The organism is Streptomyces sp. NPDC057474, from assembly GCF_042802555.1.
GTDB lineage: Bacteria > Actinomycetota > Actinomycetes > Streptomycetales > Streptomycetaceae > Streptomyces.
The window spans coordinates 1-56,796 of the sequence record NZ_JBHVDX010000036.1; the positions used below are offsets into that span (position 1 = coordinate 1).

49 protein-coding genes and 5 pseudogenes (1 of these 54 only partly in view) are annotated in these 56,796 nt (G+C 69.3%); 24 read left to right on the top strand and 30 right to left on the bottom strand.

Going from position 1 to position 56,796, the window contains the following annotated elements:
* Window positions 1-346 precede the first annotated feature (346 nt).
* A complete protein-coding gene (locus tag ACFU53_RS13340; RefSeq protein WP_060895109.1) occupies window positions 347-700 on the top strand; it encodes a helix-turn-helix transcriptional regulator in 354 nt (117 codons plus the stop codon).
* A gap of 174 nt (window positions 701-874) precedes the next feature.
* A pseudogene (locus ACFU53_RS13345) lies at window positions 875-988 on the top strand (transcriptional regulator); the annotation flags it as partial.
* Window positions 989-1,071: 83 nt separating this feature from the next.
* Here the strand turns inward: ACFU53_RS13345 and ACFU53_RS13350 are convergent.
* Both ACFU53_RS13350 and ACFU53_RS13355 read right to left on the bottom strand, forming a co-directional pair.
* Complete coding sequence (locus ACFU53_RS13350; protein ID WP_383990276.1) at window positions 1,072-1,395, bottom strand: hypothetical protein; 324 nt, start codon at window positions 1,393-1,395, stop codon at window positions 1,072-1,074.
* Window positions 1,396-1,440: 45 nt separating this feature from the next.
* On the bottom strand, window positions 1,441-2,169 hold the full coding sequence (locus ACFU53_RS13355) for a site-specific integrase (RefSeq protein ID WP_383990279.1): 729 nt from the start codon (window positions 2,167-2,169) through the stop codon (window positions 1,441-1,443).
* Window positions 2,170-2,292: 123 nt separating this feature from the next.
* Here ACFU53_RS13355 and ACFU53_RS13360 point away from each other — a divergent pair, with 123 nt between their 5' ends.
* Both ACFU53_RS13360 and ACFU53_RS13365 read left to right on the top strand, forming a co-directional pair.
* Window positions 2,293-2,427, top strand: coding sequence for a hypothetical protein (locus ACFU53_RS13360; RefSeq protein WP_383990282.1), 135 nt, complete (start codon window positions 2,293-2,295; stop codon window positions 2,425-2,427).
* 993 nt (window positions 2,428-3,420) lie between these two features.
* A complete protein-coding gene (locus ACFU53_RS13365; protein ID WP_383990285.1) occupies window positions 3,421-4,047 on the top strand; it encodes a class I SAM-dependent methyltransferase in 627 nt (208 codons plus the stop codon).
* Window positions 4,048-4,345: 298 nt separating this feature from the next.
* On the opposite strand, the gene ACFU53_RS13370 is transcribed toward ACFU53_RS13365, so the two are convergent.
* On the bottom strand, window positions 4,346-4,510 hold the full coding sequence (locus ACFU53_RS13370) for a hypothetical protein (protein ID WP_383990288.1): 165 nt from the start codon (window positions 4,508-4,510) through the stop codon (window positions 4,346-4,348).
* A 478-nt stretch (window positions 4,511-4,988) separates the two neighbouring features.
* Window positions 4,989-6,050, bottom strand: coding sequence for a glycoside hydrolase family 5 protein (locus ACFU53_RS13375; RefSeq protein WP_383990291.1), 1,062 nt, complete (start codon window positions 6,048-6,050; stop codon window positions 4,989-4,991).
* A gap of 671 nt (window positions 6,051-6,721) precedes the next feature.
* Between ACFU53_RS13375 and ACFU53_RS13380 the strand changes: the two genes are divergently transcribed.
* Genes ACFU53_RS13380 through ACFU53_RS13390 form a run of 3 tightly spaced genes read left to right on the top strand, consistent with a single transcriptional unit; the run spans window position 6,722 to window position 11,218 of the window.
* Entirely contained in the window at window positions 6,722-9,499 is a 2,778-nt protein-coding gene (locus ACFU53_RS13380) for a cation-translocating P-type ATPase (RefSeq protein WP_383990294.1), read from the top strand.
* A 38-nt stretch (window positions 9,500-9,537) separates the two neighbouring features.
* The gene (locus tag ACFU53_RS13385; protein WP_383990297.1) at window positions 9,538-10,890 is read left to right on the top strand and encodes an NAD(P)/FAD-dependent oxidoreductase; all 1,353 of its coding nucleotides are present in this window, start codon (window positions 9,538-9,540) and stop codon (window positions 10,888-10,890) included.
* Window positions 10,877-11,218, top strand: a complete 342-nt coding sequence (locus ACFU53_RS13390; protein ID WP_383990300.1) for a hypothetical protein — start codon at window positions 10,877-10,879, stop codon at window positions 11,216-11,218. The genes ACFU53_RS13385 and ACFU53_RS13390 overlap by 14 nt, the downstream gene beginning before the upstream one ends.
* Before the next feature lie 36 nt (window positions 11,219-11,254).
* Here ACFU53_RS13390 and ACFU53_RS13395 read toward each other — a convergent pair whose 3' ends face one another.
* The 5 genes from ACFU53_RS13395 to ACFU53_RS13415 form a co-directional block, all read right to left on the bottom strand.
* On the bottom strand, window positions 11,255-11,716 hold the full coding sequence (locus tag ACFU53_RS13395) for a hypothetical protein (RefSeq protein ID WP_383990303.1): 462 nt from the start codon (window positions 11,714-11,716) through the stop codon (window positions 11,255-11,257).
* 89 nt (window positions 11,717-11,805) lie between these two features.
* Entirely contained in the window at window positions 11,806-12,738 is a 933-nt protein-coding gene (locus tag ACFU53_RS13400; protein ID WP_383990306.1) for a sigma-70 family RNA polymerase sigma factor, read from the bottom strand.
* Between the two features lie 208 nt (window positions 12,739-12,946).
* The gene (locus ACFU53_RS13405) at window positions 12,947-15,358 is read right to left on the bottom strand and encodes an ABC transporter permease (protein ID WP_383990309.1); all 2,412 of its coding nucleotides are present in this window, start codon (window positions 15,356-15,358) and stop codon (window positions 12,947-12,949) included.
* The gene (locus tag ACFU53_RS13410) at window positions 15,355-16,041 is read right to left on the bottom strand and encodes an ABC transporter ATP-binding protein (RefSeq protein WP_383990311.1); all 687 of its coding nucleotides are present in this window, start codon (window positions 16,039-16,041) and stop codon (window positions 15,355-15,357) included. The genes ACFU53_RS13405 and ACFU53_RS13410 overlap by 4 nt, the downstream gene beginning before the upstream one ends.
* Before the next feature lie 227 nt (window positions 16,042-16,268).
* Window positions 16,269-17,255, bottom strand: a complete 987-nt coding sequence (locus ACFU53_RS13415) for a sigma factor-like helix-turn-helix DNA-binding protein (protein ID WP_383990314.1) — start codon at window positions 17,253-17,255, stop codon at window positions 16,269-16,271.
* Window positions 17,256-17,595: 340 nt separating this feature from the next.
* Between ACFU53_RS13415 and ACFU53_RS13420 the strand changes: the two genes are divergently transcribed.
* Together ACFU53_RS13420 and ACFU53_RS13425 are read left to right on the top strand one after the other, a co-directional pair.
* Complete coding sequence (locus tag ACFU53_RS13420; protein WP_383990403.1) at window positions 17,596-17,859, top strand: WhiB family transcriptional regulator; 264 nt, start codon at window positions 17,596-17,598, stop codon at window positions 17,857-17,859.
* A 134-nt stretch (window positions 17,860-17,993) separates the two neighbouring features.
* Window positions 17,994-19,619, top strand: a complete 1,626-nt coding sequence (locus tag ACFU53_RS13425) for a cytochrome bc complex cytochrome b subunit (protein WP_383990317.1) — start codon at window positions 17,994-17,996, stop codon at window positions 19,617-19,619.
* On the opposite strand, the gene ACFU53_RS13430 is transcribed toward ACFU53_RS13425, so the two are convergent.
* The gene (locus ACFU53_RS13430; protein WP_383990320.1) at window positions 19,620-20,345 is read right to left on the bottom strand and encodes a sigma-70 family RNA polymerase sigma factor; all 726 of its coding nucleotides are present in this window, start codon (window positions 20,343-20,345) and stop codon (window positions 19,620-19,622) included.
* A 245-nt stretch (window positions 20,346-20,590) separates the two neighbouring features.
* Between ACFU53_RS13430 and ACFU53_RS13435 the strand changes: the two genes are divergently transcribed.
* The 6 genes from ACFU53_RS13435 (at window position 20,591) to ACFU53_RS13460 (ending at window position 28,167) form a co-directional block, all read left to right on the top strand.
* A complete protein-coding gene (locus tag ACFU53_RS13435; RefSeq protein WP_383990323.1) occupies window positions 20,591-21,541 on the top strand; it encodes an alpha/beta hydrolase in 951 nt (316 codons plus the stop codon).
* Window positions 21,542-21,759: 218 nt separating this feature from the next.
* A complete protein-coding gene (locus ACFU53_RS13440) occupies window positions 21,760-22,671 on the top strand; it encodes a patatin-like phospholipase family protein (protein WP_383990326.1) in 912 nt (303 codons plus the stop codon).
* Window positions 22,668-23,891 carry a macrolide family glycosyltransferase gene (locus ACFU53_RS13445; RefSeq protein ID WP_383990328.1) on the top strand — a complete coding sequence of 408 codons (1,224 nt, stop codon included), beginning with the start codon at window positions 22,668-22,670 and terminating at the stop codon, window positions 23,889-23,891. Before ACFU53_RS13440 ends, ACFU53_RS13445 begins: the two co-directional genes overlap by 4 nt.
* Before the next feature lie 4 nt (window positions 23,892-23,895).
* Window positions 23,896-24,384, top strand: a complete 489-nt coding sequence (locus ACFU53_RS13450) for a hypothetical protein (protein ID WP_383990330.1) — start codon at window positions 23,896-23,898, stop codon at window positions 24,382-24,384.
* Complete coding sequence (locus ACFU53_RS13455; RefSeq protein WP_383990333.1) at window positions 24,381-25,319, top strand: hypothetical protein; 939 nt, start codon at window positions 24,381-24,383, stop codon at window positions 25,317-25,319. Before ACFU53_RS13450 ends, ACFU53_RS13455 begins: the two co-directional genes overlap by 4 nt.
* 79 nt (window positions 25,320-25,398) lie before the next feature.
* Entirely contained in the window at window positions 25,399-28,167 is a 2,769-nt protein-coding gene (locus ACFU53_RS13460; RefSeq protein WP_383990336.1) for an ATP-binding protein, read from the top strand.
* Window positions 28,168-28,180: 13 nt separating this feature from the next.
* Here ACFU53_RS13460 and ACFU53_RS13465 read toward each other — a convergent pair whose 3' ends face one another.
* From ACFU53_RS13465 to ACFU53_RS13500, 8 genes and pseudogenes are all read right to left on the bottom strand, one after another.
* On the bottom strand, window positions 28,181-29,083 hold the full coding sequence (locus tag ACFU53_RS13465) for a UTP--glucose-1-phosphate uridylyltransferase (protein WP_383990406.1): 903 nt from the start codon (window positions 29,081-29,083) through the stop codon (window positions 28,181-28,183).
* 84 nt (window positions 29,084-29,167) lie between these two features.
* Window positions 29,168-29,368 carry a hypothetical protein gene (locus tag ACFU53_RS13470; RefSeq protein WP_383990338.1) on the bottom strand — a complete coding sequence of 67 codons (201 nt, stop codon included), beginning with the start codon at window positions 29,366-29,368 and terminating at the stop codon, window positions 29,168-29,170.
* Window positions 29,365-29,952 carry a YceI family protein gene (locus ACFU53_RS13475; protein WP_383990341.1) on the bottom strand — a complete coding sequence of 196 codons (588 nt, stop codon included), beginning with the start codon at window positions 29,950-29,952 and terminating at the stop codon, window positions 29,365-29,367. Before ACFU53_RS13475 ends, ACFU53_RS13470 begins: the two co-directional genes overlap by 4 nt.
* A gap of 85 nt (window positions 29,953-30,037) precedes the next feature.
* The gene (locus ACFU53_RS13480) at window positions 30,038-30,784 is read right to left on the bottom strand and encodes an SDR family oxidoreductase (protein WP_383990344.1); all 747 of its coding nucleotides are present in this window, start codon (window positions 30,782-30,784) and stop codon (window positions 30,038-30,040) included.
* Between the two features lie 96 nt (window positions 30,785-30,880).
* Window positions 30,881-32,581, bottom strand: coding sequence for an L-aspartate oxidase (locus ACFU53_RS13485; protein WP_383990409.1), 1,701 nt, complete (start codon window positions 32,579-32,581; stop codon window positions 30,881-30,883).
* 124 nt (window positions 32,582-32,705) lie between these two features.
* Window positions 32,706-33,359, bottom strand: a pseudogene (locus tag ACFU53_RS13490) (FAD-dependent oxidoreductase); the annotation flags it as partial.
* A gap of 332 nt (window positions 33,360-33,691) precedes the next feature.
* The gene (locus ACFU53_RS13495; protein ID WP_383990347.1) at window positions 33,692-34,189 is read right to left on the bottom strand and encodes an Ohr family peroxiredoxin; all 498 of its coding nucleotides are present in this window, start codon (window positions 34,187-34,189) and stop codon (window positions 33,692-33,694) included.
* Between the two features lie 168 nt (window positions 34,190-34,357).
* Window positions 34,358-35,104: a class I SAM-dependent methyltransferase gene (locus ACFU53_RS13500; protein WP_383990350.1), complete on the bottom strand. Its 747-nt coding sequence runs from the start codon at window positions 35,102-35,104 to the stop codon at window positions 34,358-34,360.
* Between the two features lie 241 nt (window positions 35,105-35,345).
* Between ACFU53_RS13500 and ACFU53_RS13505 the strand changes: the two genes are divergently transcribed.
* The 3 genes and pseudogenes from ACFU53_RS13505 to ACFU53_RS13515 all read left to right on the top strand — a co-directional run bounded on the left by ACFU53_RS13505 (window position 35,346) and on the right by ACFU53_RS13515 (window position 37,940).
* Window positions 35,346-35,999: an RNA polymerase sigma factor gene (locus ACFU53_RS13505; protein ID WP_383990353.1), complete on the top strand. Its 654-nt coding sequence runs from the start codon at window positions 35,346-35,348 to the stop codon at window positions 35,997-35,999.
* Window positions 35,996-36,610: a hypothetical protein gene (locus ACFU53_RS13510; RefSeq protein WP_383990356.1), complete on the top strand. Its 615-nt coding sequence runs from the start codon at window positions 35,996-35,998 to the stop codon at window positions 36,608-36,610. The genes ACFU53_RS13505 and ACFU53_RS13510 overlap by 4 nt, the downstream gene beginning before the upstream one ends.
* Window positions 36,611-36,733: 123 nt before the next feature.
* A pseudogene (locus ACFU53_RS13515) lies at window positions 36,734-37,940 on the top strand (acyltransferase family protein).
* A gap of 12 nt (window positions 37,941-37,952) precedes the next feature.
* On the opposite strand, the gene aceE reads toward ACFU53_RS13515, so the two are convergent.
* Complete coding sequence (gene aceE, locus ACFU53_RS13520) at window positions 37,953-40,637, bottom strand: pyruvate dehydrogenase (acetyl-transferring), homodimeric type (protein WP_383990359.1); 2,685 nt, start codon at window positions 40,635-40,637, stop codon at window positions 37,953-37,955.
* Between the two features lie 114 nt (window positions 40,638-40,751).
* Entirely contained in the window at window positions 40,752-41,510 is a 759-nt protein-coding gene (locus tag ACFU53_RS13525) for an SDR family oxidoreductase (protein WP_383990362.1), read from the bottom strand.
* A 277-nt stretch (window positions 41,511-41,787) separates the two neighbouring features.
* On the opposite strand from ACFU53_RS13525, the gene ACFU53_RS13530 reads away from it, so the two are divergent.
* Window positions 41,788-42,159 (top strand): cupin domain-containing protein, encoded by a 372-nt coding sequence (locus ACFU53_RS13530; protein WP_383990413.1) that lies wholly within the window; start codon window positions 41,788-41,790, stop codon window positions 42,157-42,159.
* 44 nt (window positions 42,160-42,203) lie between these two features.
* On the opposite strand, the pseudogene ACFU53_RS13535 reads toward ACFU53_RS13530, so the two are convergent.
* Window positions 42,204-42,629, bottom strand: a pseudogene (locus ACFU53_RS13535) (transposase); the annotation flags it as partial.
* A 186-nt stretch (window positions 42,630-42,815) separates the two neighbouring features.
* On the opposite strand from ACFU53_RS13535, the gene ACFU53_RS13540 reads away from it, so the two are divergent.
* Together ACFU53_RS13540 and ACFU53_RS13545 are read left to right on the top strand one after the other, a co-directional pair.
* Window positions 42,816-43,733, top strand: a complete 918-nt coding sequence (locus tag ACFU53_RS13540) for an aminoglycoside phosphotransferase family protein (RefSeq protein ID WP_383990365.1) — start codon at window positions 42,816-42,818, stop codon at window positions 43,731-43,733.
* A 269-nt stretch (window positions 43,734-44,002) separates the two neighbouring features.
* Window positions 44,003-46,408 (top strand): Orn/Lys/Arg decarboxylase N-terminal domain-containing protein, encoded by a 2,406-nt coding sequence (locus ACFU53_RS13545; protein WP_383990368.1) that lies wholly within the window; start codon window positions 44,003-44,005, stop codon window positions 46,406-46,408.
* Between the two features lie 610 nt (window positions 46,409-47,018).
* Here the strand turns inward: ACFU53_RS13545 and ACFU53_RS13550 are convergent.
* From ACFU53_RS13550 to ACFU53_RS13575, 6 genes are all read right to left on the bottom strand, one after another.
* Complete coding sequence (locus ACFU53_RS13550; RefSeq protein ID WP_383990371.1) at window positions 47,019-47,492, bottom strand: carboxymuconolactone decarboxylase family protein; 474 nt, start codon at window positions 47,490-47,492, stop codon at window positions 47,019-47,021.
* Window positions 47,493-47,659: 167 nt separating this feature from the next.
* On the bottom strand, window positions 47,660-48,166 hold the full coding sequence (locus tag ACFU53_RS13555; protein ID WP_383990374.1) for a group III truncated hemoglobin: 507 nt from the start codon (window positions 48,164-48,166) through the stop codon (window positions 47,660-47,662).
* Window positions 48,163-48,579, bottom strand: coding sequence for a hypothetical protein (locus ACFU53_RS13560; protein ID WP_383990377.1), 417 nt, complete (start codon window positions 48,577-48,579; stop codon window positions 48,163-48,165). Before ACFU53_RS13560 ends, ACFU53_RS13555 begins: the two co-directional genes overlap by 4 nt.
* Before the next feature lie 50 nt (window positions 48,580-48,629).
* On the bottom strand, window positions 48,630-49,835 hold the full coding sequence (locus ACFU53_RS13565) for a globin domain-containing protein (protein WP_383990380.1): 1,206 nt from the start codon (window positions 49,833-49,835) through the stop codon (window positions 48,630-48,632).
* A gap of 158 nt (window positions 49,836-49,993) precedes the next feature.
* Entirely contained in the window at window positions 49,994-50,434 is a 441-nt protein-coding gene (locus ACFU53_RS13570) for an RrF2 family transcriptional regulator (protein ID WP_383990383.1), read from the bottom strand.
* Window positions 50,431-51,051 (bottom strand): cupin domain-containing protein, encoded by a 621-nt coding sequence (locus ACFU53_RS13575; protein ID WP_383990386.1) that lies wholly within the window; start codon window positions 51,049-51,051, stop codon window positions 50,431-50,433. Before ACFU53_RS13575 ends, ACFU53_RS13570 begins: the two co-directional genes overlap by 4 nt.
* Window positions 51,052-51,368: 317 nt before the next feature.
* Between ACFU53_RS13575 and ACFU53_RS13580 the strand changes: the two genes are divergently transcribed.
* The 3 genes from ACFU53_RS13580 to ACFU53_RS13590 all read left to right on the top strand — a co-directional run bounded on the left by ACFU53_RS13580 (window position 51,369) and on the right by ACFU53_RS13590 (window position 55,085).
* Window positions 51,369-52,217, top strand: a complete 849-nt coding sequence (locus ACFU53_RS13580) for an SDR family oxidoreductase (protein ID WP_383990389.1) — start codon at window positions 51,369-51,371, stop codon at window positions 52,215-52,217.
* A gap of 373 nt (window positions 52,218-52,590) precedes the next feature.
* Complete coding sequence (locus tag ACFU53_RS13585) at window positions 52,591-53,556, top strand: hypothetical protein (RefSeq protein ID WP_383990391.1); 966 nt, start codon at window positions 52,591-52,593, stop codon at window positions 53,554-53,556.
* Between the two features lie 227 nt (window positions 53,557-53,783).
* Entirely contained in the window at window positions 53,784-55,085 is a 1,302-nt protein-coding gene (locus ACFU53_RS13590; protein WP_383990394.1) for a hypothetical protein, read from the top strand.
* A 147-nt stretch (window positions 55,086-55,232) separates the two neighbouring features.
* On the opposite strand, the gene ACFU53_RS13595 is transcribed toward ACFU53_RS13590, so the two are convergent.
* The 3 genes and pseudogenes from ACFU53_RS13595 to ACFU53_RS13605 form a co-directional block, all read right to left on the bottom strand.
* Window positions 55,233-55,748 (bottom strand): DinB family protein, encoded by a 516-nt coding sequence (locus ACFU53_RS13595; RefSeq protein WP_383990397.1) that lies wholly within the window; start codon window positions 55,746-55,748, stop codon window positions 55,233-55,235.
* 127 nt (window positions 55,749-55,875) lie between these two features.
* Window positions 55,876-56,070 (bottom strand): annotated as a pseudogene (locus ACFU53_RS13600) (transposase); the annotation flags it as partial.
* Between the two features lie 317 nt (window positions 56,071-56,387).
* Window positions 56,388-56,796, bottom strand: part of the annotated coding region (locus ACFU53_RS13605) for a PucR family transcriptional regulator (protein WP_383990400.1) (this coding region is incomplete at its 5' end). Its footprint extends 780 nt past the window's final position; 409 of its 1,189 annotated nt are in view.

Sequence of the window (56,796 nt, forward strand, 5' to 3'; positions counted from 1 at the left end):
TCGATCAGCTCCTGCTCGTTCTCGACCAGCAGCGCCCGCAGCCGCTGCAACTGGTTGACGCGCCAGTCCAGTCCGCGGGTGACGCCGGTGTTGAATGTCGCACGAAGGCGGCCGACGACCTCCGCGGCAGTTTCGGTCCGGTGCGTCCTCGGCTCGGTCGCCTGTGTTGTGGTCATGGGGTGTGCTCCGTTCTTGATGCAGGCCGCGCCGTCAAAGGCGTTCGTGGCATGCCGTAGTACCGGTGATGGGCAACCCGGTGGATGACGGATGAAGGGTCAGTCCGTGCCTTCACTGTAGCCCTATGTACGCGCCAGCGCGAACATAGGGCAGGGGTTATTCTTTCCTTATGGCCAGTCGCACCTCATCCCCCCTCGTCCACCCCGACACGGACGACCTCGACCTCTTCAAGATCATGAGCGCGCTGACCGACGAGACCCGGCTCACCATCGTCGTCACCCTCTCCGTCTCCCCCGGCCTGGCCTGCAGCGGCTTCACGCAGGACGTCACCGCCTCCGTACTCACCCGCCACTTCCGCGTCCTGCGCGAGGCCGGTCTCATCCGGCAGCACGACGTCGGCACCCGCCGTTTCAACACTCTGCGCAAGGAAGATCTGGACCAGCGCTTCCCCGGACTGCTCGACCTCGTCCTCAAGGAGAGCGTCGGCCGCGTGGAGCCTTACGTGAACGCCGAGTGCGCCTGACCCTCCGCGGCGCCCCTCCGTGGCCGTGACGAACCGGACCCACCGCAGCCAGGCGTCCAGCCTGCGGTCGGCTTCGATCACGTCGAACAACACCCCGTGCGCTGAGCGGCAGTAACCGGTGCCCCAGCAAGGCGATACGCCACCGGCCCCGACGTACCCGCTTACACGGAGGCGACGTACTACGCCGAACCCGGTTCCCCGTCGGCGGAGGCACTACAACTGCTGGCCAGCTGGGGCACCGACGCGACAAGGGCGGGAGCCGGGATGCCGCCGGCACGCACGCCTTGATGAACAGTTGATCATCGGTAGTTGGCTGCGCGCTACGCCCAGCGTCCTTTCGCACGCCAGACACCTCCGGGGGCGGTGTCGGATTACCGTGCGTTGGCGTCGGCGAAGACCTGCTTCCACGCGGACATCGTCATCGGCAGGCCCCACTGGTTCAGCCACACCATCGCCGGCTCCCACCTGCCATCGGCCGTCGTCACCAGCAGCCGGCGCCGCTCCTCCGCATCGAGGCGGGCCACCGGCACCCACCGGCCACCCATCCGCACCCGGGGGGCGGCCGGGTCCTCCACCAGCAGCGACCGGCGCGTCGGGATGTAGAAGCCGCGCGAGCGCCCATAGTCGAGCATCTCGGCCCGGTCCCACTCCAGGTAGTCGCGCACATCCCGCAGCACCGGCACCGGCCAGTACACCGCCCGGCCCGACCTCCCCTTGGAAATCGCGTGCGGCAGCACCGCTCACGCGTTGACGATCCCCGACGCCGCAGGCGGCAGCTCCGGTAGATCGAACACCGTCAGCGCGGAGTGCTCGCACAACCGCAGCCCCGTACGGACCATCGAATCCGCGTACGCCGCGTTCCGCGCCGCCCACCTCCCACGGAACCCGCGCCTCGGCATCTCCTTCGAGTCGAAGCCGCACAGCCCGACATTGCGCCAAAGCCGATACGACTTCGGTGGCAGCCACTTCACCTCGCGCCGTGGCCCCATGTGCGACGTCTCGGCTGGCACTTGCCGCACCACCGTGCCGCCAGCCCCGCCCCGCCACGGCGACCACACCGAAACCGCGCGCTGACGGATGGGATTGGCCCTGACGAGGTCCTGCTCGATCGCCCACAGGTAGAACCGGTTGACCGTGGACACCTCCCGGTCCCAGCTGGTGTCTTCCAGACGAGGCCCATGGTCGTCGCGACGACGCCACCACTCGTACGCCGCCCGGTCATCCATGGTCGCATCGCGCCAGTCACGCCGGCCTCGCGCCAACCACAGGAAGTCGAAGAACGTACGCAGGTCCCGGGCATGGGCGGCCTGGGTGTTCCACGGCGAAGACGCCAGCCACACCGAGAAATACCGGTTCAGCGCCGCGTCGTACACGCCCGCCGGACTGATCAGGAACGGCTGCCCCTCGGGCACCCCCATCTCGTCCAACCCCTCACCGAGATCGGCGAACAGGGCGCTGAACTCCCGCATGAACGGGGTCTCTTCGCGCGGCCACGCCAGGTTTCGACGGGTGAAATGCACTCGCCAACCAGTGATCGACATGACGCTGGACGATAGTCCGTGGACAGCTCAACAGCGCATAAATGAAGTGGGATGGCTACCGGGCACTGCTGGGCCGGTGGGTCGGCGACCCTCGCATGCGTACTGGTGACCGTCACCGTCGCCCCGGTCCTGCTCCTGGTCCGTCCTAGCTTCGCTCCCGCAGGCGGCAAGCAGCACCGCCGCTAGTGGTGACAAACGCGCTGCGCTCGCGCCGACCTGCGGCCGCTTAGGCGGCACGGCGGATGAAGGGCTGTCAATGAGACACGCGTAGTAGCTCACATAAATGGAGAACTCGTGGCGTGCGGCGGCGTCGAACCTGGCCCGGGTCAGTACTTCTTGGTCTGGGTCCTGCTGCCGTGCTCGGTCCCAACCGGGCGGGACCCGACCGGACGAGCCGAGGGTGTTTTGCCACGAGCGCAGCAGCCTGTCGAGCGCCTGCTGCCAGTCTCGGGGTCCGACCCAGGGGGAGGTTGACCAGCACAACGCGAGGCAGCCGCTCGGCTTGAGCCAGGTATGGGCGCGCCGGGCGACCAGAGAGCGCCGGTTCGGAGTCTACGGCCCAGACGTCCGTGAACCGGTCGCGGAGGGGGAAGGCGAGTTGGCCGGTGCCGCAGGCCAGATCCAGCAGGCGTCCGCGCCCTGAGGGGGCGGCCCGGCGTGCGAGGTCGGCGATCAGCGCGTCGGGGTAGGGGAGCCGAAGGCATGACCGAGGTGGTCCGCGCCAAGGCAGACGCCGTCGGCGCAGCCCACATCCGGGCGGTCACCGTCCGTGCCGAAGAACTCGATGCCGAGCCGGGCAGCTTCGAGCTGATCGTCATCGGCTATGGCGTCAGCCCACGGCAGAGGTCACGGCTGTCCGACGAATCGGCGACGAGAGCCTCCACGCTTGTCCGGATGCGCGCGTCCTGCAGCACGGGAAGCCGGAACGCCGCGCCCGGAACGCCGCGCCCGGGACGCTCTCGAGCAGGTCGAGCAGGAGGGACTCTGCGCGTGAGCGCGTGTCCGCTCCCTGTTCCGGCCGGAACAGGGCCGGGCCGCACGGCCGGACTGCTGTTCGAGCTTCGCCCTGTGTACCTTCGTAGCAGGGCGCGAGCTCTACATCTACGAAGGCAAGAGGGCGATGGCACACGCACCGTCCTCGCCCCTGCTGGGCGAGGCTGACCGGAAGGCACGCTGAACATGACCGGGCAACGCGACCGTTGGGCGGAACTGACCGGCGGAGAAGCGGGAGAGGAGTACGCTCAGCGTTTCGCGCGGCTCGCTGAATCAGGCCACGACATCCACGGCGAGGCCGCCTTCTGCGCCGCGCTGCTGAAGCCAGCCGCTCGGATACTCGACGCCGGCTGCGGCACCGGTCGGATCGCGATCCGGCTCGCCGAGCTGGGCCACTACTGCACCGGCGTGGACGTCGACCCCTCGATGCTCGCCGTCGCCCGCCGCGATGCCCCCACGCAGGAGTGGCTCCTCGGTGACCTGGCCCGTCTGGACGCCCTCGACCTGAATCCGGGCTTCGACCTGGCGCTCGCCGCCGGAAACGTCATCCCCCTGCTGGCCCCCGGCACCGAATCAGCCGTCGTCCGGCAGCTGGCCGCCGCACTGCGCCCCGGCGGACTGCTGGTCACGGGTATGGGACTGGACGCGGCACATCTGCCGCTGCCGGAACCGCCGCTGACCCTTACGGAGTTCGACCACTGGTGCGCCCAGGCCGGACTGACCCTGCGGCAGCGCTACGCGACCTGGAGCGGCGATCCCTACTACCAAGGCTGCGGCTATGCCGTCAGCGTGCACTCCCGCCCCACCATGTGAGTCCGCCCTACCAGTGACTGTCCCCTTCGGGTAGAAAAACACGCCTGGGCCAGGGCACAGACGAAGGCTTCGGACGAAGACCGGGGTCCGGCATACTCCGCGACGAGTCGGCTGGTCGGCGATCGCCGACCACGTCGGCGCACGACGGTGGCGCCCGGGCCCGTGTTCGCGTGATCCCACGCCCTGATCGTCTACGCCACGGGGACGGAACATCACCCGAGCTCCGCCGCCGTCCCCGTGTGACGGGGACGGCGAACGTGGCCGCGTACAAGGTGGTTTCTGTGGCGTGGACGAGGCGTCACGCGTAGAGGACGGCCTGGGCCGCGATGTGGACGACGAGCAGGTCGTCCCCGAAAAGCACCAGGGCGACACCGGTGACGGGGACGGCGAACGTGGCCGCGTACAAGGTGGTTTCTGTGGCGTGGACGAGGCGTCGCTCGAGTCCGGTGAGGTCGGCGCCCACGGGGGCAGTGGCGTGGCCGGCCGCCAGGCGAGGCGGCACCGAGTAGTAGCACGGTCGTTTCCGGCACGACGTGCACGGTGAGCAGCGCGTCGTCACCGAAGGGCTCGTACGCGTCCTCCCCGCCTATGCCACGGCCTCGTCCTCGGCCCAAGCCCCCACCACGTCCCCGGCCATGGCCGCTGCCGTCCACGTCGAGCAGGTATCCCACGGCGAACAACTGTCGCGCAGCCCGGCTCGCGCGTCACTCGAAGTCACGAGTCGAAGGAGTCCAGACGCCGTCGACGTCCACCGGGCCGTGCGGACCGAGTGCCTCATTCTGACCCCCTGATGACTCGACGCCGCCCGTGGGCATGACGGGCGGCGCGCGCGAAGACGGGTCACTCCCGGTACTCGTGGCGGCGAGGTTCAGATCCAGAGCGCCGACGGGAGCCGGCCCTGTGTGTCGGTGGGCCGCTCCCGTCGCGCCTTTCGTCACCGGTCAGAAGTCGTCCGGTGTCCTGATGCGGTCGCGGATCCAGACGCCCGCGGGCTTGAGGGAGGACGTGCCGGTCCACGAACCGTTGTTGGCGCAGGTCCCCGGCCTGAAGACGGCGCCGCTGCGTTCGTCGTCGGAGAAGTTCCAGTTGACCCAGCTGATCTTCTTGGCCGCCAGCAGATCGAGGTAGCGCTGCGACATGGCGAAGTCGTTCGCGCCCTCACCCGCGTAGTTCTGGGTACCGAACTCGGTGACGAAGACGGGTATGCGGTCGGCCGCGCGGGAGAGAGTCTGGAGGTACTCGTCCCGGTGCGAGTACGCGTAGAAGTGGAACGTGTACATGATGTTGGCCGCGTTCACCTGGTTGTTGACCACCTCGGACTCGTTCGAGCCCTCCGATACGCCGAGCGAGGACCATGCGCGGGTGCCGACCAGGATCGGGGTGTTCGGGTCCTTGGCCCTGATGACGGGGATGAGTTGCTCGGCGTAGCTCTTGATGCGGGACCAGCTCACCCCGCTGGGCTCGTTCGCGATCTCGTACAGCAGGTTGTTCTTGTCGCGGTGACGCTGGGCGATCTCGGAGAAGAAGGTCTTCGCGCGGGCGAGGTTCTGGTGCGGGTCTCCGGGGTCGAGCATGTGCCAGTCGACGATGGCGTACATGCCGCGGGCCGTGGCCTGCTCGATGGCGGAGTGGACCAGGTCGGTGAAGCGGCGCGGATCGGTCTCGTAGCCGCCCTCCTGGACGTACATGGAGATGCGCAGTACGTCGGCCCTCCAGTCGGTGGCGAGAGCGTTGAGCGAGCCGTTGGTGACGCATTGGCTGTACCACTGCAGCCCGTGCGTGCTCATACCTCGGAGCTGGATCGTTTTTCCCTGCTGGTTGCAGAGTTTGGTGCCGCAGACCACGAGCTGTCCGTTGGCGGCGATGGGGGTGGCTGCCGACGGGGCCGTGGTCGCGGGCGGGGGAGTGGGGGCCGCGGGGCCGGCCTGTGCGGTTCCTGGCGTCAGGATGAGGCCGAGAAGGAGCAGCACGGCGACGAGCAGGACGGATCGTGCCGGTCTCATGGGGGACTCCTGGCGGTCTGTGGAGGACGATCGACGGTCGTCGATCGGGCCTATGGGTGCACTAACTGGTAGGAAACTTTCCTAACAGAAAGGGAATTAGCAGTTGGTCCGGACCTTTGCAAGAGATGTGGCAAGACCGCCCCGATGACGTGTCGGCCAACTGGCCTTCCCGACGACGGCGATATCGCTTGGTTCCGACGCGGGATGAGCCCTCATCGAAGCCCGGGCAGTCACGCCTGCGCGACTGCCCCAACTGCCCCAACTGCGCCTGCTGCGCCTGCTGCGCCCGCCGCCCTGCGCGTCGAGCACGGCCACAGTGCTCTCCGCTCCCGCTCTGCACCCAGCGCATGCCCGGGGAATGCATCGAACCCGTGGCCACCCATGGCCATGCGTGTCACACCCCCGCCGCATGCGCGGTCATACGGGTGGAAGCAGTTCATGAGCCCGCTGACCCGAGAAGTGCGGCGATGACCAAGCGCGCTCCCGAGCCTGCGGCGGCGAGGGCCGACTTGGTGATGCCACCCGTCGAGACGAGTGCCGACGCGTAGTCCTGACCGAGGCCCGCTGCTGAGGCGGCTTCAGGGGACTGCCGCGCGGCTCGGTCAGCCAGGCCGTCCTGCACAACGCGACCTGGACAGTCGTGATGATCCGCTCCGGAGAGGAATGAAGCGATGACGACGCTGGACGGGAAACCCGCGAGCAAGGTCGCGCGCGCGGACACCGCCACCGAGGTCCCCGCCACCGAGGTCCCCACTGGCGGGCAGGACGCCTATCGGCAGGCTCCCGCCCAGGTGGCCGCCCGGCTCGGCGTCGCCCCAGGGATGGGGCTGAGCGCGGGGCAGGCATCCGAGCGCACGGCGGTCTGGGGCGCCAACCGGCTGTCCGAACCCGCCCGGCGCCCGGAGTGGCTGAAGTTCCTGGACCAGTTCCGCAACTGGCTCATCGTCATCCTGCTGATCGCCGCCGTGGTGGCCGGAGCCATCGGTGACATCAGGGACGCGGTGGTGATCACCGTCGTTCTGCAGGTCAACGCCGTGCTCGGCTACTGGCAGGAGCGGCGGGCCGAGCGCAGTCTGGAGGCGCTGCGCCGGATGCTGGTGCCCATGGCGAAGGTTCGCCGCGACGGCACCGAGCAGGTGGTGAGGGCACAGCTCCTCGTGCCCGGAGACGTGGTCCTGCTGGAGGCCGGCGACCGCGTACCGGCCGACGGTCGGCTGACCGTCGCGGAGACGGTCGAGGTGGACGAGGCGGCCCTGACCGGTGAATCCCAGCCGGTCGCCAAGGGCTTGACGGCCGTCGACCACACCTCGACCGCCCCGGTGCCGCTCGCCGAGCGCACCAGCATGCTGTTCATGAACACCGCGCTGACCCGGGGCCGTGCCCAAATGATCGTGACGGCCACCGGAATGCGCACCGAAGTCGGCGCCATAGCCGAGGCGTTGCGCACCGGAACGGAGCCGCCGAGCCCGCTCCAGGTCCAACTGGACAGCCTCGGCCGCCGGCTGGCACTGCTGAGCGGAGTCGCGGTCGTCGCCTATGCCCTGAGCGCATGGGTGCGCGGCGAGCCGCTCTCGGACATCGCGCTGCAGGCCGTGGCCCTGGCCGTCGCAGCGATCCCCGAAGGGCTGCCCGCCGTACTGGCCCTGACGCTGGCACTCGGTGTGCACCGCATGGCCCGTCGCGGTGCCATTGTCAAACGACTGGCCTCGGTGGAGTCGCTCGGGGCGGCGACGGTCGTGTGCAGCGACAAGACCGGGACGCTCACCCTCAACGAGATGACCGCGCGGACCCTGTGGACCAGGGGCAGGCTCTACGACGTCACCGGGGAGGGGTACGGGACGACAGGCGCCCTCCGCCGCCCCGGCGCGGATCACACGTCTCCCCCCGACGATCTCCGTGACGCGGTGCTCCCCTTCGCCCTGTGCAACGACGCACGCCTGACCGACGGTTACTTCATCGGTGACCCGACGGAGGCCGCACTGGTCGTCCTGGCGGCCAAGGCCGGTGTGGACGCCGACTGGACGCGTACGGAGCTGCCCCGCGTGGGCGAGCTGCCCTTCGACGGGGCCACCAAGTACATGGCGACCTTCCACACCGAACCCGACGGCCGCACCCGCGTCCACGTGAAAGGCGCGGTCGACGTCCTGTTGGGCATGTGCACCGACGTTCTCACCCAGGACGGTGTGCGCGCCCTCGACGAAGGGCACAGGGACGAGGTCCGCGCCGTGACCGCGCGGCTCGGCGGCGCAGGACTGCGGGTACTGGGCGCGGCCACCGCCCTGATGGACGGCATGCCGAGCGCGTTCACCCCGGCCGCACTGCCCGGCCTGACCCTGGTGTCGATCGCCGGGATCGCAGACCCGCCCCGCCCGCAGGCACGGGACGCGATGGCGCTGTGCCGCACGGCGGGAGTGGCCGTGAAGATGATCACCGGTGACCACGCCGACACCGCGGCGGCCATCGCCCGCGAGCTGGACATCGCCGGTGACGTCATCACGGGCGCCGAACTGGACCGGATGACGGAGGAACAACTCGCCGAGCGCGTCGACGACATCGGTGTGTTCGCCCGTGTCGCCCCGGAACACAAGGTGGTGATCGTACGAGCACTGACGAACCGGGGACACATCGTCGCCATGACCGGCGACGGCGTCAACGACGCCGCCGCGCTCAAGGCCGCGCACATCGGTGTGGCCATGGGCATCACCGGCACGGACGTGGCCAAGGAAGCCGCCGACATGGTCCTCACCGACGACGACTTCTCCACGATCGTGCGGGCCGTCCGCGAAGGACGGGCCATCTACGCCAACATCGTCAAGTTCGTCCGCTTCCAACTGGCCACCAACATCGGCGCGATCCTGACCCTGCTCAGTGCCTCCCTGGCCGGTCTGCCCTCCCCGCTCACGGCGGCCCAACTGCTGTGGATCAACATCATCATGGACGGTCCGCCCGCGATGGCCCTGGCCGTCGACCCCGCCCGGGACGATGTGATGCGCCACCCGCCGCGCGACCCGGGCGAGCGGATCCTGGACGCCCGCCGGCTCCTCGCCATCGGCTGGGCCGGTGCGGTCATGGCCGCGGGCACCGTGACGCTCCTCGCCGTCGCCCGTTCGTACGTCGCCCCGGACACCGCCCTGACCATGGCGTTCACCACGTTCGTGCTGTTCCAGCTGTTCAACGCGCTGAGCGCCCGCACAGACGACGGCCCACTGCTGGGGCGCTACCAGTTCCGCAACCGCGCGCTGTGGCTGTGCCTGGCCGGCGTCCTCGCCGTACAGGTCGCCGTCGTCCAGCTGCCCTGGGCAGGCACGGTCTTCGGGACCGTGCCGCTGACCGTGACCCAATGGGCCCTGTGCCTGGGCACCGCATCCACGGTGCTCCTCGCCGAATACGTCCTGCGCGCCGCACGGTCGGCGCTGCGCGACCATCGTTGTCACACCATGGCGCGCTGACTTGTCTATGTGCTGACGGCTGAGGAACAGAGGGAATCATGCGTGAGATCCTGATCGTCGGTGGTGGCTACGCGGGCTTCTACACCGCGTGGGGCCTGGAGAAGTCGTTGCGGGCGGGCGAGGCGAGGGTGACGGTCGTCGACCCGCGCCCGTACATGACCTATCAGCCTTTCCTGCCGGAGGTGACGGCCGGTTCGGTCGAGGCACGTCATGCCGCTGTGTCGTTGCGGCGTCATCTGCGTAGAACCCGGCTGGTCGCGGGGAGCGTGACGGAAATCCGGCACGCGGACCGGGCGGTCACGGTCCGGCCGGTGGACGCAAGCGACTACGAACTGCGCTACGACATCCTCGTCGTCACCGCCGGCGCTGTGACGCGAACCTTCCCCATACCCGGTGTGGCACAGCAGGCCATCGGCCTGAAGCACGTGGAGGAGGCGGTGGCCGTCCGCGACCGGCTGCTGACCGCGTTCGACCAGGCGGCGTCACTGCCGCCCGGCGCCGGGCGGCGAAGGCTGCTCACCGTCACCTTCGTGGGCGGCGGATTCTCCGGAGTCGAGGGCTTCGGCGAACTGCTGTCGCTGGCGACCGCGATGCTCAAGTACTACCCGGAGTTGAGCCTGGAGGACCTGTCCTTCCACCTGGTCGAGGCCCGGCACCGGATCCTGCCCGAGGTGAGCGACCGGCCGGGGGAGTGGGTGGTGCGCTCCTTGGAACGCCGGGGCGCACATGTGCACCTCGACACACAACTCGTCTCCGCCGTGGACGGGCACGTCGTGCTCTCCGACGGAGAGGAGTTCGACTCGGAACTGATCGTCTGGACCGCCGGCAACGCCTCGAACCCGGTCGTGCACAACCACACGGACCTCCCGGTGGACGAGCGGGGCCTACTCGTGGTCCGGCCCGATCTCCGCGTGGGCACCGACAGCGAGCCGATGCCGGACGTATGGGCGGCCGGGGACGATGCGGCAGTTCCAGACCTGGCGCTGCCGACACCGGGGGCGCGGACGGTGCCGAACGCCCAACACGCCGTGCGGCAGGGCAAGCGCCTCGCCAAGAACATCGCGGCCCACCTGCACGGGGGCAGGATCCGCAACTATCGCCACGGGAGCCTGGGCGTGGTGGCGACGCTGGGGCTGGGGCGAGGCATCTTCCAGTACCGGCGCATCGTCATCAAGGGATTTCCCGCCTGGCTGATGCACCGGGGATATCACGTCCTGGCCGTGCCCACCTGGGAGCGCAAGGTCCGCGTTCTCACCGTCTGGCTCACCGCGGCCCTGTTCGGCCGGGATCTGGTCTCCCTCGCCTCCGTCCAGCACCCACGGGACGCCTTCGTCACGAGCGGCAACCCGCGAACTGCTTCCCTCTCTGGAGCACACCATGGACGCGAGTGACGAGGCCGCACGCGGCCTGACCGCCATCGAGACATTTCTGTACCGGGAGGCTCATCTGCACGCAGCGCACCAGCGCGTGACGGATTTCATCGAGCGGGAGCCCGGTCTGACCCCGGAACAGAAGATCGATATCGAGCGCTGGTACCTCGACGAGCAGACATACGTGGCCCGCATGGTGACGGATCACATCGCCGACAGCATCAGCGCGGTGCACGAACAGCATCGCGTCCGCCTCGGGCGCTGGCTGAGAGGCACGATGACCGCGATGACCCTGATCACCGTCGCGATGGTCGGGCTGTGCGTGGTGATCGTGGAAACGGTGAGCTGAACCACCGGGCGTGCCCGAGCAGGCAGACGGGTACGTCTAGGAACGCTTGGCGCGGTACAGGCCCCGGCCGGCCCGCTGGACACGGGAGGCGCCGACCAGGCGGTCGAGGGTGCTGCGGACACCGTTGATGCTTCCGCTGTCGGTGTCACGGCCGAGCGCCGCAGCGACATCGCGGGCCCGTACGTCGGCATCGCCGACGCCCGCGAAGTACTCCATGATCTGCTCGGTGAGCTTGCCGTACGACTTCTGCCCGTGTGTGTCGGCGTCGGTGTCAGTGGGCTCGGCGGAGCCGCGGTCCGTCTGCGGTTCGGCGATCGTGGCCGGGTTGTTGCGCAGCAAGGGCTGGAGGGCACCGAGGGCCCGCTGTACCGAGCCGAGATGGGCCACGACCGCGGCCAGTTCCCTCTCCAGCGCCTGCTTCTGGATCTGCAGGCGGGTCAACTCGTCCTGAAGGCTCTCAGCGGTGACCTCAATGCTGTGCCCCGTTACAGAGACCATGTGTTCCTCTCCATCCGCAACTCCCGCCATCATAGGCAGTGAGTGAACACATGGTTGTCAGAAACCTGATGGCGCAGCTCGTCGGAGGGTCACACACCCCCCACCGTAGAGGCGAGAGGGGCTGCGAAGCGGGAACGTGAACCGAGGAACGCGGCGATCTTGCTCGGGCTGAACACCCACATCAACTTGTGGATGCCCTCCGTCGAGGCGGCCATCGTCATGAACGCGATGGGTTGGCCGGCTCGGTAGACCATCACGCCCGTACAGCCGTTGGCGTCGACGAACCGGGGCTCCGCTTCCCGCCAGAGCTTCGGATAGGTCACCATCTTGGCCACACGAGCACGGCCCAGTACGGGTATACGAGCGCAGCCCCGCATTCCGTTGCCGTCGGACAGGCTGACGGTATCGGGGGTGAGGAGGGCCTCCAGTGAAGCCACATCCCCCGTTTGGGCCGCTGAGACGAAGACGCTGAGGAGACGTCGGTGCTCGGCCGTGTCCACGCTTCCCCGCTGCTCCTCCGACAGATGCTTCCGCGCACGGCTCACGATCTTCCGTACGTTGACGAGGCTGAGGTGCAGGATCTGAGCGATCTCCGGGTAGGCGTAGTCGAATGCCTCGCGCAGTACGTACGCGGCGCGTTCCGTGGGGTTCAGCCTCTCCAGCACCAGCAGCATCGCCAGTTCGAGAGCTTCCGCGCGCTGCGCCCCCAACTCCGGGTCCGAGCTGGTGTCGACGGGTTCGGGCAGCCACGGTCCGATGTAGGTCTCCCGACGCACCCGCGCGGATTGCGCGACGTTGATGGCCAGGCGGGTCGTCGTGGTGGAGAGGAAGGCGACCGGGCTGATCACCACGGAGCGATCGGTCTTCTGCCAGCGCAGCCACACTTCCTGGACCACGTCCTCGGCCTCGACCGCGCTGCCGAGCACACGGTAGGCGATTCCGAAGAGACGCTTCCGGTGCTGCACGAAGACAGAAACAGCATTTTCGAGATCACTCGTCGTGGGGGACGGTTCGAGATCCATCGGCCTGCGGTCTCCGTTGAAAGTCACGGTTGCTCCAATCGCGTCTGCCTCACTAGACCGAGCAGGGCGCGTTTTTGTGACAGTGGTGGCGCAGTGGGAAGTGCCGGCCGTTCCAGGACGGCCGGTGTTCAGCCTCCGGCAGACACACGGTGTTCTCGTACGGTCGGCATGCCCCGCCGCTCACGTGCGGAACGGCGGGACGTCGTTGTCACTCGGTGCGCAGGCCCTCCGGGCGCATCATCCGCCACAGGGGTGGCAGGCTCACCAGGGTGACGAGCAGGACCAGCACCCCGCCCGCCCCCGCGTAGGGCAGGAAGATCCACCAGTCCTTGGCTTCTTTGTGCAGCATGCTGAGCATCACATGGCCCAGCGTCAGTCCGCCGACGGAAGCGAGCAGAGTGCTGACGACGACCGGGACGGCTGTCTGCCACAACACCGACCAGGCCAGGGTGGAGCGCCGGGTGCCGAACGCGACGAGGACCGACAGCAGACGCCTGCGCTCCCGGAGTTGCTCGAGCTGGGACACCAGCATGCTCGCGGCGATCAGGACCAGCATCAGCGTGCCGCCGACGAGCAGGCCGGTCTGGATCGACTCGTAGTCCTTGTCACGCTGTCGGTTCTGTCGTTCCCGCACCGCGATGGTCGGATCCACCTCGGCAGCCGTGTTGCGGATCTCGTCCGCCACGTCGGTCACGCGGGGATTCGTGAGCACACCCGCCCAGGTGGAGGCCCCTGGAAGGGGACCGTCCGGCAGCGCGCCCGGGGTGGCCAGGATCCCGTCGTGCCTCTCACCCAGGGGGTCGGGCACGGTCGAGACCACGGGGCTGTCCGCCGGCAGCGTCCATCGGACCGCGCGAGTCGAACCGGAGCTGTAGTCGTCGAGGGTGACGGCCTTGCCGGGCCTGGCCGTCTGATCGACATACCGACTGCCCGCGGTATCACCGGGATTGTGCGCGACGAAAGTGTCGCCGTCGCGGCACGAGGGCAGGCGGGCCATCTTCCGCAGCTGGGCGCAGTCGCCGACGGTCAGGGACGTCACCGACCTCTCAGGACCGCTCACGTACGCCTGGGTGAAGGCGAACGCCGTTGTCACGCCCGGCGTACGACGCAAGCCCTCCTCCAGCCGTGCGGTGGTGGCGGCGACCCCGTTCCCCGATATGAGGGTGAGGTCCGGAGTCCGGGCGGCGCCGGTGCTGCCGCTGCCTCCACTGCCGGAGGGGGTCATGAAGCTCTGCTGCATCGCACCGAACATCAGCTGGAGCACGATCGCTCCCGCCGTGGCCACCATGATGCCGCTGACGGCGCGTGACGCGGATCCGCTCGACAACTGCAGGCGGCGCACGGCGAGTTGCCACGGCACGGGGCCGCCCCGCAGGTGGGCCACGGCCGCCTCGACCAGCCAGGGCAAGAGCCCCGCCAGGCCGACCAGCACCAGCGTCACCCCGGCGGCGACAGGGATCGTGCCGATCTCCTGGGACCGAGCGGTGACCCGGTCGGTGAGCAGGAGAACCGCCAGGCCCAAGCCCGGCAGAACCAGCCGCCACCACAGTCGCCTTCGGCGCAGGCGGGCGCTGCGGACGACGCCCAGCGGTTCGACGGATATCGAGCGCATCGCGGAGAGGGTCACCGCGACCGAGGCGAACGGCACCACGACGGCGACGAGTACGGCCAGGTCGAGGCGCGGGACGATGTCGCTCGGGTAGGCGCCCACGTCCCAGAGCCGGACGTACGCCGCTGCCTGACGGGCCACCAGAAAGAGCGCGGCGCCGAGAACGACCCCGAGGACCGAACCGAACAGGGCCTCACCGGCGGCGATCCGGGCGACCATCGGACGGTCCGCGCCGACCAGCCGCAGCGCCGCCAGCCGCCGGTCCCTGCGGTCGCCCCCGAAGCGCACCGCCGTGGCGATGAAGATGCCGACGGGCACCAGAAGCACGACGCACACCGTCACCACCAGCACGTACAGCAACGCGTCGAGGGAATCGTGGCGGGGGACATACCCGAAGCGCGCGGCGCGTACGGCCCCGCCGTCGAGACTGATGCGATCGGTGCCCGCGTAGTAGTGCAGTTCGCTCGCGTCCAGCAGACCCGAAGGTGCGATGGTGCCCACGATCCGGTAGTCCAGACGCTCCTTCAGCAACGCGCCCGCGGGCGTGTCCAGCAGCTTCCGCAGAGCCGGGGAGACGACCATCTCGCCGGGGGAGGGGATTTTCGCGACGCCGGGCGGGGCGGGCGCACGTGGACCGTCGGCACGCAGGAACATGCCGCCCACACGGTCGGACCGGAAGTCGGTGTCACCCGAGTCCCACAGGAAGGAGGAGTCCGATAGCGGTACCGAGGACTCCGACACGGCATTGGACGGCCGGCGGGCGTCGCCGCGCTCGGTACGGGCGGACAGGACGTCCGGTGTGGACGCGGCGAGCAGCAGCAGCGCCACGCCGAGCGCCACCCCGGTGGCGGTGAGGACGGTCCTGGCCCAGCTTCCCCGGCCCCCGGCCGCGGCGAAGCGTATGCCCAGGCCGAGTTCACGGATCCACGCGCTTGCTCCGCCGGGCCTCTTCATGCCGCCCGGTGCGGGTGAGGCGGCACCGGTGCTGTGCGTACGGTCGTCGGGGGTCATACGACGGGCTCCATGTCCCGGGACCGCCCGTCCCGTACGACGATCTCCCGGTCCGCGTAGGCGGCGACGCGGGCCTCGTGGGTGATGAGGACGACGGCGGCGTCCGTGGACCGGGCGGCGTCCGTGAGCAGCCGCATCACACGCTCGCCGTTGAGCGAGTCGAGCGCGCCGGTCGGCTCGTCGGCGAAGAGCAGACGGGGGCTCGTGACCAGGGCACGGGCGACGGCGACGCGTTGCCCCTGGCCGCCGGAGACCTCGCCCGGGCGCTTGGCGGCGAGGTCGGCGACCTCCAGGCCTTCCATCCACTGCAGGGCGGTGCTCTCGGCGGCCCTGCGTTGCGTGCCGTTGAGGCGTAGGGGCAGCGCGACGTTCTCGACACAGGTGAGCTCGGGCACCAGCTGGCCGAACTGGAAGACGAACCCGAACTCGCTGCGGCGCAGCATGCTGCGTTCCGTGTCGTTCATCGCCGAGAGCTCGCGGCCGCCGTAGGTGATGGTGCCCGCGTCGGGTGCGACGATGCCGGCGAGGCAGTGCAGCAGGGTCGACTTGCCGGAGCCGGAGGGGCCCATCACGGCGACGACCTCGCCCGGCCGGACGGAGAACTCCGCACCGTCCAGCGCCTTGGTGGGTCCGTACGCCTTGTGCAGACCGTCGGCGACGAGTAGGGAGCCCGGGGACGTCATACGGCCACCGCCTTCCCGAGTGGGCCGAGAGGGGCCGACGTGCGGTCGCGGCCATGGCGAAGGCCGGGCTCCAGGAGCCCGAGAAGGGTGTTGCTGATTGACATAGCCGGGACTATACATGCGATGTATACATAGTGTGTATAGATGTGGGGTGGCGGGCGCCCTGATGCTGCCGACGGAAAGTGTGTTCATCCAAGATGTCTTCACACGAGACGGTGAAAGTTGTTTCAACGGTGGTTGTGGCGACCTGTATCGCCGGTGGGCGGTTGGTTCCAGGGGCGCAGTTTGTCGGGGTTGAGTACGACCCAGACCTGTACGACGCGCTGGTCGGCGATGTCGAAACTGATGACGGCGGCGACTTGGTGGTGGTAGCGGGCGACGAGTCCGGTGGCGCCGTTGACGGAGTGGGTGGTCAGTGTGGTGCGGGGGCGGTGGGCCAGGAGGGTCAGCAGGCTGTGCGCGACCTGCCTGTCGCCGTGGACGGGCCTGGTCAGTGCCCGGACCTTGCCACCGCCGTCGAAGAACGCGGTGACGTCCGGGCACAGCAGCGAGGCCAGTCGGTCGGCGTCCTCACTGATACATGCCTGGCGAACGGCGTGGGCGAGGGCGTCGTGCTGGGCCGGCGTCGTGGGCCGTGAGCGCCGCAACCGGAGACTGTGGCGGGCCTGGTCGGCGAGTTCGGCGCACTCCGGCGCCGTGCGTCCCACGATGTCGGCGATCGCGTCGGGAGTCATCCCGAAGACGTCGTTGAGTACGAACGCCGCCCGCTCGGCCGGCGGCAGACAGTCCAGCGCGTGCAGCACGACCCGACTGACCTCTTCCGGCGGAGCGGCCGGAGGATCAGCCCCGTCGGCCTTCGTCGCAGCCCTCTCAGTCTCCTCGGCCCCGTCGGCCCCGTCGGCCCCGTCGGCCCCGTCGGCCCCGTCGGCCTTCTCGACCCTCTCGGCGGATTCCGCCGCGGAGGCGGTGTCACCAGCCCGGCCGGGCATGGCCAGCCGGCCCAGGCAGAAGCCGCCGGCCGTTCTCGCGAGCCAGGACCGGGGCAGCGTGATCTGCCGGCGGACGGCGTCGGACAGCCCGTACCACCGCCGGTACGTCTCGTCGACGACTCTCTCGGCCTCGCCGGGACTGCCCAGCATCCAGTAGGCGACATCCAGCAGATACCGACGCTCCTCGACCAACTCCGCGATCGGCACCGCCTCAGCGTGATCCATACAGCAGCCTTCCTCTCACACCGCCCATTTCTCGCCTCGATCCGATAGACCGGAGACACGCGGATCCTGTGACATGGCCTTTCACCGCTTACCCGAGGCCGCACAGCCCAACGGTGTCCGGCGAAGGCCCTCGGCCACACGAATCGCACGGATCGTCCTATTCGGCGCCACCGGGAACTCGGCCGGATGTCACACTCGCGCCGGCTGCCCGGTCTCAGGTGGCAGCCCCCGGCACCTCTTCGTAGAGGCGGGACACTCCATGATCCGTTTCCGGGGCCTCCGGCCGAATGACGAACCCTGGAGGTTTGCTCCCATGGCTGCTGGACGAGGAGACGACGCCCTGCATTGGCGCGAACGGGCGGTTTGCCTACGCGTTGATCCCGATCTGTTCTTCCCCATAGGCGTGAGCGGCCTGACGCTCGCACAGGTCGACGAGGCCAAGGGCGTCTGTGGCCGTTGCCCTGTCGTCGAGCAGTGCCTCGACTGGGCCATGCGGGTAGGGCAGGTGGAAGGCATCTGGGGCGGCACCACGGAGAGCGAACGCCGGGCGATGAGGCGACGAGGGGCCCACCGCGTCAGGGGCACGATCACTACGGCGGGGTAGCGTCTCCGCGGCCCGGCATGTCACATCCGCGCCTCATGCCCGGTCTTACGGGTGGAAGAAATACATGAGCGTCGTGCGGAATCCGCACTGCCAAACGCAACCCTTTTGAACGGTTCACGAATGGTGGCAGAGGCATGGGTGACGGGGCTCGGGAAAACGAAGTGCGGACCGGAGGGAAGGGAGAAAGGCTCGCTGAATGGGCCGATGGACGCCTGGGCGTCTACAGTCTGGTCAGGGCGAAAACGCGGAGAGTTTTCCCGGACCACTGGTCGTTCATGCTGGGGGAGATATGCCTCTACAGCTTCATCATCATCATGGTCACGGGTGTGTATCTGACGCTGTACTTCCACCCCTCGATGGAGACGGTCGAGTATCAGGGCAGCTATGCGCCGCTGCGGGGCCAGTTGGTGTCGGAGGCGTTCAATTCGACCATGCACATCTCCTTCGAGGTCCGGGGCGGTCTACTGATCCGGCAGGCCCACCACTGGGCAGCGCTGGTCTTCGTCGCCGCCATGCTCGTCCACATGATGCGCGTGTTCTTCACGGGCGCCTTCCGTAAGCCTCGCGAACTCAACTGGTTGTTCGGGTTCTCGCTGCTGATCCTCGGAATGTTCGCGGGATTGACGGGATACGACCTTCCGGACGACCTCCTTTCCGGAACCGGACTCGCGGTCGTGAACGGAACGATCCTGTCCATCCCGATCGTCGGAACGTACCTCTCGATGTTCCTCTTCGGCGGCGAGTTCCCAGGCAACGATCTGGTGGCGCGCTTCCACACGATCCATGTCCTGCTCATACCGGCAGTCATGGTGGGACTTCTTGTCGCCCATCTGATCCTCGTCCTCTACCACAGGCACACACAGAATCCAGGCCCGGGACGGAGCAACAAGAATGTTGTGGGTCTTCCGCTCAGGGTGCGCGCGGTGAAATCCGTCGGGTTCCTCTTCCTGGTCTGCGGTGTCATCCTCGTCATGGCCGCCGTCGCACAGATCAACCCCGTGTGGCTTTACGGCCCCTACCGTGCCGACCAGGTTTCGGCCGGATCGCAGCCGGACTGGTACATGGGCGTGGCGGACGGGCTGCTGCGGGTCATGCCGGGCTGGGAAATCACGTTCTGGGGCCACACCCTGGCCCTGGACAACCTGATCCCGCTGCTGGTGGGCGTCGGTCTCTTCCTTGCCATGGGCGCGTACCCGTTCATCGAGTCCTGGGTGACCGGTGACGATCGTGAGCAGCACCTTCTCGACCGACCGCGCAACCGCCCGGTGCGAACGGCACTCGGCGTCGCATGGATCAGTTTCTACCTGGTGGCCCTGATCGGTGCCGCGAACGACATCATCGCCATCCGCTTCCATGTCTCGGTCAACGCGGTGACGTGGGCGGTTCGCATCGGCCTGTTCCTCGTGCCGCTCGCGGCCTATGTCATGACGAAACGGTGGGCGCTCGGTCTCCAGCGCCGGGACCGGGACAAGGTGCTGCACGGCCGCGAGACCGGCATCATCAAGCGTCTGCCGCACGGTGAGTTCGTCGAGGTGCACGAGCCGCTCAGCCAAGAACAACTCCACGTTCTCACACAGCACGAGCAGTACGAGCCGATCGGTCCCTGCCCTTTCGTGAACGGCGGAGGCCCGGACACCGGATCCCGCCTCACTCAGCGCCTGCGCGCCAGGGTCAGCCGAAGCCTCTACGGCGAGGGCACGCAGATCATCAAGCCGACCGAGCAGGAGTACAAGGAGATCACCAGCGGACACCGACGCTGACTACTCGCTCACTCTCTTCGGCGGCGGACCGCAGGCGGGACCGCAGGCGGGTGGGCGGTCGGCGTCTGCGGACAGGACCCGTTCCAGGTGGGCGAGGTCACCGGACCGCGCTGCCGTGAGGAACGCCTGAACGAGACGCCGATGCGCGACGGAGTCCACCGGCTGCCTGTGATGGTCTGTGGCGAGACGCTGTTGGGCGCGTACGACCTGTTGCCTCGTGTTGGCGACGGTGAGGCACAGCAGCTCGGAGATCCGGCCGTACGGACAGCCGAAGCCCTCGCGCAGGACGTAGGCCGCCCGTTGCCTGGGCGTCAGCGTCTCCATCAGCAGGAGAACCGCCCGCTCGACGGCGTCTCGCTGCTCGACCACGGCTTCTGGGGTCGCGCGGTCGTCAACGAGTTCCGGAAGCCAAGGACTGGCGCAGGATTCTCGGCGTCTCCAGGCGGACTGGACGACGTTGATGGCCAGCCGGACGGTGGTCGTCCTGAGCAGCGCCGACGGGTTCACGACAAGCGTGCGGTCTGTGCCCTGCCACCGAAGCCACGCCTCCTGGATGACGTCCTCAGCCTCGTTCGCGTTTCCCAGGATCCGGTTGGCGATCTTGAGCAGTCCGGGTCTGGCGCGGACGAACACCGATGCCGCGGCGTCCAGTTCGCCGATCGTCGGGTCGGCCGTCCTCCCGGCCGTCTCCCGGCCTTGCCCGGCTCGGGCCAGATACGTGTCCACGACCGGCTCCTCTGCTCCGTGATCAACGCCTTGGCAGGCTGTCGACCCCAACATCGCGCCCACGGGCAACCGACCGCGCCCTTGGAAACCCGTGGCCGGCTCCGTGGTCGTGCCGTGGCAGCCGCGTGGCCGAGCGGCGGTGCGCGCCATCCCCACACGCCGTCTCGCGTGTGTCACACCTTTGGCGGGTGTCCTGTCATATGGGTGACAGCAGGCGAGGGCCTGCCGATCCAAGGAGTGCAGTGATGACGAAGCACGTTCTTGAGACTGCGGCTCAGGAGCTCGCGGACACGACGTCCATCCCGCCCTTCCTGTATGAGCTGGGCCCGGAGGGTGCCCGGAAGTTCCTCGACGAACTGCAGGCGGAGCCTGTGGAGATGCCGGACGTGGAGGAGAAGTGGATCACGGTGCCCGCCGAGGTGGGCGACGTGCCGGTACGCATCGTGAAGCCCGTCGGCAGTCGGGGCACGCTGGCGGTCGTCCTCTACGTGCACGGCGGGGGCTGGGTCATGGGCAATGCCGGCACTCACGACCGTCTGGTGCGGGAGCTGGCCGTCGGGGCGCATGCCGCCGTCGTGTTCGTGGAGTACGACCGTGCCCCGGAGGCCAAGTATCCGGTCGCCATCGAACAGGTCTACGCGACGGCTCGGTGGATCACCGCCAAGGGCGCCGAAGCAGGCCTGAACGCCGCCCGCCTGGCCGTGGCCGGCGACTCCGTCGGCGGCAACATGACCGCGGCGCTGACCCTCATGGCCAAGCAGCGCGGTGACGTGACCTTCGTGCACCAGTCGCTGTACTACCCCGTCACGGACGCGGCCCAGAACACCGAAAGCTACCGGGAGTTCGCGGACGGCCCCTACCTCACGGCGAAAGCCATGGCCTGGTTCTGGGACTGCTACACCACCGACCTTGCCCAGCGGGCCGAGATCACCGCCTCGCCGCTGCGGGCGAGCCTGGAGGAGTTGCAGGGGCTGCCACCCGCGCTCGTCATCGTCGACGACAGCGACGTGCTGCGGGACGAGGGCGAGGCGTACGCCCGCCGGTTGACCCAGGCCGACGTTCCCACCATGAGCGTCCGCGTCAACGGTGCCCTGCACGACTTCATGATGCTCAACCCCCTGCGGACCACACAGGCCGCGACTGCAGCGATGGAGCAGGCCATTCACACCCTGCGCACCGCCCTGCACGGCAACTGAGGGTTCACCGGCCCGGGCACGGACGAAGTTCCTGCCTCGAAGGGTCTCTCAGGACGTCGAGACACGAATCCGATTCAGTGCCGAGGTGAGAAAGGTCGATCGTCATGAGCGTCACTCGTCGGAGGGCAGCCTCACGGGCACACCTCGGTCGGCGTCGAACCAGGACGGGCGACACGGGAACGCGTCCCCTGCCATCGAGCGGGCCGTGCGGGGAGGCGATGTCGGCGGGCCTGCGCGCCCTGCCCCGTCCCGTGGCCGCGGTGGTGGGCGCCGGTGGCGTGCTCGGAGCGGCGCATGTGGGCGTCGGATACGCGCTGGAGCAGCGCGAGTTCGTCCCGGACCTGATCATCGGAACCTCGGTGGGTGCCCTCAACGGGGCGATCGCGGCCGCCCATCCCGACAGGGCCGCGCCGTGGCTGGACCACGTGTGGAGCCAGTTGCGGCGCCGTGAGGTGTATCCACTCGGCTACCTGTCCTCACGGGCCAGCATCTTCACCGACCGCGGCCTGCGCCGGCTGATCGCCCGGGCCGGGCTGCCGTCACGGATCGAGCAGTTGGCGATCCCGTTCACCGCCGTGGCCATGGACCTGGTCACCGGCGCTCCGGTGTCGCTCGACCACGGCGACCTCGAGTCCGCGCTCCTGGCCAGCGCGGCCATTCCCGGGGTGTTGCCGCCGGTGGACCGTGGGGGCCGCACGCTCGTCGACGGCGGGGTGGTCGCCTACGTCCCGGTACTGGCGGCCCTGCAGGCCGGAGCGGCCAGCGTGGTGGTGCTGTCGACCGGGCCGGAGAGCTCGCCCTTGCGCCCCGTCGATCCCCGTCCGCGTGCCGGTGCGATCGCCTCCAGAGCCGGACTGTTGCTGTTGCGCCATCAGATCGAGCGTGACCTGCACGAGGTGTCCCAGCACATTCCGACCGTCGTGCTCCCCACCGGCATCGAGGCCTGGCCCGCCCCGTGGGACTTCGGCCATACCCAGCGGCTGATCGGCACCGCGTCCCACACGGCGGGCCGCTTCCTCGACGAACTGCACATCAGGGGGCCCGGCCTGTACCGGGTCGACGACCCTTCGGCCACACCCGCCGGTCCGGGCGAGGCATCGACTTCTTCCACAGTGGAGGCAGGCCTGTGAGCACCATCGCGTTCCTCAACATCAGCATGCACGGGCATGTCAACCCGACGCTGCCGGTCGTGGCCGAGCTCGTACGGCGTGGCCACACCGTCACCTACCACACCTCGCCCGCGTTCCGTGCGGAGATCGAGGCCGCCGGCGCGACCGTGCTCCTCTACCCCGGGGGCAACCCGCCGTTCCCCGACCCGCCGACACCGCTCACGTGGATGGAGGCGCTCGCGGACACCGCCGTCCGCTGGCTGCCCGCCGTGCTCACCGACCTCCGCCGCGCCCGACCCGACCTGATCGTCCACGACAGCGCCTGTCTGTGGGGCGCGGTCGCCGCCCGTGAACTCGGGGTCCCGGCGGCCTCGTCGTTCACCACGTTCGCCTTCAACCGGCATGTGCCCAGCCCCACCAGCGGCTCGTGGGACCTGCTCGCCGCGGCGAGGGCCCGGCCCCGCAGCCTCCGGGGCTACCTGCGGTCCCGTCGGGAGCTGCACCGGCGCTTCGCCACGGGCGGGCTGCCCCTGCTCGACGTGGCGAACATCCGCCAGCCGCTCAATCTGGTCTACACCTCGCGGGAATTCCAGCCCGCCGTCGAGGACTTCGATCGGTCCTACCGTTTCGTCGGCCCGAGCGTCGGCGCCCGCCCGGCCGACCCGTCGTTCCCGCTCGACCGGCTCCAGGACCCGGTGCTGTACGCCTCGCTGGGCACGGTGTTCAACGCCGATCCGCAGCTGCTGCGGAGTTTCGCCACCGCGCTCGCCCCGCTGGGCGGCACCGTGATCGTGTCCACCGGGCAGACCGACCCCGACGCGCTCGGGCCACTGCCGGCCAACGTCCTGCCGTACCGCTTCGTGCCGCAACCGGAGGTGCTGGCCCGTGCGGCGCTGTTCGTCACCCACGGCGGGATGAACAGCGTCAACGAGGCCATGTACGCCGGGGTTCCGCTGCTGGTGGTCCCGCAGGGCGCCGACCAGCCGATGGTGGCCCGTCGCGTCGTCGAACTCGGCGCCGGCCTGTCCATGCGAACCGAGGACGTCGAGAGGGGCTCCGTGCGGGCACTCGCCCGGCGGCTGCTCCACGAGCCCGGGTTCCGGGCGGCCGCGACCACCCTGAAGGCCGCACAGCACAAGGCGGGTGGGTACCGGCGGGCCGCCGACGAACTCGAGCGGTATCTGCGAGCGGCCGGCCCGGTCCGGCAGCCGGTCCCCGTCGACCCGTCACGGCGAGGCTGAGAGAATGTCCACTGCTGTCGTCGTCCTGCTGCTGTCCGCCGGGCTGTCGGAGGCCGCCGGGCGCATCCTGCCGCTCGTCTCGCGTCGGCCCGGCATGTCGCGGACCTTCGTGGCCGGGCTGCTGGTGGCCGCCGGCCTCGTCGAGGGCGCCGTGTTCGCGCTGTGGCCGCTGACCGCCTGGACCCTGGCCGAACTGGTGCTGTCCTCCCCGCCGCAGGGCACCGGGTTGGAGTGGACGCCGAGCCTGCTCGTCCCGCTGCTGCTCTCCGCCGTCCTCGCGTTCCCGTTGCTCGGGCCCCTGCTCCACATGGTGCTCTTCGTGGGCGTCGGGGCCGGTCTGGCCGGCCCGCTCGCAACGGCGACCGGGCTCGCCTGGTGGACCGCCGCCGGTTGCGTCGCCGTCGCCGGGACCGGTCTCGGCGTCGCCGTGGAGGCCGTTCGGCGTCTGGTCGTGAGGATCAGTGCGTCCCGGGCACCGGAGGCGATCGTATGAACGACTTCCTGCTCTGGGTCTGCGCGCTGGGGCCGGTGCTGCTCGCCGAAGGTCTGCTGGCCCGCTACGAGGTGCTCGCCTACAGCGCAGGCTGGCGGGCACCTGGCACCGAACTCCCGGAGGACCTGCCCTATGCCCGGGGTGCGGCACCCGACAGCCCCCCGGACGCGTACCTGGTCTACCTGGACGGCATCGGGAAACGTCGCTTCCGCGACACCCGGGACGGCGGCCAGCTGGTCAAGGCCGTGCTCGCCCGAGCACCGGAGCTGCGCGTACTGGGTCAGGTGCAGCCCTACTCACCGCTGGCCGACCCGCTCGCCGACCGGCCGGTGTGGGCGTGGCTGCGCCTCCACGCCGGGCTGCTCCTGTTCCTGCACAACGTCATGCAGGTCTTCGTCGCCGCCGACCACCGGTACCGCCCCCTGTACAACCGGGCCGTCGGCTCCCAGGTCGCCACCCAGCTCCGGCTCGCCGGCTACCGGCCCGACAGCGGTATCCCCGTGGTGCTGCTCAGCTACAGCGGTGGCGCCCAGGTCGCCACCGGCGCGATCGACGAACTGCACACCCAGCTGCGCGCCCCGCTCATAGTCATCACGCTCGGTGGGTTCCACAACGGCGCCAACGATCTCAGCCACGCCGAGCACGTGCATCAACTCACCAGTGCGAGCGACCGGATCGAGCGGGTCGGCACCTGGATCTTCCCGCAACGCTGGCGCCTGTTCCGCCGTAGCGGATGGAACCGCGCCCACCGCGCCGGCAAGATCACCGTGCACCGGCTCGACCCGGCCACCCACCTCGGCCCGCGCAGCTACATCAGCCCGGACACGCGGCTGCCCGACGGCCGCACCTACCTCGACCGCACCACCGACACCGTGATCGACCTCATCCGCGCCCACCGCGGCGCGCCCACGGCGACGGACAACCCGCTGACCTGAAGGGCTCACCCGCACGCGGGCGCGGCGATCAGGAGGCGTATTACCATACCGGTCGAAGCGTTGAGACCGGGGAGCTGCCATGGCGAGGAGCGGTTCAAGAGCCGGACTCCTCGGACGACAGAACGAGTGCCAGGTTCTCGACGACCTGCTGGCAGGGGTCAAGGTCGGCCGCAGTGGGGTCCTGGTCCTGCGCGGTGAGGCGGGGATCGGGAAGACCGAACTGCTGAGATACCTCCTTGATCGTGCCGCCGGGTGCCGCACGGTCAGACTGGCCGGCGTTCAGTCCGAGATGGAGCTCTCCTACGCCGGTCTGCACCAGCTCTGCGCTCCGCTGCTGGCCGGTCTCGACCGTCTGCCCGGTCCGCAGCGCGACGCGCTCGGTACGGCGTTCGGTCTGCGGGCCGGTGCCGCACCGGATCGGTTCCTGGTGGGTCTGGCCACCTTGAGTCTGCTCGCGGACGCCGGAGGGGACCGGCCACTGGTCTGCCTCATCGACGACGCGCAGTGGCTGGATCATGTGTCGGCTCAGACCTTGGCGTTCGTCGCCCGTCGGCTGCTCGCGGAATCGGTCGTGCTCGTCTTCGCCGCCCGCGAGCCCAGCCCCGGTGAGGCTCTCGGCAGCCTCCCGGACCTGCTCGTGACGGGGCTGACCGAGAGCGACTCCCGGAAACTCCTCGATTCGGTCGTCACCGGTCCGCTCGACCAGCGGGTGCGCGAGCGCATCGTCGCCGAGTCGGGCGGCAATCCGCTGGCCCTGCTGGAGCTGCCCCGCCGGTTGGCCGTGGGGGAGCTGGCCGGCGGCTTCGGGCGTCCGGACGCGGGGCCGTTGTCGAGCCAGATCGAGCAGGGATTTCTCCGTCGTGTCCAGTCGCTTCCGGCCGAGACGCGACGCCTGCTGTTCACCGCCGCGGCCGAGCCGGTCGGGGACGTGACGCTGCTGAGGCGTGCGGCCGAGCGACTGGGGATCGACGTCGACACCGCCGCGTCGCACGCCGACGCGGCGGAGCTGATCACACTCGGGACGCGGGTGCGGTTCCGGCATCCGCTGGTGCGCTCGGCGGCCTATCGCGCGGCGAGCGCGAACGACCGTCGAGAGGCACACCGGGCACTGGCCGACGCGACCGACGCCCGGCTCGATCCCGATCGCCGGGCCTGGCATCTGGCCGGCGCGGCCTCGGGACCCGACGAGACGGTGGCTGCCGAGCTGGAGCGTTCCGCGGGCCGGGCGCAGGCACGCGGCGGCATCGCGGCGACGGCCGCGTTCCTGCAGCGCGCGGCCGCGCTGACGCAGGATCCTGTCCGCCGTGCGCGGCGCACGGTGGAAGCCGCTCGGGCGACGCTCCACGCGGGCGCGTTCGAGCCGGCGGCCACGCTCCTCGCCACGGCGGAGGCCGGGCCCCTCGACGAGCTCGGGCGCGCGCGGATCGACGTACTGCACGCCGAGATCGCGTTCGCCCAGAACCGTGGCAGAGAGGCGCCCTCGCTGCTGCTGGCCGCCGCTCACCGGTTCGGGCCGCTCGACGTCGCGCTCGCCCGCGACACCTACCTGGACGCGGTCGCGGCGGCGATATTCGCCGGCCGCCTGGCGCACGGCCCGGGTCTGCGGGAGGTGGGCGAGGCCGCCCGTGCCGCACCGCCGCAGCGGCCGGCGCGGCTGCCCGACAGGCTGCTGGACGCCATCGCCGTGCGTCTCACCGACGGTTACGCGGCTTCGGTGCCTCTGATGGAACGGGTCCTCGCAGCGTTCTGTGACGAGGAGATCCCTGTCCAGGAGGCGCTGCGCCGGCTCTGGCTCGCGGGGGTCCTCGCCTCGGATCTGTGGGACGACGAGCGCGGGCACCTGCTCGCGACCCGTCACCTGACGATCACCCGCCGGGCCGGAGCGCTCAGCGCGCTCCCCGACGTGCTCGAATCCCGCGCGCACATGCACCTCCTCGCCGGTGAGCTGGCGGCTGCCGCATTGCTGGTCGAGGAGGTCGGCACGGTCTGCGCGGCGATCGGAAGCAACCCGACGCGGGTACTGCCGCTCGGCCTGGCCGCCTGGCGTGGCCGCGAGCGGGAGGCCCGCACGCTGCTCGACGCGATCATGAGCGAGGCCGTGCCGCGCGGTCAGGGGGCCGCCGTCACCGTCTCGCACTGGTACCACGCGGTGCTCTGCAACGGCCTCGGCCAGTACACGGAGGCGCTGGCCGCGGCCCGGGAGGCAGCCGCCCACCCGTACGAGTTCGCCTCGCCGCGCTGGGGCCTGGCCGAGCTGATCGAGGCGGCCGTACGCAGCGGCCTGCCCCAGGCGGCGACCGACGCGCTCGAACAGCTCTCGGAGGCGACACAGGCCAGTGGCACGGACTGGGCACTGGGCGTGGAAGCGCGCTCGCGGGCGCTCCTGAGCGAAGGCGACGCCGCAGAGCTGCTCTACCGTGAGGCGATCGAGCGGCTCGCCCGGACCCGGGTCCGTGTGGAGCTGGCCCGCGCACAGCTGCTGTACGGCGAATGGCTGCGCCGCGAGAACCGCCGCGTCGACGCCCGTGCCCAACTGGGCGTCGCACACGAAGAGTTCAGCCGAATCGGGGCCGAGGCGTTCGCCGAACGCGCGCGAAGCGAGCTGCAGGCCACGGGGGCGAAGGTGCGCAGACACACCGTCGCGACGCCCACGGCCCTCACCTCCCAGGAAGCGCAGATCGCCCGTCTCGCCGGCGAAGGTCTCACGAACTCCGAGATCGGCACCCAGCTGTTCCTCAGCCCCCACACCGTCGAATGGCACCTCCGCAAGGTGTTCTCGAAGCTCGGCATCTCCTCCCGCAAGGAGATCCGCACCCTACGACTCGAAGGCGAGGCGACATCGGCCTAGCCCTGGCCCAGCCCTATTCCGCGGTGGTGTCCAGGCCGTTGACCAGGCCGCGCAGGAGAGGGCCGTACTCCGGGTGGGCGAGGGCGAAGGCCATCTGGGCGACCAGGTAGTCGGCCGGGTTGCCGGTGTCGTACCAGCGGCCCTTGATGACCTGCCCGTACACCGCGCGGGTGGTGGCGTAGGCGTTGATGGCGTCGGTCAGGTAGACCTCGCCGGTCCTGTGCTCGTACCAGCGGCGGGTCTGCTCGCGCAGTTCGTCGATGATGCCGGGGGTGACGACGTAACCGCCGATGGCCGCGTACGCCGAGGGAGCGGCGGCGGGCTCGGGCTTCTCGACCAGGCCGGTGATGCGCAGCTGGCCGTCGCCGAGGTCTTCCTTGACGATGGGCACGCCGTAGCGCTGCGATTCGGTGGGATCCATCGGCAGGAGGGCCAGCACCGGGCAGCCGGTCTGCTCGTAGGCGCGGATCAGCTGCTGGGCACGGGGGACCTCGGCCACGAAGACGTCGTCGGGCCAGAGCACCAGCACCGGCTCGTCGCCGAAGGCCCGGGCGGCGTTCAGCACCGGGGTGCCGTTGCCGTACGGCCCGTACTGGTCGAGGTAGGTGATGTGGCCCCGGCGGGCCAGCTCCGCGACCTCCTCCACCGCGTCCGCGTAGGCGGTCTTGCCGTCTTCGCGCAGTTGTTCGACAAGGGCGGGGTTGGGGCGGAAGTGGTCCTGGATGAGGCTCTTGCCGCCGGAGACGACGATGGTGATGTCGGTGATGCCGGAGTCCACCAGTTCACGCACGGTGTGCTCGATGACCGGCTTGTCGCCGACCGGGAGCATCTCCTTCGGTGTCGCCTTCGTCAGGGGCAGCAGACGGGAACCGAGGCCGGCGGCGGGGATCACAGCCCTGCGAATCGTCGGGGACATCATGTCTCTCTTGGTCGAGCGGCACACCGTACCGGTTGGCACGGAGACCTGGGCGCACACGGTCGCGCGGCTCCGGGAGAAATCCTACCCAGGCGCTCCCCGGGCGCCGCGCGCCCGCCCCTGATCGAGCCGACGCAGGGCGTCCAGAACGGCTTCCATCCGCTCGTCGAGGTCCACGAGCTCTCGGCGCAACGCGTTGACCCGGGTCTCCAGCTCGGTGGCCTCGGCGGCCAGCGACACCACGGTGGCCGCCATGCCGCTTCGGTCCTCGGCGGCTCGGGTCATCGCGGGTCCAGCTCCACGGCGGAGATGTCGAGGATCAGCTTCACCTTGTCGCTGATCAGAACCCCGCCTGTGGCCACCGCCGAGTTCCAGTCGATCCCCCAGTCGGAGCGCTTCAGGGTGGCCGTGCCCTCGAAGCCGACCCGGTTCTGCCCGTCGGCGTCCTGGCCCGCCCCACCGAACTCGAGGTCGATGCGAAGGGGCAGTTCGACGTCCTTGATCCGAAGGTGGCCGGACATACGGAACCGGCCCTCCCCGGCGTCGACGATCCCGGTGGAACGAAAGGCCATCAGAGGGAACGTCGCCGAGTCGAGAAAGTCCGGGCCGGTGACATGGGCGTCCCGCTGCGCGATGCCCGTGTCGAGACTGCCGGTCTGGACACTGACATGGGCTTCGGACCGGGCGGGACGGTCCCCATCGAGTTTGAGCAGTCCTTCGAACGCGGTGAATTTCCCGCGCACGTTGGTGATCATGGCGTGCCGGACGGAAAACCCGATGGTGCTATGGGCCGGGTCGATGCTGTAGGTGCCCGTCAGCCCTTGATAGGGCGAGGCATGGGAAATCGCTGTTTCCGCGCGGTCGGACATGGCGAACCGTTCCTTCGTGAGGGGAACTCTTAGGGCGATGAATTGAGTGGTCCCCTGCCCGTCGGCAGGGGACCACCGGAAGTGTCTACTTCTGCTGCGCGAGCCAGTCGGCGAACCGGGTCTCGGCGATGTGCGCGTCCGGGCCCGGGACGAGCGTGGTCTCCTGAACCTGGGCTCCGGAGTACGGGGCCTGAGGGTCGGTGACGACGGTGCGGGGGTCGCCCTTGGCGGCGAGTCCCTTGCGGATGAGCTCGTCGAGCTGGAACACGTCCGGGCCCGCGACCTCCACCACGCCGTTGACCGGAGAGCCGACTGCGGTGCGGCCGACGGCCGCGGCCACGTCGTCGGAGTAGATGGGCTGGATTTTCACGGGGGCCAGACGCACGGTGTCGCCCTCGGTCGACATGTCCGCGATCCCTTTCATGAACTCGAAGAACTGCGTGGCGTGGACGATGGAGTACGGAATCCCGGACGCCTGGATCAGCTCCTCCTGGGCCTGCTTGGCGCGGAAGTAGCCGCTCTCCTGGAGGCGGTCGGTGCCGACCACGGAGAGCGCGACGTGGTGCGTCACGCCGGCCTCGGTCTCGGCCTTGAGCAGGTTGGTCGTGGAGGTGCGGAAGAAGTCCATGACGGCGTCGTCCGCGAAGGAGGGGGAGTTGGACACGTCGACCACGACCGACGCGCCCTCCAGGACCTCGGCCAGGCCCTCACCCGTCAGGGTGTTGACGCCCGTGTTCGGCGCGGCCGCGACCGCCTCGTGCCCGTGCTCGCTGAGCTTGCCGACGAGCTTCGAACCGATGAGCCCGGTTCCACCGATCACTACGACCTTCATGACGGAATCCTTTCGGAAGTTTTTCTCTGTACTAGAAGAGACAGGACAGTGGCGCTGCTTGTGACACGGGTTTCGCGGCCATCGAGAGAATGACCGTCATTCGACGAGCTTTCCCTCGGTCGTGACCTCCTGCATCAGCGAGGAAATCCCGTCCGGGATCGCCGGAATGCTCTCGTGGGTGATACCGGTCGTCGGGGACCACACGAGATTGACCTGGAAAGCGGGATCCAGGTCGGGATAGTCGCTGCGGTTGTGGCAGCCGCGGGTCTCGCGACGCTCCAGTGCCGCTTCGAGGGTGGCCCTGGCCGCCAGCGCGGCGGACTTGAGGTCGAAGGCGTGCGCGAGGTCCTGATAGCCGGCGATGTCCGGGTGCACGCCGACGTCCTCCATCCGCTTCTCGATCACGGAGAGTTCCGCCAGCCCGGCCCGCAGGCCCTCCTCGTCGCGTACGACTCCCGCGTGCTCGGTCATGGTGTTGCGGATGGCGCGCTGCAGGGCACGTACGTTCTCCGGCCCGTCGGCCGTGAGCAGGTCGTCGACCTCCGCCCGGGCCCGCGCGACGGCCGATGCCGAGCGCGGCTGCGCGGTGAGGGACTCGGAGTAGGCGGCGGCGGCCCGGCCGGTGATCCGGCCGAAGACCAGCAGCTCGATGAGACTGTTCCCGCCGAGACGGTTGGCGCCGTGCAGTCCGCTCGACGCCTCTCCGATGGCGTACAGGCCGCGCACGTCGGTGCTGTGGTCCTCGGGGCGCACCCACACCCCGCCCATCGAGTAGTGCGCGGTGGGCGCGATCTCGATCGGTTCACGGGTGATGTCCAGCATCTGCAGGTCCAGCAGCGTCTGGTAGACACGGGGAAGCCGCGTCATGATCGTCTGCCGTGGCAGATGGGAGACGTCGAGCCATACGCCGCCCTTGGGGGTCCCGCGCCCTTCCTTGATCTCCGTGTAGGAGGCCAGGGCCACGCGGTCGCGGGTGGACAGCTCCATACGGTCGGGGTCGTAGCGGGCCATGAACCGTTCCCCGAGCGCGTTGCGCAGGATCCCGCCCTCGCCCCGGGCGGCTTCGCTGACCAGGGTTCCGGCCGCGTTCTCCGGCTCGATGATCCCGGACGGATGGAACTGCACCAGCTCCGGGTCGCGCAGCCGGGCACCGGCCTCCACGGCCAGACGGAAGGAGTCGCCGGTGTTCTCGTCGCGCCGTGAGGACGTACGCCGCCAGATACGGGTGTGCCCGCCCGCGGCGAGGACGACGGCGTCGGCGTGGATCAGGTACCGCGTCCCGTGCGTGAGGTCGAAGCCGTAGGCGCCGAAGACGGCGCCGTCGTGCACGAGGAGCCGGGTGATGTAGACGCCGTCCAGCACGGGGACCTTCAGCTGGTCCGCGCGCCTGATGAGCGTGCGCTGGATCTCCAGACCGGTGTAGTCGCCCACGAAGGCGGTGCGCCGGAACTTGTGCGCGCCGAAGAAGCGCTGGGAGATCCTGCCGTCCTCCTCCCTGGCGAACGCCATGCCGAAGCGTTCCAGGTCGTCGATGCCTCGGGCGGCGCCCTGGGTGACGATCTGGGCGGTGCGGGGATCGGCGAGCAGATAGCTCTCCTTGAGGGTGTCGGCCGCGTGCTGCTGCCAGCTGTCCTCGGGGTCCATGGTGGCGAGGGCCGCGTTGATCCCTCCGGCGGCGAGGGCCGTATGAGCGTCCTCCTTGGGGCGCTTGCCGACCGCGAGGACATCGATGCCGGCCTCCGCGAGCTCGATCGCCGCGCGCAGCCCAGCGCCTCCGGTGCCGATCACCAGCACCATGGTGGAAAGACGTTGTTCGGTGAGTGCCACGGTCTACTCCGATCGCCGGTGGTGTCACTTACTACGACCAGGTCGTCCCGCGATCCGTGACACGGTTCGTCGGTGCCGACGATGTGCAGGGATGTCACGGCAGCCGGCGGTCCAGGGGCACGCCCGGATCGGAGAGCAGCGCGTCGTCGAGGTCGGCCCCGGAGGCGATGAGGGAACGGATCGGTTCGATGACGTCCCACACGCTGACGCTCACGCCCGCCAGGACACGGTTGCCCGCCATCCGGAAGGAGACGAACCGTCGTTCGGACGGCTCACCACGGAAGACCACGAGGCCGAGCATGCCGAGCGCCGCCGCTTCGGGCTGACGCAGGGCGTTGGCCCAGTGCTCGACCCGGAGGTGGCGGCCGAGCAGCGGGTGGTAGGGGTTGGCGACGTCGCCCGCGGCGTGGATGCCGTCCCCCGAGGTCCGCGGATGCTCGTCGGTGACGATGCCGTTCCGCACGTCCAGCCCCGCCTCCTGGGCGAGCCGGACACAGGGGTGATGCCGACGCCCACGACGACAGTGTCCGCGGCCAGGTGCCTGCCGTCGGCGAGCCGCACGCCGTCCACCCGCCCGTCCGCCCCGGTGAGGTACTCCACCTCCACGTTGGGCAGCAGTTCGACGCCGTGATCGGCATGGAGCGCCGCGAATACCTCAGCCGCCTCGCGCCCGAGCACCTTCAGCAGTCCGGGCCGCGGCGGTCGCCAGGCCGATCCACCCGGCACCGACCACGACGATCCTCGCCCCCGCCCTTGAAAGAAGTTCCCCGGGCGTGGGTCCCGTATCGGTACTGACGGGCCGGGGTTCGTCCGCGGTCACCGTATGAGGGCAGACCGTATGAGGGCCGACCGTGATGGAGCGGGCGAGGCGCGGGCCTTCACCGACTGACACGACGCGTGCGTTCATCAATCTTCCCTCTCGGGCTGCCGACTCGTTTCCTCACCGCGTAGGACAGGAGAGCTCGCGCTCATGTGACACCTGGGCGTGAAAAAGCCGTCGTGTGCTGTGGGCCCACGACGGCTACAGAGGCGAACAGCCCGCGAACGGCACACCGTTGCGCCGGCGGCCGACGTTCTCGGCTACGGAGCCAGCGTGATGGTGGTCGGCGTTCCCCGCCAGGCCATCTTCGCGTAGGGGCACAGCGAGTCGGCCTTCTCCAGGAGCGGAGCGGCGAGCCCAGGATCGACGCCGGGCCACTTGACCACCAGGTCGACGCGCAACAGGTAGCCGCCGTCTTCCGGGTCCCGGCCGAACGCCACGGTCGCCTCGACGGAGATCGCGGAGGGATCGAGCGCGGCCTGTCGTGCGACCAGGCTCAACGCCCCGTGGAAGCAGGCGGAGAAGCCGGCGGCGAACAGCTGCTCGGGATTCGTCCCGGTGCCGTCTCCTCCCAGTTCGGCGGGCATACGCAGGTCGATGTCCAGCACTCCGTCGGCCGAGCGGGCCCTCCCCGAGGCCCGCCCATGACTCGCCGTCCCGCCGCTCACCGTCACCGTCGTGGTGTAGATGGGGGCGAAGGACTCTCCGTCGAAGTCCTTCTCGACGGACAGATCAGGCAACGGATTCCGCTCGGTCACCGCGCTCCCACCGAACCGACTTTGCCAAATTCCATGTCATATGCACCTTTATGTAGTGGGGGAAGCCCCTGGCTACGGACAGCTGGTTGACCGGCAAGTCACCCCGGTTGTGACAGGACAGCTGCCCGCTCTGCGGGCGTTCACTCGGGATCCCGCTCGGGTCGCCGCTCAGCGCCGTAGGAGCCGCACTGCCAGGACGGCGGCAGGATCGGCCCGCTCGGGCAGCGCAGCGAACCCGGACTGCCTCAGTTCCCCGATCACCTCGGTACGGCCGGCCGGCCACATCCAGAACGTCTCGTGGTGCTCACGCAGCACACCGCCCTCGCCCCGTACCCAGTAGTCGAAGCGTGTCCGGATCCGGTCCACGTCGACGGACGCCACCATGCGGCCGCCGTACTCGTGCCGGCCGATTCGCTGCGTCGGGAAGTCGTACGTGCTCTCGTGCTGCGGGAGGCGGGCGGGCGGCAGCTGGATGAGCAGTACGCCTCCGGGCACGAGTGCTTCGGCGATGGCCGGCCACAGGGCACGCCGGGAAACCGGGTGAAGGCAGGCGATCATGTTGTGGCATACGGCCACGTCGGCCACCCCGTGCAGGTCGGCCTCATCCAGCCGGTGGGGGTGCACGGTGACCCGCGTTCTCTGGTCGGCGGGCAGCGATGCCAGGCGTGTCATCAGCGGAGCACGCATGGAACGTGTGGGTTCGACGGCATGCACGGGGACGCGCGACTCCATGAGGCTCATCAGCGTGACACGTCCGGTGCCGGCGCCGACATCGAGCACACCGAGACGGGCCTTCCCGACGTCGCCGCTGTACAGCCGACGTACGCGGGCCGCGTCCCGCTCTGCCTGCAGGACGTCGTAGAACTCGGCACTGATCGCGTAGGCGTCCTGCTCCTCCCGGTCGAGAGGGGACACGGACACCACCGATGGGGAAGGGTGCATATCCAGCAAGACAAACCACGCAGCACATCTGTGACGGCGGGTTCGGTGCGCACACACTCTCACCGCCGCCGCGGTGTGCCGCAGGCTGCGGCACGTCATGCCGTTTCCTCTGTAACGCTTTTCGCGCCTCGTCCCAAGAACAAGTGAAACCTCGAAGAGACCCATGAGCCTCCGGCGACGAGGACCGGCAAGCCCCGACGAGAAGGAGACGCCTGTGGATGACGCGGAACGGTTACAGGGTGGGCCCGCTGAGGCGGTACGCGACCCGCGGCTCTTCGAGGAGTTCTATCGGCGGCACGTGGACGCGGTCATGCGTTTCGTGGCCCGGCGCGTCGACGACCCGCACACCGCGGCCGACCTGACGGCCGAGATCTTCCTCGCCGTCCTCGACTCCGCCCACACCTACCGGCCGCGCCTCGGCAGCGAGACGGCCTGGCTGTACGGCATCGCACGCAACATCGTGTCGTCGGAGCGCCGCCGAGTCGTCCGGGAGACGGAACACAACCTGCGCATCTCCGGGAGACGTTTGCTGGAGGCCGACGACATCGCCCGCATCGAGGACCAGATCGACGCGGAGAGCCCCGGGCGGCGCGCCCTGGCCGCACTGGCGAGGCTTCCCGACGGCGAGCGGGCCGTCATGGAACTGATCGCGGTGGACCAGCTCACGGTCACCGAGGCGGCGGCCTCGCTGGGCATCCGCCAGGTCACCGCCCGGGTGCGACTGCACCGGGCGCGCAAGGCGCTGCGGGAGGAGACGGACGTCAAGGTCGCGGAGACGAACTCCCGGGCCGCGCAGGCGAGTTCCATGGGAGCGGGAGCGGGAACGCCGGACGCATCACTGCTGCACGTCGCGAGGGGAGAAGCATGAGCACGGGGACGAGGTTCGAGGACCGGCTGCTGGACGGGCTGAAGAGGGAGATCGAACTGCGCGAGGCCGGGACCGGGGTAGCCGGCGCCGGATCGGACGAGGGCCGGGCGAAGACTTCAGTGCGCGGAATGTCCGCTCTGCTCACTCCGCGACGGATCGCCGTCGGCGCGACGGCCTGCGCGGCGGCCTGGCTGGCCGTGGCGGCCGTGCCCGGTTCACCGGCCGCCTCGAAGGCCTACGCGGTGGAGCGCAACGGCGACGGCAGCGTGCGACTCACCGTCAGGGATCAGGACATCAGTGTGGTGGACCAGCGCGAACTCGCAAGGGAGGTCCGCCCGTGGGGCATTCACGTGACCATCGACGTGCTCGCTCCCGGCTACGTCTGCGACCGGAGCGACGTCACCTCCGCGTTCCCGGCTATTGACGAACAGGGCAACCCTGTCCCCGTCATCCCCATGGAGGCGCGCTGGGACGTCACCCTGCGCCGGGGCAACGTGCTGGCCTTCGAGAACACCAGGGGCGACTCCCGGCCACGCGCGGTCGAGTTCTATGAGGCCAGGAGCGAGGCCGAGCCCTGCGTGCCGAGGAAGGTCACCCTGCCGGGCGACTGAGGGGACGGTGCGGACCAGCACGACGAACACCTCACCACGGAGGACTGAACCCACCCGATGAAACCCCCACCCCTCGTTCCCCCACCCCTGACGCGACCACTCTCCGTGTGCGTACGACTACCCATGGCATCCGCCCTGGTCGGTCCGTCGCGGGTGGGTTGGCTGGACGCGTTGCGCGGCCTCGCGGCACTCGTCGTGGTCTTCGACCACTCGTCGTACACCTTCATGGCGGAGTTCCGGCGCGAGCTGATGCCGCAGTTCAGTACCAGCCGGTACGGCATCATGGTGTTCTTCCTGGTGAGCGGCTACATCATCCCCGCGTCACTGGAACGCCGGGGCTGCGTCCGGACGTTCTGGATCGGACGGATCTTCCGCGTCCACCCGCTGTGGGCGGCCGTCGTCACCATGATCCTCGCCCTCGATCTGTGGGGTGTCGCCGAGCTTCCCGACTTCGGGGGGCAGAGCGCCGGAACAGTGGCCGCCGCCCACGTCACCATGCTCCAGGAACTGTTGGGGACGCCCAATCTGCTGCTCGTCCTGTGGACGCTCTCGTACGAGATGGCCTTCTACCTGCTGGTCGTCGCTCTCTTCACGGTCCGCCTCCACCAGCGGTCCGCAGCGGTCGCCGTCACCCTCGCCGTGCTCGCCGCCGTGAGCGTGACAGCAGGGGGTTGTGCTGCCGCCCTCCGCCCTCTCGGACAGGGCCGGGACCGGCACGCTGATCGCGTCGGCCTCGGTCGCCATGGTGGCCGCCATCTGCTGTGCGAGCTCCCGGTCACCCGTACTCCGGGTACCCGGCGGCCTGTTGGGCGGGGTGCTGGCCCTCGTCCTGGTCCCGCTCAACGGCACGGTCCCCGTCTGGGAGGGCCTGGTGATCCTCGCCGTGATGTTCCTCGGCACCGCCGTCCACCGGGCCGAGCACCGCCAGATCACATGGCGGTGTGCGGCGAGCACCGCCGTCGTGGTGGTCGCCTGCGCCGTGGCGAGTGCGTACCGGTACGGCGACGGGGACCATTTCACACGGCGCGGCTGGATCCTGGCCTTCCTCCTGGCCGTGCTCACCTTCGGTGCCGGGCTGGTGGCGCGCCGTCGGCACCTACCTCGCTGGCTGACCGGGCTGGGAACGATCAGCTACTCGGTCTACCTGGTGCACCCGGTGCTGCTGGCGGCGATCGACGGCACGGTCGGCCGGTGGCGGCGGGACAACCTCGTACTCGAAGTGGCGTTCTTCGCCGTGCTGCTGCCCTTGTGCGTGCTCACCCACCGTTACATCGAGGTGCCGAGCCAAACATGGGGCCGCGAGCTGGCCCGCCGCGTTCGGCCACCATGACGAGCGAGGTGCTCAGCCCTGCCAGTCGTAGCGGGCGCGTGCTTGGACGACCGTCTCCGGGGCAAGCGCTCCGGTGCGTGCCAGCCGGTCCAGGGCGGCTACGACGATCGACTCGGCGTCCACGTGGAAATAGCGGCGCACGGCGTCGCGGGTGTCCGACAGCCCGAAACCGTCCGTCCCGAGCGACGCGTAGTCCTGCTCGACCCATTGGCTGATCTGGTCCGGCACCTGCCGCATCCAGTCGCTGACCGCCAGGACGGGCCCCGGTGCGCCCGACAGCACCGCCGTCACATAAGGGACGCGCTCCTCGCCCCGCAGCCGCGCCATGTCGGCACACAGGGCGTCGCGGCGCAGCTCCGTCCAAGACGTCACCGACCAGACGTCGGCGTGGACTCCCCACTGGGACAGCAGCTCCTGGGCCTTCAGCGCCCAGTGGATGGCGGTGCCGGAGGACAGCAGCTGGATCCGCGGTCCGGCGTCGTGGGGCTCCGCCTGCCGGAACCGGTACATGCCCCGCAGGATCCCTGCCTCGACCGACGGTCCGCCGGGCATGGCCGGTTGCTGCTTGGGCTCGTTGTAGACCGTCAGGTAGTAGAAGACGTCCTCGGGCCGGTCGCCGTACATCCGGCGCAGGCCCTCCTTGACGATCACCGCGATCTCGTACCCGAAGGCCGGGTCGTAGCTCACGGCGGCCGGATTCGTGGAGGCCAGGAGGTGCGAATGCCCGTCGGCGTGTTGCAGTCCCTCGCCGGTCATCGTCGTACGGCCGGCCGTCGCCCCGATGACGAAGCCGCGGCCCATCTGGTCGGCCAGGGCCCAGAACTGGTCGCCGGTGCGCTGAAACCCGAACATGGCGTAGAAGATGTAGAAGGGAATCATGGGTTCGCCATGTGTGGCGTACGACGTCGCCGCGGCCGTGAACTCGGCCACCGACCCGGCTTCGGTGATGCCCTCGTCGATGAGCTGACCGTCCGTGGACTCCCGGTAGTGCAGTAGCTGATCGGCGTCGACCGGCTCGTACGTCTGGCCCTTCGGCGAGTAGATCCCGGCCGTGGGGAACAGCGACTCCAAGCCGAACGTACGTGCCTCGTCGGGGACGATGGGCACCCAGCGCCGCCCCGTCCCCTCGACGCGCATCAGGTCCTTGACCAGCCGGACCAGCGCCATGGTGGTGGCCACCTCCTGCTTCCCGAAACCCTTTTGGAGGGTCTCGAACGGGCCGGACGGCGGCTGCCGGAGCGGCTTGGCCACCACCCTCCGTACCGGGACGGGGCCCGCCAGAGCGGTACGCCGCTCGCGGAGGTAGCGCACCTCTTCCGCCTCCTCACCGGGGTGCCAGTACGGCACCAGGTCACCGCGCAACGCGCTGTCCGGAATGGGGAGTTCCAACGCGTCGCGCATCTGACGGAACTGCGCCATGGTCAGCTTCTTCATCTGATGGTTGGCGTTGCGGGACTCGAAGCCCGACCCCAGCGTGTGGCCCTTCACCGTCTGGGCCAGGACCACGGTCGGCTTCCCCCGGTGCTCGACCGCGGCCCTATAGGCGGCGTGGACCTTGAGGGGTTCGTGCCCGCCCCGGGAGTTCTCGAACAGATCGGCGAGCCGCGCGTCGCTCAGGCCCGCGGCGAGGTGGGACAACTCGTCACCGACGAAGAAGTGTTTGCGTATGTAGGCGGCGTCCCGAGCGGCGTACGTCTGGAGCTGAGCGTCCGGTACCTCACCGAGGCGGCGGACAAGGGAGCCGTCCGTGTCCTGCTGCAGAACGGGATCCCAGGCCTCACCCCAGAGCGTCTTCACCACATGCCAGCCCGCACCGCGAAACCGTGCCTCGAGCTCCTGCACGATCTTGGAGTTCGACCGCACCGGACCGTCCAGCCGCTGCAGGTTGCAGTTGATGACGAAGGTGAGGTTGTCGAGATCCTCACGGGCGGCGAGTTCCAGCGCGGCCGTCGACTCGGGCTCGTCCACTTCTCCGTCACCCAGGAAGGCCCATACACGCGACCCGGACGTGTCCTTGATGCCTCTGTTGTGCAGGTAGCGGTTGAATCTGGCCTGGTAGACGGCGGCTAGAGGGCCGAGCCCCATGGAGACGGTCGGGAACTCCCACAGCCATGGCAGGCGCCGGGGGTGCGGGTAGGACGGCAGGCCGTGACCGTCGGCCTCGCGTCGGAAACCGTCCAACTGCTCCTCGCGCAGCCGGCCTTCCAGGAACACCCGCGCGTAGATGCCGGGCGAGGCATGCCCCTGCAGGTACAGCTGGTCCCCGGAACCGTCGGCGTCCTTGCCCTTGAAGAAGTGGTTGAACCCGACCTCGTAGAGCCACGCCGCCGAGGCATAGGTCGAGATATGGCCGCCGAGGCCCAGTCGGGAACCGCGGGTGACCATCGCGGCCGCGTTCCACCTGTTCAGCGCGGTGATGCGGGTCTCCATGGCGATATCGCCCGGGAAGGCCGGCTGGGACGACGCCGGGATCGTGTTGATGTAGTCCGTGGACAGCAGCTCGGGGAGGGCCACCCCGGACCTGGCCGCGTACTCGTGCACGCGCCGCAGCAGGTACACGGCGCGATCGGGCCCAGCGTGTCTGACGACGGCGTCGAGCGACGCCTGCCATTCCGCGGTCTCCTCGGCGTCACGGTCGGGCAGCTGATCGAGTTCACTCGTCGAGGGGAGCTCTGCGGGCTGGACTGGGTCACTCATGACAGCTTTCCTGTGTGTGGCGGGAACGGGAGAAGGCGGCTGCCGGTGGGGCTTGCTTCCGGGCTCGCTTCCGACGGCCTGTGGCACTGGGGCGTTTCGCGGTGGCCCGACCGCTCACCCGTTCGTGTGGACGACGGGCTGCGCGAGCCACTCGGTGAACGACATGCGGCCCACGTGGGCATTGGCTCCGGGCAGCAGCGTTCGTTCCCGCAACTCGGCACCGAAGTACCGGGCCTGTGCGTCGGGGACGACAACTCGCGTGTCACCGCGGGCAGTCAGCACCTCGGACGCCAGCTCGTCGAGCTGACGCACGTCCGGGCCGGCGACCTCGCGGATGCCGAACAGCGGCACACCTACGGCGACATGCGCGACGGCGACGGCGACGTCTTCCGTCGACACGGGACGAACGAGAACCGGCGCAACGTGTACGCGATCGTAGTAGGTGTTCTTCTCCACCATGACTTCGATGGATTCGAAGAACGGAGTGGCCCGCACGATGGAGTGGGGAACAGGCGAATTCCGCACCATGTCCTCCTGGAGCAGCTTCGCGCGGAAGTAGTCCGACCACAGCAAGTCGGCTCCCACGGCGGAGAGGACCACATGATGCTCGACACCGGCCGCGACCGCGGCGGCCAGGAGGTTGGTCGTGGCGGCACGGAAGAACTGGAGCCCCGCCCCCTCGGTGCGCGCGGGCGCATCGGTGACATCCACCAGCACCTCGGCGCCCCGCAGAGCCTCGTCCAGACCGTCCCCCGTGATCACATCGACACCATGGTGACGTGAGACGGGCACGACCTCCACACCGTGATCACGAAGCCGCGCAACCGTCTTGGAGCCGATCCGGCCCGTGGCCCCTGCGACAACTACCCTCATCTGGATCCCTTTCCAACGACGGGGCAGCGCGCCCCTGGTGTCCTGGTGGCGGCGTAGTGGCCGCATGCACTACATACGACAGACCACGTACCACTGTTGTGACAGCAAGGGCGACAACTGTCACAGACGCAGGGCGTATCCGGTCTCCCCATTGAGGCAGCGGGTGAACGGCCTCGAATGTGAAACCCATGGAGGTGCAACAGTGCCAAGCAACGACTCGACAGGTACGCCGACCGGCGACAACCCGCGTTCCGAGGTCTGGAAGACCGCGGCGACGATGCTCCAGGATGCCAAGCCGCCGCACATTCCCGAGGGCGCCTCGGGGATGACCCTCCTGGTCGAGTGGCCGCCCGGTGACGTCGGCACCCCTCCGCACCGCCACTCGGGGCCGGCGTTCGGGTACGTGATCGAGGGCGCGGTGCGCTTCGAACTGGAGGGAGAGCCGGAGCGCGTGGTCAAGGCCGGGGAGACCTTCTGGGAACCGGGCGGAGACGTCATCCACTACCAGGACGGCAATGCCCTGCCGGACGCGCCCTGCCGGTTCGTCGTGACCATGCTGTGCGCGCCGGGCGAGCCGATGCTCACACTGGTCGACGAGGAAGAACTCGCTCAACGGGCCCACCTGCGCGCACCGCGCCCCGCGGGCTGACCGGGGTCTTCCTGTCCCCAATGGTCGACTGGTCGATGGCCGGTGAGCCGGGGATGGGCGTAGGCGGCGATCGCCAACCACGTCCACCGGTCCGCTGCTTCCGAGCTGCGAAGCCAGGTTTGGTCCAGCCGAGTGCCTGCTTGAACGGGCGAAGCGTGTGCTCGATGTCGAAGCGGTGGAGGAAGGACTGTCAGCAGCGGTCGACGTCCGCCTGGGTGGCGTCGGTGCGCGACCACCACAGCCATACCGGCTTGTCGACCCCGTCGCTGGGCAGCTTCTCCACGGTCAGGAGGATGACGGTGCCCTCGATGATGGGTGGCGGTCCGTCGTGATCAAGCCATGCGGCCCGGCGGGTCAGCACGCGGGTGCAGACGGCCCCACGCCTGCGCGGTCGCCTTCCCGTAGAGCCGGGTATCCGTGGCCGTCACGGCCTGCTCGGTGCCCCAGGTTGCCGGGTCGCCGAACTCGAACAACGCGTCGCCCCGCGCCATCAGACACGCGTGCAACTCCGACCGGAGTGGGATCAGTCGGAGGCCGCCGTCACGTCCGCTGGACTGCGTAAACGCCGATCAAGTGCGAGGTGCGTTCGACGCCGGAACTTGACTGGGATTCGTCCGAAGCCCAGGTAGACCGCTCCCCGACTACCGTTGCTCCACATGACAGCCACCGAGACGGACATCACCGAGGACTTGATCCGGGATCTGCTGCGCGAACAGCACCCCGACCTGGCGGATCGCCCCTTGAAGCTCGGAGCACGTGGCTGGGACAACCAAGTGTGGCGGCTCGGCGACGACCTCGCCGTCCGGTTGCCCTGGGCTACGCAGTCTGCGGACGCGCTGCTGCGCAAGGAACACGCCTGGCTGCCCACCCTCGCCCCGCACCTTCCGCTGCAGATTCCCGTCCCGCAGCGTCTTGGTGAGCCCTCCGAACGGTTTCCGCGGCCCTGGCTCGTCACCACCTGGGTACCGGGCGAGCCCGCCGACCACGCCCCCGCTACGCGCGCCGCGGAGGCGGCCGTCACCTTGGCCGCCTTCCTGACCGCCCTCCACCGCCCCGCCCCCGACGGGGCGCCCGCAGGCCGAGACCGCGGTGGCCCGCTGGCCGACACCGCCGAACCCTTCGCTCATGGGCTCGCCTCGGCCACCGAACTGGGGTTGATCAGCAACCCGGACGCCGTCCGCGCGGTCTGGGAAGATGCCGCCGCCGCACCCGACTGGGCAGGCCCAAGACTCTGGCTCCATGGCGACCTGCACCCAGCCAACATCCTGACCGCGAACGGCACCTTCTGCGGCGTGATCGACTTCGGCGACCTCTTCGCCGGCGACCCGGCCTGTGACCTCGCCGCCGCCTGGATCCTGCTGCCGGACGGCGCCGCCGACCTCTTCCACGAGACCTACCAGCCAAGCCCGGACGCCGCGACCCTACGGCGCGCTCGCGGCTGGGCGGTGCTGCGCGCCCTCGCCTGCATCCACATCGGAGACGCCGGCGTCCACGGCCGCCCCGGCGGCAAGCCCACCTGGGGCCCACCCGCCCAGGCCGCACTGCAACGACTCACCGCATCGATCCACCAGTGATCAAGCACCTCGGCGGGAGGTCAAGACCAGCTGAGGTGGTACAGCCATCGGCTCGCTCGCGGCCGACACACAGGCCTCGCCCTTTCGGGGCAGGCCAATCACCGACAGCACCGACGCCCTGATCGAGCTCGGCTGGGAAGGCCGGCGCCGCGTAAAGCTCAAGCTCACTGGTTCCGTCCTGCGGGTGGTTTACGGCTGTGAGGCTGCGGGATCAGCCGGTCCGCTCGGAAACTGAGCCGGTGGCGGCGTGGGCCGCCGAGAGGGGTCTCATGGCGGACAGCAGGGTCCTGGTCGCGGTACGGGAACGTCCACAGGATGAGGGTGCCGGTGCCGAGCAGCTGGCGCGCATTGCTGAGGCGATCGAGAAGCGGGGATTCGACGTCCGATGGGCGGTAAATGTCGCGGACGCCGAGGCGGTGCTGCGGACGGAGGCGGGGCTGGCCGCGGCACTGGTCGCCTGGGAACTACCGGGCCAAGGGGGCGCGGACGGCGAGCCCGGGGGCGCCGCCGTGCTGCGCTCCATCGGCCGGCGGTTCCAGGACCTCCCGGTCTTCTTGGTCATGACCGACGACGGCGTACGGGACCTGCCGCTGTGGGTGTCGGAGTCGGTCGTGGGCCATGTGTGGCCGCTGGAGGACACTCCAGGATTCATCGCGGGCCGGATCACCACCGCCGCGCGCACCTACCAAGATGCCGTCCTGCCGCCCTTCTTCCGGGCGCTGCGCCGCTTCGACGACGCGCACGAGTACTCCTGGCACACCCCGGCCCACTCCGGCGGTGTCGCCCTGCTGAAGTCGCCCGCGGGCCGGGCCTTCCACGACTACTTCGGGGAACGGCTGTTGCGCAGTGACCTGTCGATCTCCGTGGGGGAGCTCGGCTCGCTGTTCGAGCACACCGGCCCGATCGGCGAGGCGGAGCGCAACGCCGCCCGGGTCTTCGGCGCCGGCCTCACGTACTTCGTGCTGCACGGAGATTCCACCTGCAACCGCGTGGTCGGCCACTTCAGCGTCACCCGCGACGAGATCGCGCTGGTGGACCGCAACTGCCACAAGTCGGTGCTGCACGGGCTGGTCGTCTCCGGCGCCCGCCCGGTCTACCTGATCCCCACCCGCAACGGTTACGGTCTGGCGGGTCCGCTGCCCCCGGCGGAACTCGCGGCGGACTCCGTCGCGGCCCGGATCGCCGCGAACCCACTGACCCGGGGTGCCGTGTCGCCGCACGCTCAGTACGCCGTCTTCACCAACTCCACGTACGACGGCCTGTGTTACGACGCCCCGATGGCGGCACAGGCGTTCGCCGCGAGTACACCCCGGCTGCATTTCGACGAGGCATGGTTCGCGTACGCCCGCTTCCACCCGCTCTACGCGGGCCGGTACGGCATGTCGGTGGACGAGAACACCTTCCCCGGCTCGGACCGGCCGACGGTTTTCTCAACCCAGTCCACCCACAAGCTGCTGGCCGCGCTCTCGCAGAGCGCCATGGTCCACGTCAGGCCCGCCCCACGGGCGCCCGTTGAGCACGACCGGTTCAACGAGGCGCTGATGATGCACGGCACCACCTCCCCGCTCTATCCGATGATCGCCTCGCTGGACGTGGCGACAGCGATGATGGACGGGCCGCAGGGCCGCTGGCTGATCGACGAGGCCGTGACCGAAGCGGTCCGTTTCCGCCAGGAGATGGTCCGCATCCGGCGCCGTATCGAGGAGGCCGGCGACCGACCGCCGTGGTTCTTCGGCGTGTGGCAACCCGAGACGGTCACCGACCCGAGCACAGGCACCCGACTGCCGTTCGACGAGACCCCGGCCGACCTGCTGCGCACCGAGCCGACCTGCTGGCACCTGGAACCCGGTGCTGCCTGGCACGGGTTCCCGGGGCTGACCGAGGGCTACTGCATGCTCGACCCGGTCAAAGTCACCCTGACCTGCCCGGGCATCGACGCGACCGGCGCGACCGGCGAGTGGGGCATCCCGGCACGAGTGCTCACCGCATACCTGGCCACCCGCCATATCGTCGTGGAAAAGACCGACAGCTATACGACGCTCGTCCTGTTCTCCATGGGTATCACCAAGGGCAAATGGGGCACCCTCCTCGACGCCCTGATGGACTTCAAGGCCCTCTACGACGAGGACGCCCCCCTCGACCGGGTCCTGCCCGCACTGGTCGCCGAGCATCCCAGGCGGTACGCCGGCCAAACCCTGCGCGAGCTGTGCCAGGACATGCACGACCACCTGCGCTCTGTCCGTCTCGTCGACCTGCTGGACACTGCTTTCCAGCAACTGCCGGAACCGGTCACTCCACCGCAGCTGTGCTATCAGCGCCTGATCCGCGGCGGCACCCACCGCGTACGGTTGACCGAAGCGCCGGGCCAGGTGGCCGCCGCCATGATCACCGTCACCCCGCCCGGCATCCCCGTCCTCATGCCCGGCGAGAGCGTCGGCGCCGCCGACGGCCCGCTGCTGCGCTACCTCACCGCCCTCGAATCCTTCGACCGCTGCTTTCCTGGATTCCGCAGCGAAACCCATGGCGTGACTCTCGACCCCGACACCGGCGACTACCTCATCGAATGCCTGCGACCGACAGCCGGTGACGAAACAAGCGCCGACGCCGCACAGGAACGCCGTACCGTGACACCGGCCCAGCGCAGGCATCCGAAGGAAACCCATGAGCGGTCCTGACGGGGCGCTGTCAACGTGATTGTGCAGTTGAGTTGTTGGGGGCCGATGTGGGTTGCTGAGAGGCGATGGCGAACGTTTGCTGGGGTCCCGCTTCCAGCGCCGGTCGATGGCCTGCGGCCGGGCCGTCTCCGCCTCGCCGTCGTCCAGCGCGGCCGACGCCGTGAGCCGGTCCTGGACGACAGAATCGTGAACGCCGCGCTCGCCGCGCACTGCACCGACATCACCGAGGCCTCCCCCGCACCGCGCGCGGCCAGGAGCCGGGCTACCCGCCTCTCCACCGCCCGCTGGGCACCCACCAGCCCGCCACCCTCACAAAAACCCGCCGCCGTGCCCGTCCGGGACCGGCAGTCGGCCGCCGACCCGGCCGTGCCTGCCCTTCCTGCGGCTTCAGCCGGGGGGAGTGGGACCTCCCGCGCGTGCCGTCGCGCCACGACCTCGCCGTCATCGCCGCCCGTGTCCGTCTCCGCCATCGCCCAGGCCCTGGACTTGAAGCGGTCCCGACATGGGGTGCCGACACTGCGGACGGAGCGGTTGACGCCGGTAGTCCGTCTCCCCGCCGGGGGTCGGGGCGGCGTGGAGACGGACCGTGTGTACCTGACCGGGAACGTGTCTAGCCGAACTGGCCAGGCTGGTAGTCCCCGGCAGGCTGCTGGTTGATGACATTGATGCGGTTGTAGGCGTTGATGACGGCGATGAGGGAAATCAGGGCGACGAGTTGCTCCTCGTCGAAGTGCTTCGCGGCGTTCGCCCAGGCTTCATCGGTGACACCACCGGCCGCGTCGGCGATGCGGGTGCCCTGCTCCGTCAATTCCAAGGCGGCGCGCTCGGCTTCGGTGAAGACCTTGGCCTCGCGCCAGGCAGCGACCAGGTTGAGGCGCTGCGGGGTCTCTCCCGCCTGGGTGGCGTCCTTGGTGTGCATGTCGGTGCAGAAGCCACAGCCGTTGATCTGGCTTGCGCGAATCTTCACCAGCTCCTGGACCGCGGTCGGCAGTGTCGAGTCCGAAACCACCTTGCCGGCCGAGTTGATGTGCTTCAGCACCTTTCCCGCGAGAGGGTGGCCGAAGTAGTTGAGGCGCGATTCCACGGTGATCTCCTTGCCGTGTGGCGGATACACACCACTGACCGGGGTGGCCCCGCGATGTGTGACAAGAAGGCCGGTGTGACGTGCGTCTCACGCCTTCGTTTCTCGGCGGCCCGGGCATAAGGCGGCTCTGGCTTGACCGGGACGAAGATGCAGGGAGAAGCCGTGCATCAGCTTGGGGTTGGACGCGAAGCCCGTACCTGGCCGGGCGACGGTTGTCCGATGTCGACGAAGACAGGCCCACGATCCGGGCGGGGCCGTCCGTCGCCCGCGGTGTTGTGCAGCAGTGCCCGGGCCACGGCGTGCGCCTTGACGACCGCCCGGTCGGCCACTGGTCCCGCGTGCCGCCGGCGTACGGCGGCGGTCCACAGTTCCAGCCAGCGATCGAAGTACTCGGCGCGAAGCGGGCTCTTGGAGTGCAGGTCGCGGTGTGCGCGGAGGGCGTTGCGGCGGTAGACGCCCGGGGTGAGCAGGGCGCTCTCCCAGAAGTCGGCCATGACGGGCAGATGGGCGGCCATGTCGACCCGGGCCACCTCCGTGAACAGCGGACCGATGAGAGGATCACCGAGGGCCTCGTCGTAGAACGCCTTGACCAGTCGCTCCACGTCCTGCCGGTCCCGGATGTCGGGGAGTTGCCCCGGTGCGGCGGGCGGCTGCCGCCGGTCGTCGTGGGTCATGCGGGTCCTCCGAGGGCGAATGCGGCCAGGAACAGCGCCACCAGTTTCAGGACCTCGCCGACGACGTACAGGAGGTGAAGTCGCGAACGTCGTACGGGAAGCCCGTTGATCAGGCGCTGCGCCCTGCGATCCAAGCGGGGGCGGAGCAGCAGCATCTGCGCGGCCAGAATCGCCGCCGCGGGCAGGAGTACGAGTGCGGTGGGCCCCCGAGTGACGGCCATGGCGCAGGCCGCCACCAGCAGAATCGCTTCCATCCGGTTGAGGGCTTGGAACACCACCCGCCCCATGGCCAGGCCGAGAGGCAGGGTGATGCCGGTTGCCCGGAACTTCAGGGGGGCCTCAAGGAAAGAGATGGCCATGACCGCACCGATCCACACGCAGCACAAGTAGGCCGACACGTTGGCAGTGTTCATGAGCGCACATCCTCAAAACCGGGATCGACGGTTGATGTCGTGCCCGCCCCTTACTTGTCGAGCCAGAGATCGGGGCCGAAGACCTCGTAGTGGATGGCGGAGGGGTGCAGCCCCTTGGTCAGCAGCTCGCCCCGCACCATGCGCATGAAAGGCAACGGTCCGCAGAGGTAGGCGGTGGTGTCGGGGGCCGGGGTGAGGTGGTCGAGCGTGGCTCGGCCGGCGAAGACGTTGGTACCGGGGGAGTGGTGTGCGTCGTTCTCGTACCACAGGTGAAGATCGGCACTGGTCAGTCGGCTGACGAGGTCCGCCTGTTCGTCACGGTGGACATGGTCGCGGGGGGTCCGGTCGGCGTGAAGGACGGTGACAGGACGCGAGGAGGACGTGAGGGCGAGGTGGTCGAGCATCGACAGCATGGGGGTGATACCGATGCCGGCGGAGGCGAGGAAGAGGGGGCTGCCACCCTCGGGCAGTACGAGGTCACCCGCGGGCAGCGAGACATCCAGGATGTCACCCACCTCGGCGTGGGCGTGCAGCCAGGACGAGACCTCGCCGTCCGGGACGGTGCCGTCGGCGGCCTTCTCGCGCTTGACGGTGATGCGCCAGGTCTTGTGATCGGGTGCGGTCGACAGGCTGTACTGGCGGATCTGGTGGGCGCCATCGGGTAGTTCGACGCGGACACTGACGTACTGACCGGGCCGGAAGGGAACGGTGGGACGATTGTCGGTCCGGCGCAGGACCAGGGAGACGGCGTCGGCGGACTCCTGGCGGAGCTCGGCTACCTCCATGCGCCGCCACACGTCGCCGTTCTCCACGCCGGCCTCGGTGTACAGGCGGGCCTCGATGGCGATCAGGGCGTTGGCCATCAGCCAGTAGACCTCGTCCCAGGCGGCGCCGACCTCGGCGGTGACGGCATCACCGAGGACCTCGGCGACCGCTCCGAGCAGATGGCGTCCGACCAAGGGGTACTTGTCGGCGGTGATGCCAAGTGACACGTGCTTGTGGGCGATGCGCGCCAGGATGGCGTCCGGGCGTTCGTCGGGCCGCTCGACCAGGAGGGTGGCGAAGGCCGCCACCGAGCCGGCCAGTGCCTCGCGCTGGGCGCCGGTGGCCTGGTTGGTCCGGTTGAACAGATGCTGCAGCAGCTCCGGACGCTCCTCGAACAGCCGCCGGTAGAACAGCTCCGTGATCTCGGTCAGTGAGGCGCCCACCACAGGAAGCGTTGCCCGTACGACGGGGGCCGACTGCGCAGAAAGCATCAGACACACTCCTAGATCGATGTTGATTGAATTGGTAGATAGCATGCATATTTTTGGTCGCGACCTTTGCTTGGTGGTCGTGATCCAACATTGTGAACGGTGGGGCCGCGGGTGACGCAGGGCGGCGGTCCTGTGCGGTGTCGTCGGCGGTCGGGCGGTCAGTCCGGGTGAGTGCCCAGCGCCACGAGTACCGGTCCCGTCGGTGACGTCACCAGATCGGCAACGGTCACACCGTTCAGTGAGGAGTAAAACGCCTCCTGCGCCTCTCGTAGGGCCCGCCGCAGCCGGCAGGCGCCTGCGAGGGGGCAGGGGGTGTCGCCCTCGCACACCACGGCTTCCCGGTCCCCCTCGAGTGTCCTGACCAGGTCCCCCACCGGGGTGCTCCGGCCTACGTCGGTGAGAGCCAGCCCGCCATTGCGCCCGCGCCGCGCCTCGATCACCCCAAGATGCTGCAACTGCGCGATGGTCTTCGCCATGTGCGTATAGGGGACGTTCATGGAGTCGGAGATCTGTCGCGTGGTCAGCAACTCCTCGCCGTCCACGACGGCCAGGCGCATCACTGCCCGAAGTGCGAGATCCGTGTATCTGGTCAGCCTCACAGCGGCAGACTATCAATGTTGCATGGAGGATGCGTATTTCGAGGGAGTGGTATACGTCTCGGCAGACGGCAGACGGCAGACGGCAGACGGCAGACGGCAGACGGCAGACGGCAGACGGCAGACGGCAGACGGCAGACGGCAGACGGCAGACGGCGTAGGGCAAGGCGGCAGGCGGCAGGCGGCAGGCGGCAGGTGGCAAGGCGGCGTAGGGCAAGGCGGCAGGCGGCAGGGCGGCGTACGGCAAGGCGGCTGAAGGTAAGAACGGCCGCGCGAGGCGCCCGGCGGTCCTGACGTGCTCGAGTCCTTCCGCGCTCACCGGCACGAGTACCGGCTGCCCGGGGGTGCCGAGCAGCGTGGCCATGTATACCGTCCCGGCGCCCGGGAGGTTGTTGCCGCCCTGGTAGGCGGATGACATCGTCTCCCGGCTCCCAGAACGTCTCTCCAACCTTGATGACGCGCTGCGGTTCGCCCTCCAGTTCGAAGGTCGTCTCGCCCTTGATCACGTAACCGAACGCCGGGCCGGGGTGTCGGTGCGGCGGGGACCCGCGCTGCCGGGCTCCAGGGGGATCAAGACTGTCGTTGAGGAAGTCACCTTCTACGGTTGTACTGGGTCTCATCCACAACTTCGTGACGGTTCGGGGCAGCCGTCGGGACCGTCCGCCGGTCGCGGACACGTCCAGGTGCCGCCGCACCGTCGACGTGAGCAGCGCATGCGCACTGGCTCCGGCGTGCCCCGCAGGCTCTGCGTCTGCGACTCCCGGCCGGCCCGCGCCAGCGTCGTCGGCCGGTTCGGCCGCACCTTGTCCAGCTCCACCCGGCCCAGGCGGAACGCGGACATCTCATCCGCCCGTTGGAGGGATTTCGCGTGGCGTGGCGGGCTCCGGCGCGAGTCTTGCGGACAGAATCTGACCGCAAGACTTCCTACGGTCGTCGCATGACACAGACGCAGAAGATTCTTGTCACCGGTGCCACCGGAACTGTTGGCCGTCAGGTCGTCGCCGAACTCCTCGCCCGCGGCCACGCGGTCCGCGCCCTCACCCGGGATGCGTCCAGGGCCGCTCTTCCGGTCGGAGTTGAGGTCGTCCAGGGCGATTTGGCCGAGCCCGACAGCTTGATCCCGGCCCTGGAAAACGTCACCGGCGTCCATCTGATCACCTTCGGCGGGGCCTACTTCGCCCCGCTAGAGACCGGCCCGCAGATCCTGGACCTGGCCCGCGCGGCCGGCGTATGCCGGGTCACCGTGCTGCATGGCGGCGGGCCGTCCCCGCTGGAGGACGCGGTGCGTGCCGACGACGGTGTGGACTGGACCGTGCTCATGCCGGTCGAGTTCATGGCCAACGCCCTGGAGTGGGCGGACGGGATCGTGGCCTCGGGCGAAGTCCGCGAGCCGTTCGTCTCCCGGCTGAGCGCCATGGTGCACGAAGGTGACATCGGCGCTGTCGCCGCGGTCGCGCTCACCGAGGAGGGCCACGCGGGCCAGGAATACGTGATCACCGGCCCCGAGCTGCTGACCGTCGGCGACAAGGTGGTGTCGATCGCTGCAGCCCGGGGCCGGGCGATCGCCCTCATCGAACTGACCGAGGAACAGGCCGTCGCGCAATGGCGGGCGGCGGGCCACCCGGAGGACGTGATCGGCTTCCTGCTCCAGGCGTACGGGGACACCCCGGTGGTCGGCCGTACGGTCGTCGACACTGTCGAGAAGGTCACCGGCCAGCCGGCCCGTACTTTCGCCCAGTGGGCTGGGCAGCACGCGGACGCCTTCATGGCGACAGCCCCCGCGTAGTACGTGGACTTCAAGGTTCGGGGCCCGTCACTCCAGAATTTCCGTACTCACGACGATGGCCGCCTTCCTCTCCATATCCCAGCCTGCCGTGGTCAGCGGCATCGGAGGCGGAGGCTGTGAAGAAACGCCCAACTTCCTGCAACGGACCGTGCCTTGGGTGCCGACCCACACCGGGGTCCGGCGGCGGCCGCCGGGTGCAAGGAAGCTGGTGGGCGTGACATTTGACGGGAGCTTCCAGCGGCAGCCCGCAGTGCACCCCGCAACCACCTGACCTGGCCCCGTACGACGGGACGCCCGCGCCACTCGCCGTGAGCGCGGGTCTCCTACTGTGGGAGGGGCCCAGCTCCATCCGGCCAACAAGGAGGATCAGGTCGTGAACGTCGAGATCCCTGCGCTCGTCCGCGACACCGCCCCCCAGTTGGGAGCCGGCGTGCCTTACGCCCTGAAGGTTCTCGCCGGCCGACTGGCCGACGCCCCGGACATGGGCCGGCCCTCGCATCTGCCCGGCATCCTCACCGTGATGGTCGACGGCGACCTGTTCGAGGACTGCCCCGCCCTGGCCGTCGGCTACATCCGCGAGCCCGACCGGATCGAGGTCCGGTACGTGAACCTGGCCCCCTCCGCCGAGCCCGCCGCCCCTGCCCAGGAGCAGGAGCAGGAGCAGGAGCAGGAGCAGGAAATCGAGCAGGAGCAGCGTGCTGACCCTGCGGGTGACGCGGTCACCGTACGGCAGATCGCCGACGCCTGGCATCGCGTCACCCGCTGGCTCCAGCACAATGCCCCCGATTCCTACGCCGCCCTCCGGGCCGGCGCCGGCCCCGCCGCCATCGCCGCGCTGGAAGGCGACCTCGGCGTTCGGATACCCGTCGAGCTGCGGGTCCTGTGGCTGTTGACTGCGGGCGATGACGGGGCCAACGGTCGGGGATGCCTGCCCGGCAACCGAGCTCTGATGACTCTGGACGCCGTGTCCGCCGCCTACCGGTTGAAGAGCAACTCTCAGGCCAGCCAGGAGACTTACAACGCCGACCGCCCCGAAGACGAGCGGATCACTGTGTGGAGGCCGACCTGGATTCCGGTTGTCGCCCTCGGCCCGGCTGACAGCACCTCGGGTCTGTACCTGGACACCGCGACCGGCTACCTGGGCCACTGGTCCCGCTACGACGAGAGTCCCGACGACGAGCTCGACACGCTGGTCACCTACCTGGAAGAGGCCGCCGACATGCTGGAAGCCCCGGCGCTGGCCACGCGGGACAAGCCCGGCCTGGTCGGTGGGGCCCTGGTGTGGGGCAGCAGTCTCGACCCCGCACAACAGGACCGGTGGCAGCTCCTGACCGGCTGATCACACACGCGCAGAGGGCGGTCCTGGGGGCCGCCCCCCTTCCGTCCTGCCTCCCGCCACGACGGCGCCCCGATGTGCGCCTGCCGGATTCTGCGCGCTCGGGACCGCCGACGCCCGCACCGCTCAGTAGCGCTCGGCTCGATCGTTGCCGTACAGGTGTCCGCGAGGAGGCGAGACCTGCTCGGGGCCGGCGCCGAACTGCAGCTGCTGGGCCCGATGTTCGGGACGTGCTGACCGGACCGACCGGCACGGGTGCCATCCGGTCAAAGGTCCTGTCCCGGCTGCGCGCCCATGTCTTCGCGCGCTTCGCCTGCCACGCCATGGCGGAACCCGCGTCGCCCTCCACCAGTCATCTGCTGGTGCACGGCCATCCCACCGACCGCTCACCGTCACCGATGTGTGCGAGATTCGGGACGATGCACGGGTTCACGCATCCCCCGGGCCGCACACGGACGGCCCGTGTCCGGCGAACGGCCAAGTGCGCTCCCTGGTCGGGGCGCTGTTTCAGACACCCGCTGCTGCGGGAGCTGATATCCGGTGAGTCGCCGCCCGGCTGGTGGCTGGCCGCGTACGGACGAGCCGACCAGGCGCTGCGAGACGCGGGGGCCGGCCCTTTGGAGCGGGCCCCGTACGTCGTACGGTCGGCCGAGCCCGGCGACCTGGAGGCGGTCCGGCTGCTGTGTGAGGCGGCCGAGCGCACCATGTACTCCGTCCCGGCGACTGCCGCGTCCTGGTTGCGGGCAGCGATGCGGCTGCTGAAGCCCACCGCCGCATCGGGTGAGCCGAGGCTCGGCGTACTGCTGGCGCTGGCGCGCGCCCTGGGGCTGACCGGTGACCTAGCCGGTTTCCGGGAAACGCTCGGTGAGGCGCTGGAACTGCTGCCACCCGACCAGGGCGGGCGGCGGGTGGAGGTGGTGGCCCTGCAGGCGCAGGTCGAACGCATCCTGGGCAACGTCGGCGAGGCCCGCGCCGTCCTGGAGACGGAGCTGGGGGCGTGGCCCGAGACCAGCGCCGTCGCCAGCCCTCTGCGGCTGGAGCTGGCGACCGTACGGATGATCCAGCGGGCGTACGACGAGTCGGCGGCCTACCTGGACACGGCAATGCAACACGCCACGCGCACCGGCGACCGGGGGACTCGCACCGTCGCCGCCGCGTGCCGGGCCCTGGGCGCGGCCTACGACGGCGAGACCGTGGCGCATGCCACGCATGCCACGCATGCCACGCATGCCACGACGGACGTGGACGCGATGGAGGACGAGGAGCTGACCGCCTTCCTCGATCCGCCGAGCCAGCTGGGCTGGGCCGAACTGCTCGCCGAGCGCTACGACGACAGCGTCCGCCACATCAGCCGAGGCGTCCGGATCGCCCGGCGTACCGGGCAGAGTCATGTCCTGCCCTACCTCCTCCTCGGCCACACATGGGCGGTTCGTGAGGTCGGGGAACTCGCGGAAGCGGTCGAATCGGCGGAGGACGCCGAGGAGATGGCGTATCTGCATGAGTGCGGCCCCTCGCATCCGGGCCTTCCGTGATCGTGGACGGCCCCGGCATCCCATGGCGCCGATCCACGGACGGCGAGATCAGTGCCGAAGCGACGGCTTCATCCGTCGACAGGCTGCCTCTGAACCCCCGCTCCGGCTCCGGTACCACCTGCTCATGTACTGGCGCAGGACACTAGGTTAGACGCCGGTCTGTCCGTCGACGAGTTCACGCACGACATCGAGGTGACCGTTGTGGCGGGAAATCTCTTCGATGAGGTGGAGGACCACCCAGCGCAGGTCCACGTGGCGGCCGTCGCCGATAGGACGCTCGGCCGTTGAGTTCAGGTCGCGGTCGGCCACCAGGCGGCGATAGCGGGCGCTCTGTTCCTCGTACTCGGCGAGAAGCTGGGGCAACGGGATGTCGACCGCTGTCCGCATCTCGGGGTCGGGGTCGTCGTCGGTCGCCTTCGTGAGCGGCCCCTCGGGCTCCTCACCGAGAAACATCACCTGGACCCAGTGATGCTCGACCCATCGCAGGTGGCTGATCAGCCCGCACATCGTCATCAACGGTGAATTCGGGAGCGGTGCCTTGCGGGCATCTTCCTCGGACACGCCCTCACACTTGGCTCGCGCCGTGTCACGGGCGTAATCCAGGAAGGTGGCCAGCTGCGTACGTTCGTCCCACGTGGGGGGTGTATCGGTTCGTTGTGTCATCGCGGGTGAGGTTTCCACAGCTTGGAGGCGGTGTCGCGTGATTTAGAAGCCGCGCAGGCAAGTGTGGACACTCTTCTTCTACGCTGCGGGGTCTGCCAAAAGAGCGGTGTAACTGGGGTAGTTGGGGCTACTGACGGGCCGCCGAGAGGCGGCCGTCGAAGGTGATGTCGAACGCGTTCAGTGCGGTCTTCCAGCGCATGGTCCAGCGGGCTTTGCCCTTGCCTGTGGGATCGAGCGACATGATCGCCATGTAGACGCACTTCAACGCTGCCTGCTCGTTCGGGAAGTGCCCGCGGGCCTTGACCGCCCGCCGGATCCGCGCGATGTCGAGGTCAACGTCCCTGGTGGGGCCGCTTGCTCGCTGTCCGCAAACGACTTCCAGGACGGGTGTCGCCTATTCGCACCCAACGCAATTGGCGTCGGTAGGATCAATGGAACCGTGGTTGGCGCCAAGATTGATCTTGCTGGCTACTCGTCCTCCGAGCGCTGGAGGACCTGGGCCTGGAGGCGTTCGCGAAGTTCGGCTTCCTCAGGCGTCAGTTGGTCGTCGGGGCGCCGGAGGCCGCCCCCAGCGCGGGTGACTCCCCGAGCAGCGACAGGAACGGACGGACGACCCGTCCGCGATCGTACGGTGCCTGGTCAACGCGCAGCAGTCCGGACCCTGTGCCTGTGGGTGGTGTCGGGCTTGGGAGGGTGGGTCTTGCGGCCGCTCAGGCGGTGCAGCCGCAGGGCCAGCTGCAGTTCGAGGGCTCTTGTGGGGGTGTTCCAGTCCGGGCCGAGAAGTTGTGTGACCCGGTCCAGCCGCTGGACCACGGTGTTGACGTGCACGTGGAGGGTGTCCTTGGCCTTGGACAGGCTTGCGCCATGTGCGTAGTAGATGTCGAGCGTGTGGGCCAGCTCGGTGCCACGCTGCTGGTCGTATGCGAGAACGGGGCCAAGGAGGCGCTGTACAAAGCCGTTGGTGTCCGATCGGTTGCCGAGCAGGACGCCGAGGAACCCCAGGCCGGCGATGTCGGCGCCGTCTCCGGTACGGCCGAGTGCGTGCAGG

What these genes read in the sequence shown, in the direction of transcription:
- ACFU53_RS13545 (WP_383990368.1), top strand. Translation starts at nt 44,003, where the DNA reads ATGGCGGACAGCAGGGTCCTGGTCGCGGTACGGGAACGTCCACAGGAT.
- ACFU53_RS13435 (WP_383990323.1), top strand. Translation starts at nt 20,591, where the DNA reads ATGACGAAGCACGTTCTTGAGACTGCGGCTCAGGAGCTCGCGGACACG.
- ACFU53_RS13395 (WP_383990303.1), bottom strand. Translation starts at nt 11,716, where the DNA reads ATGGTCTCTGTAACGGGGCACAGCATTGAGGTCACCGCTGAGAGCCTT.
- ACFU53_RS13440 (WP_383990326.1), top strand. Translation starts at nt 21,760, where the DNA reads ATGTCGGCGGGCCTGCGCGCCCTGCCCCGTCCCGTGGCCGCGGTGGTG.
- ACFU53_RS13455 (WP_383990333.1), top strand. Translation starts at nt 24,381, where the DNA reads ATGAACGACTTCCTGCTCTGGGTCTGCGCGCTGGGGCCGGTGCTGCTC.
- ACFU53_RS13555 (WP_383990374.1), bottom strand. Translation starts at nt 48,166, where the DNA reads ATGACCCACGACGACCGGCGGCAGCCGCCCGCCGCACCGGGGCAACTC.
- ACFU53_RS13340 (WP_060895109.1), top strand. Translation starts at nt 347, where the DNA reads ATGGCCAGTCGCACCTCATCCCCCCTCGTCCACCCCGACACGGACGAC.
- ACFU53_RS13380 (WP_383990294.1), top strand. Translation starts at nt 6,722, where the DNA reads ATGACGACGCTGGACGGGAAACCCGCGAGCAAGGTCGCGCGCGCGGAC.
- ACFU53_RS13410 (WP_383990311.1), bottom strand. Translation starts at nt 16,041, where the DNA reads ATGACGTCCCCGGGCTCCCTACTCGTCGCCGACGGTCTGCACAAGGCG.
- ACFU53_RS13375 (WP_383990291.1), bottom strand. Translation starts at nt 6,050, where the DNA reads ATGAGACCGGCACGATCCGTCCTGCTCGTCGCCGTGCTGCTCCTTCTC.
- ACFU53_RS13400 (WP_383990306.1), bottom strand. Translation starts at nt 12,738, where the DNA reads ATGGATCTCGAACCGTCCCCCACGACGAGTGATCTCGAAAATGCTGTT.
- ACFU53_RS13390 (WP_383990300.1), top strand. Translation starts at nt 10,877, where the DNA reads ATGGACGCGAGTGACGAGGCCGCACGCGGCCTGACCGCCATCGAGACA.
- ACFU53_RS13525 (WP_383990362.1), bottom strand. Translation starts at nt 41,510, where the DNA reads ATGAGGGTAGTTGTCGCAGGGGCCACGGGCCGGATCGGCTCCAAGACG.
- ACFU53_RS13415 (WP_383990314.1), bottom strand. Translation starts at nt 17,255, where the DNA reads ATGGATCACGCTGAGGCGGTGCCGATCGCGGAGTTGGTCGAGGAGCGT.
- ACFU53_RS13530 (WP_383990413.1), top strand. Translation starts at nt 41,788, where the DNA reads ATGCTCCAGGATGCCAAGCCGCCGCACATTCCCGAGGGCGCCTCGGGG.
- ACFU53_RS13485 (WP_383990409.1), bottom strand. Translation starts at nt 32,581, where the DNA reads ATGGTGCTGGTGATCGGCACCGGAGGCGCTGGGCTGCGCGCGGCGATC.
- aceE (WP_383990359.1), bottom strand. Translation starts at nt 40,637, where the DNA reads ATGAGTGACCCAGTCCAGCCCGCAGAGCTCCCCTCGACGAGTGAACTC.
- ACFU53_RS13385 (WP_383990297.1), top strand. Translation starts at nt 9,538, where the DNA reads ATGCGTGAGATCCTGATCGTCGGTGGTGGCTACGCGGGCTTCTACACC.
- ACFU53_RS13425 (WP_383990317.1), top strand. Translation starts at nt 17,994, where the DNA reads ATGGGTGACGGGGCTCGGGAAAACGAAGTGCGGACCGGAGGGAAGGGA.
- ACFU53_RS13470 (WP_383990338.1), bottom strand. Translation starts at nt 29,368, where the DNA reads ATGACCCGAGCCGCCGAGGACCGAAGCGGCATGGCGGCCACCGTGGTG.
- ACFU53_RS13360 (WP_383990282.1), top strand. Translation starts at nt 2,293, where the DNA reads ATGGCTACCGGGCACTGCTGGGCCGGTGGGTCGGCGACCCTCGCATGC.
- ACFU53_RS13565 (WP_383990380.1), bottom strand. Translation starts at nt 49,835, where the DNA reads ATGCTTTCTGCGCAGTCGGCCCCCGTCGTACGGGCAACGCTTCCTGTG.
- ACFU53_RS13405 (WP_383990309.1), bottom strand. Translation starts at nt 15,358, where the DNA reads ATGACCCCCGACGACCGTACGCACAGCACCGGTGCCGCCTCACCCGCA.
- ACFU53_RS13475 (WP_383990341.1), bottom strand. Translation starts at nt 29,952, where the DNA reads ATGTCCGACCGCGCGGAAACAGCGATTTCCCATGCCTCGCCCTATCAA.
- ACFU53_RS13560 (WP_383990377.1), bottom strand. Translation starts at nt 48,579, where the DNA reads ATGAACACTGCCAACGTGTCGGCCTACTTGTGCTGCGTGTGGATCGGT.
- ACFU53_RS13595 (WP_383990397.1), bottom strand. Translation starts at nt 55,748, where the DNA reads ATGACACAACGAACCGATACACCCCCCACGTGGGACGAACGTACGCAG.
- ACFU53_RS13575 (WP_383990386.1), bottom strand. Translation starts at nt 51,051, where the DNA reads ATGAGACCCAGTACAACCGTAGAAGGTGACTTCCTCAACGACAGTCTT.
- ACFU53_RS13460 (WP_383990336.1), top strand. Translation starts at nt 25,399, where the DNA reads ATGGCGAGGAGCGGTTCAAGAGCCGGACTCCTCGGACGACAGAACGAG.
- ACFU53_RS13580 (WP_383990389.1), top strand. Translation starts at nt 51,369, where the DNA reads ATGACACAGACGCAGAAGATTCTTGTCACCGGTGCCACCGGAACTGTT.
- ACFU53_RS13465 (WP_383990406.1), bottom strand. Translation starts at nt 29,083, where the DNA reads ATGTCCCCGACGATTCGCAGGGCTGTGATCCCCGCCGCCGGCCTCGGT.
- ACFU53_RS13480 (WP_383990344.1), bottom strand. Translation starts at nt 30,784, where the DNA reads ATGAAGGTCGTAGTGATCGGTGGAACCGGGCTCATCGGTTCGAAGCTC.
- ACFU53_RS13355 (WP_383990279.1), bottom strand. Translation starts at nt 2,169, where the DNA reads ATGCGGGAGTTCAGCGCCCTGTTCGCCGATCTCGGTGAGGGGTTGGAC.
- ACFU53_RS13510 (WP_383990356.1), top strand. Translation starts at nt 35,996, where the DNA reads ATGAGCACGGGGACGAGGTTCGAGGACCGGCTGCTGGACGGGCTGAAG.
- ACFU53_RS13365 (WP_383990285.1), top strand. Translation starts at nt 3,421, where the DNA reads ATGACCGGGCAACGCGACCGTTGGGCGGAACTGACCGGCGGAGAAGCG.
- ACFU53_RS13450 (WP_383990330.1), top strand. Translation starts at nt 23,896, where the DNA reads ATGTCCACTGCTGTCGTCGTCCTGCTGCTGTCCGCCGGGCTGTCGGAG.
- ACFU53_RS13540 (WP_383990365.1), top strand. Translation starts at nt 42,816, where the DNA reads ATGACAGCCACCGAGACGGACATCACCGAGGACTTGATCCGGGATCTG.